The sequence below is a fragment of the Solwaraspora sp. WMMD1047 genome, from assembly GCF_029626155.1.
In the GTDB taxonomy this organism is placed as follows: domain Bacteria; phylum Actinomycetota; class Actinomycetes; order Mycobacteriales; family Micromonosporaceae; genus WMMD1047.
Genome location: NZ_JARUBL010000001.1, coordinates 6,586,399 through 6,642,954, shown reverse-complemented (window position 1 = coordinate 6,642,954; position 56,556 = coordinate 6,586,399). Strand labels below are relative to the sequence as shown.

Annotated in this window: 52 protein-coding genes and 2 pseudogenes (1 of these 54 only partly in view); 33 read left to right on the top strand and 21 right to left on the bottom strand. The window is 72.7% G+C overall.

The features are described 5' to 3' along the window. Positions 1–30: 30 nt before the first annotated feature. A complete protein-coding gene (locus tag O7627_RS30390) occupies positions 31–1,425 on the bottom strand; it encodes an IS4 family transposase (protein WP_278091547.1) in 1,395 nt (464 codons plus the stop codon). A gap of 177 nt (positions 1,426–1,602) precedes the next feature. Between O7627_RS30390 and O7627_RS30385 the strand changes: the two genes are divergently transcribed. The 5 genes from O7627_RS30385 (at position 1,603) to O7627_RS30365 (ending at position 7,870) form a co-directional block, all read left to right on the top strand. Beyond that, on the top strand, positions 1,603–2,007 hold the full coding sequence (locus O7627_RS30385; RefSeq protein WP_278096878.1) for a hypothetical protein: 405 nt from the start codon (positions 1,603–1,605) through the stop codon (positions 2,005–2,007). A 381-nt stretch (positions 2,008–2,388) separates the two neighbouring features. Further along, positions 2,389–3,816 (top strand): rifampin monooxygenase, encoded by a 1,428-nt coding sequence (gene rox / locus O7627_RS30380; protein ID WP_278096877.1) that lies wholly within the window; start codon positions 2,389–2,391, stop codon positions 3,814–3,816. A gap of 295 nt (positions 3,817–4,111) precedes the next feature. Next, the gene (locus O7627_RS30375; protein ID WP_278096876.1) at positions 4,112–5,782 is read left to right on the top strand and encodes a ricin-type beta-trefoil lectin domain protein; all 1,671 of its coding nucleotides are present in this window, start codon (positions 4,112–4,114) and stop codon (positions 5,780–5,782) included. 98 nt (positions 5,783–5,880) lie between these two features. After that, entirely contained in the window at positions 5,881–6,102 is a 222-nt protein-coding gene (locus O7627_RS30370) for a DivIVA domain-containing protein (RefSeq protein WP_278096875.1), read from the top strand. A gap of 202 nt (positions 6,103–6,304) precedes the next feature. Further along, positions 6,305–7,870 carry a cellulose-binding domain-containing protein gene (locus tag O7627_RS30365; protein ID WP_278096874.1) on the top strand — a complete coding sequence of 522 codons (1,566 nt, stop codon included), beginning with the start codon at positions 6,305–6,307 and terminating at the stop codon, positions 7,868–7,870. 64 nt (positions 7,871–7,934) lie between these two features. On the opposite strand, the gene O7627_RS30360 is transcribed toward O7627_RS30365, so the two are convergent. Beyond that, complete coding sequence (locus O7627_RS30360; protein ID WP_278096873.1) at positions 7,935–8,315, bottom strand: VOC family protein; 381 nt, start codon at positions 8,313–8,315, stop codon at positions 7,935–7,937. A 169-nt stretch (positions 8,316–8,484) separates the two neighbouring features. Between O7627_RS30360 and O7627_RS30355 the strand changes: the two genes are divergently transcribed. The 7 genes from O7627_RS30355 to O7627_RS30325 all read left to right on the top strand — a co-directional run bounded on the left by O7627_RS30355 (position 8,485) and on the right by O7627_RS30325 (position 13,269). Further along, positions 8,485–9,141: a hypothetical protein gene (locus O7627_RS30355; protein ID WP_278096872.1), complete on the top strand. Its 657-nt coding sequence runs from the start codon at positions 8,485–8,487 to the stop codon at positions 9,139–9,141. Between the two features lie 48 nt (positions 9,142–9,189). Continuing rightward, positions 9,190–9,507 carry a hypothetical protein gene (locus O7627_RS30350; RefSeq protein ID WP_278096871.1) on the top strand — a complete coding sequence of 106 codons (318 nt, stop codon included), beginning with the start codon at positions 9,190–9,192 and terminating at the stop codon, positions 9,505–9,507. Positions 9,508–9,562: 55 nt separating this feature from the next. After that, positions 9,563–10,315 carry a hypothetical protein gene (locus tag O7627_RS30345; RefSeq protein ID WP_278096870.1) on the top strand — a complete coding sequence of 251 codons (753 nt, stop codon included), beginning with the start codon at positions 9,563–9,565 and terminating at the stop codon, positions 10,313–10,315. Positions 10,316–10,512: 197 nt separating this feature from the next. Then, positions 10,513–10,725 (top strand): helix-turn-helix domain-containing protein, encoded by a 213-nt coding sequence (locus O7627_RS30340; protein ID WP_278096869.1) that lies wholly within the window; start codon positions 10,513–10,515, stop codon positions 10,723–10,725. A 198-nt stretch (positions 10,726–10,923) separates the two neighbouring features. Further along, a complete protein-coding gene (locus O7627_RS30335) occupies positions 10,924–11,025 on the top strand; it encodes an AURKAIP1/COX24 domain-containing protein (RefSeq protein ID WP_007465623.1) in 102 nt (33 codons plus the stop codon). A gap of 121 nt (positions 11,026–11,146) precedes the next feature. Next, a complete protein-coding gene (locus tag O7627_RS30330; protein ID WP_278096868.1) occupies positions 11,147–12,220 on the top strand; it encodes an NAD-dependent epimerase/dehydratase family protein in 1,074 nt (357 codons plus the stop codon). Then, on the top strand, positions 12,217–13,269 hold the full coding sequence (locus O7627_RS30325; protein ID WP_278096867.1) for a lysophospholipid acyltransferase family protein: 1,053 nt from the start codon (positions 12,217–12,219) through the stop codon (positions 13,267–13,269). Before O7627_RS30330 ends, O7627_RS30325 begins: the two co-directional genes overlap by 4 nt. A gap of 21 nt (positions 13,270–13,290) precedes the next feature. On the opposite strand, the gene O7627_RS30320 is transcribed toward O7627_RS30325, so the two are convergent. From O7627_RS30320 to O7627_RS30305, 4 genes and pseudogenes are all read right to left on the bottom strand, one after another. Next, positions 13,291–14,391 carry a hypothetical protein gene (locus O7627_RS30320; protein ID WP_278096866.1) on the bottom strand — a complete coding sequence of 367 codons (1,101 nt, stop codon included), beginning with the start codon at positions 14,389–14,391 and terminating at the stop codon, positions 13,291–13,293. Next, positions 14,388–15,269: an HAD-IB family hydrolase gene (locus tag O7627_RS30315; RefSeq protein ID WP_278096865.1), complete on the bottom strand. Its 882-nt coding sequence runs from the start codon at positions 15,267–15,269 to the stop codon at positions 14,388–14,390. The genes O7627_RS30320 and O7627_RS30315 overlap by 4 nt, the downstream gene beginning before the upstream one ends. A gap of 301 nt (positions 15,270–15,570) precedes the next feature. Beyond that, positions 15,571–16,437, bottom strand: a pseudogene (locus O7627_RS30310) (DUF5667 domain-containing protein); the annotation flags it as partial. Positions 16,438–16,705: 268 nt separating this feature from the next. Beyond that, entirely contained in the window at positions 16,706–17,659 is a 954-nt protein-coding gene (locus tag O7627_RS30305; RefSeq protein WP_347404725.1) for an ECF subfamily RNA polymerase sigma factor, BldN family, read from the bottom strand. 664 nt (positions 17,660–18,323) lie between these two features. Between O7627_RS30305 and O7627_RS30300 the strand changes: the two genes are divergently transcribed. From O7627_RS30300 to O7627_RS30290, 3 genes are read left to right on the top strand one after another with little or no spacing between them, the layout of a single operon-like run. Beyond that, complete coding sequence (locus tag O7627_RS30300) at positions 18,324–19,997, top strand: AMP-binding protein (protein ID WP_278096864.1); 1,674 nt, start codon at positions 18,324–18,326, stop codon at positions 19,995–19,997. Continuing rightward, on the top strand, positions 19,990–20,241 hold the full coding sequence (locus tag O7627_RS30295) for a glutaredoxin family protein (protein WP_278096863.1): 252 nt from the start codon (positions 19,990–19,992) through the stop codon (positions 20,239–20,241). The genes O7627_RS30300 and O7627_RS30295 overlap by 8 nt, the downstream gene beginning before the upstream one ends. Positions 20,242–20,297: 56 nt before the next feature. Further along, positions 20,298–20,948, top strand: coding sequence for an HAD hydrolase-like protein (locus tag O7627_RS30290; RefSeq protein ID WP_278096862.1), 651 nt, complete (start codon positions 20,298–20,300; stop codon positions 20,946–20,948). A gap of 15 nt (positions 20,949–20,963) precedes the next feature. Here the strand turns inward: O7627_RS30290 and O7627_RS30285 are convergent, their stop codons facing one another. Together O7627_RS30285 and O7627_RS30280 are read right to left on the bottom strand one after the other, a co-directional pair. Beyond that, positions 20,964–21,632 (bottom strand): response regulator transcription factor, encoded by a 669-nt coding sequence (locus tag O7627_RS30285; RefSeq protein WP_278096861.1) that lies wholly within the window; start codon positions 21,630–21,632, stop codon positions 20,964–20,966. Between the two features lie 28 nt (positions 21,633–21,660). Continuing rightward, entirely contained in the window at positions 21,661–22,962 is a 1,302-nt protein-coding gene (locus O7627_RS30280) for a sensor histidine kinase (RefSeq protein ID WP_278096860.1), read from the bottom strand. Positions 22,963–23,317: 355 nt separating this feature from the next. Between O7627_RS30280 and O7627_RS30275 the strand changes: the two are divergent. From O7627_RS30275 to hemB, 5 genes and pseudogenes are all read left to right on the top strand, one after another. Further along, positions 23,318–24,061: pseudogene (locus O7627_RS30275) on the top strand (redox-sensing transcriptional repressor Rex); the annotation flags it as partial. A gap of 146 nt (positions 24,062–24,207) precedes the next feature. Next, the gene (locus O7627_RS30270; protein WP_278096859.1) at positions 24,208–25,548 is read left to right on the top strand and encodes a glutamyl-tRNA reductase; all 1,341 of its coding nucleotides are present in this window, start codon (positions 24,208–24,210) and stop codon (positions 25,546–25,548) included. Beyond that, a complete protein-coding gene (gene hemC / locus O7627_RS30265) occupies positions 25,545–26,528 on the top strand; it encodes a hydroxymethylbilane synthase (RefSeq protein WP_278096858.1) in 984 nt (327 codons plus the stop codon). Before O7627_RS30270 ends, hemC begins: the two co-directional genes overlap by 4 nt. Next, positions 26,525–28,105, top strand: coding sequence for a uroporphyrinogen-III synthase (locus O7627_RS30260; protein WP_278096857.1), 1,581 nt, complete (start codon positions 26,525–26,527; stop codon positions 28,103–28,105). Before hemC ends, O7627_RS30260 begins: the two co-directional genes overlap by 4 nt. 55 nt (positions 28,106–28,160) lie before the next feature. Continuing rightward, positions 28,161–29,144 (top strand): porphobilinogen synthase, encoded by a 984-nt coding sequence (hemB, locus tag O7627_RS30255; protein ID WP_278096856.1) that lies wholly within the window; start codon positions 28,161–28,163, stop codon positions 29,142–29,144. A gap of 41 nt (positions 29,145–29,185) precedes the next feature. On the opposite strand, the gene O7627_RS30250 is transcribed toward hemB, so the two are convergent. Next, positions 29,186–30,211: a GNAT family N-acetyltransferase gene (locus O7627_RS30250; RefSeq protein ID WP_278098491.1), complete on the bottom strand. Its 1,026-nt coding sequence runs from the start codon at positions 30,209–30,211 to the stop codon at positions 29,186–29,188. Positions 30,212–30,283: 72 nt separating this feature from the next. Next, positions 30,284–31,747, bottom strand: a complete 1,464-nt coding sequence (locus O7627_RS30245) for a lytic murein transglycosylase (protein ID WP_278096855.1) — start codon at positions 31,745–31,747, stop codon at positions 30,284–30,286. Positions 31,748–31,804: 57 nt separating this feature from the next. On the opposite strand from O7627_RS30245, the gene O7627_RS30240 reads away from it, so the two are divergent. Further along, positions 31,805–32,020, top strand: a complete 216-nt coding sequence (locus O7627_RS30240) for a zinc ribbon domain-containing protein (RefSeq protein WP_278096854.1) — start codon at positions 31,805–31,807, stop codon at positions 32,018–32,020. Between the two features lie 179 nt (positions 32,021–32,199). Then, positions 32,200–35,094: an adenylate/guanylate cyclase domain-containing protein gene (locus O7627_RS30235; RefSeq protein WP_278096853.1), complete on the top strand. Its 2,895-nt coding sequence runs from the start codon at positions 32,200–32,202 to the stop codon at positions 35,092–35,094. Between the two features lie 31 nt (positions 35,095–35,125). Here the strand turns inward: O7627_RS30235 and O7627_RS30230 are convergent, their stop codons facing one another. After that, the gene (locus tag O7627_RS30230) at positions 35,126–35,662 is read right to left on the bottom strand and encodes a phospholipase (RefSeq protein ID WP_278096852.1); all 537 of its coding nucleotides are present in this window, start codon (positions 35,660–35,662) and stop codon (positions 35,126–35,128) included. Between the two features lie 208 nt (positions 35,663–35,870). Further along, positions 35,871–37,481, bottom strand: a complete 1,611-nt coding sequence (locus O7627_RS30225; protein ID WP_278096851.1) for a family 10 glycosylhydrolase — start codon at positions 37,479–37,481, stop codon at positions 35,871–35,873. A 210-nt stretch (positions 37,482–37,691) separates the two neighbouring features. Here O7627_RS30225 and O7627_RS30220 point away from each other — a divergent pair, with 210 nt between their 5' ends. Then, the gene (locus O7627_RS30220; RefSeq protein ID WP_278096850.1) at positions 37,692–38,705 is read left to right on the top strand and encodes a potassium channel family protein; all 1,014 of its coding nucleotides are present in this window, start codon (positions 37,692–37,694) and stop codon (positions 38,703–38,705) included. A gap of 16 nt (positions 38,706–38,721) precedes the next feature. Next, positions 38,722–40,473 carry a sulfatase gene (locus O7627_RS30215; RefSeq protein WP_278096849.1) on the top strand — a complete coding sequence of 584 codons (1,752 nt, stop codon included), beginning with the start codon at positions 38,722–38,724 and terminating at the stop codon, positions 40,471–40,473. Between the two features lie 22 nt (positions 40,474–40,495). On the opposite strand, the gene O7627_RS30210 is transcribed toward O7627_RS30215, so the two are convergent. Both O7627_RS30210 and O7627_RS30205 read right to left on the bottom strand, forming a co-directional pair. Continuing rightward, positions 40,496–41,563: a 2-oxoacid:ferredoxin oxidoreductase subunit beta gene (locus O7627_RS30210; RefSeq protein ID WP_278096848.1), complete on the bottom strand. Its 1,068-nt coding sequence runs from the start codon at positions 41,561–41,563 to the stop codon at positions 40,496–40,498. Beyond that, positions 41,556–43,403 carry a 2-oxoacid:acceptor oxidoreductase subunit alpha gene (locus O7627_RS30205; RefSeq protein ID WP_278096847.1) on the bottom strand — a complete coding sequence of 616 codons (1,848 nt, stop codon included), beginning with the start codon at positions 43,401–43,403 and terminating at the stop codon, positions 41,556–41,558. Before O7627_RS30205 ends, O7627_RS30210 begins: the two co-directional genes overlap by 8 nt. 254 nt (positions 43,404–43,657) lie before the next feature. On the opposite strand from O7627_RS30205, the gene ndhC reads away from it, so the two are divergent. After that, positions 43,658–44,038, top strand: coding sequence for an NADH-quinone oxidoreductase subunit A (gene ndhC / locus O7627_RS30200; protein WP_278096846.1), 381 nt, complete (start codon positions 43,658–43,660; stop codon positions 44,036–44,038). Between the two features lie 41 nt (positions 44,039–44,079). Here ndhC and folP read toward each other — a convergent pair whose 3' ends face one another. Next, positions 44,080–44,949, bottom strand: coding sequence for a dihydropteroate synthase (gene folP / locus O7627_RS30195; protein ID WP_278096845.1), 870 nt, complete (start codon positions 44,947–44,949; stop codon positions 44,080–44,082). Positions 44,950–45,068: 119 nt separating this feature from the next. Here folP and O7627_RS30190 point away from each other — a divergent pair, with 119 nt between their 5' ends. Genes O7627_RS30190 through O7627_RS30175 form a run of 4 tightly spaced genes read left to right on the top strand, consistent with a single transcriptional unit; the run spans position 45,069 to position 47,672 of the window. Next, entirely contained in the window at positions 45,069–45,833 is a 765-nt protein-coding gene (locus O7627_RS30190; protein WP_278096844.1) for a DivIVA domain-containing protein, read from the top strand. Continuing rightward, positions 45,830–46,384 carry an SRPBCC family protein gene (locus O7627_RS30185; RefSeq protein WP_278096843.1) on the top strand — a complete coding sequence of 185 codons (555 nt, stop codon included), beginning with the start codon at positions 45,830–45,832 and terminating at the stop codon, positions 46,382–46,384. Before O7627_RS30190 ends, O7627_RS30185 begins: the two co-directional genes overlap by 4 nt. A 49-nt stretch (positions 46,385–46,433) precedes the next feature. Then, a complete protein-coding gene (locus tag O7627_RS30180) occupies positions 46,434–47,045 on the top strand; it encodes a DNA-3-methyladenine glycosylase I (RefSeq protein WP_278096842.1) in 612 nt (203 codons plus the stop codon). A 57-nt stretch (positions 47,046–47,102) separates the two neighbouring features. Further along, positions 47,103–47,672 (top strand): hypothetical protein, encoded by a 570-nt coding sequence (locus O7627_RS30175; RefSeq protein ID WP_278096841.1) that lies wholly within the window; start codon positions 47,103–47,105, stop codon positions 47,670–47,672. A 4-nt stretch (positions 47,673–47,676) separates the two neighbouring features. On the opposite strand, the gene O7627_RS30170 is transcribed toward O7627_RS30175, so the two are convergent. Together O7627_RS30170 and O7627_RS30165 are read right to left on the bottom strand one after the other, a co-directional pair. Then, positions 47,677–48,468, bottom strand: coding sequence for an enoyl-CoA hydratase-related protein (locus O7627_RS30170; RefSeq protein WP_278096840.1), 792 nt, complete (start codon positions 48,466–48,468; stop codon positions 47,677–47,679). Continuing rightward, positions 48,465–49,289: a PaaX family transcriptional regulator C-terminal domain-containing protein gene (locus O7627_RS30165; RefSeq protein ID WP_278096839.1), complete on the bottom strand. Its 825-nt coding sequence runs from the start codon at positions 49,287–49,289 to the stop codon at positions 48,465–48,467. The genes O7627_RS30170 and O7627_RS30165 overlap by 4 nt, the downstream gene beginning before the upstream one ends. Positions 49,290–49,473: 184 nt before the next feature. On the opposite strand from O7627_RS30165, the gene O7627_RS30160 reads away from it, so the two are divergent. Beyond that, on the top strand, positions 49,474–49,641 hold the full coding sequence (locus tag O7627_RS30160) for a DUF3117 domain-containing protein (RefSeq protein WP_007455245.1): 168 nt from the start codon (positions 49,474–49,476) through the stop codon (positions 49,639–49,641). A 248-nt stretch (positions 49,642–49,889) separates the two neighbouring features. Then, positions 49,890–51,461 carry a leucyl aminopeptidase family protein gene (locus tag O7627_RS30155; protein WP_278096838.1) on the top strand — a complete coding sequence of 524 codons (1,572 nt, stop codon included), beginning with the start codon at positions 49,890–49,892 and terminating at the stop codon, positions 51,459–51,461. Positions 51,462–51,537: 76 nt separating this feature from the next. On the opposite strand, the gene O7627_RS30150 is transcribed toward O7627_RS30155, so the two are convergent. Then, positions 51,538–52,161, bottom strand: coding sequence for an O-methyltransferase (locus tag O7627_RS30150; RefSeq protein WP_278096837.1), 624 nt, complete (start codon positions 52,159–52,161; stop codon positions 51,538–51,540). A gap of 278 nt (positions 52,162–52,439) precedes the next feature. Between O7627_RS30150 and O7627_RS30145 the strand changes: the two genes are divergently transcribed. Beyond that, on the top strand, positions 52,440–53,756 hold the full coding sequence (locus O7627_RS30145) for a trypsin-like peptidase domain-containing protein (RefSeq protein WP_278096836.1): 1,317 nt from the start codon (positions 52,440–52,442) through the stop codon (positions 53,754–53,756). A gap of 99 nt (positions 53,757–53,855) precedes the next feature. Then, complete coding sequence (locus tag O7627_RS30140; protein WP_278096835.1) at positions 53,856–54,293, top strand: preprotein translocase subunit TatB; 438 nt, start codon at positions 53,856–53,858, stop codon at positions 54,291–54,293. Between the two features lie 28 nt (positions 54,294–54,321). On the opposite strand, the gene O7627_RS30135 is transcribed toward O7627_RS30140, so the two are convergent. The 3 genes from O7627_RS30135 to O7627_RS30125 form a co-directional block, all read right to left on the bottom strand. Next, positions 54,322–55,491: a P-loop NTPase gene (locus O7627_RS30135; RefSeq protein ID WP_278096834.1), complete on the bottom strand. Its 1,170-nt coding sequence runs from the start codon at positions 55,489–55,491 to the stop codon at positions 54,322–54,324. 74 nt (positions 55,492–55,565) lie between these two features. Further along, positions 55,566–56,189, bottom strand: coding sequence for a DUF1003 domain-containing protein (locus tag O7627_RS30130; protein ID WP_278096833.1), 624 nt, complete (start codon positions 56,187–56,189; stop codon positions 55,566–55,568). Then, positions 56,182–56,556, bottom strand: the 3' portion of a protein-coding gene (locus O7627_RS30125) for a CBS domain-containing protein (RefSeq protein WP_278096832.1). Its footprint extends 888 nt past the window's final position; the window shows 375 of its 1,263 coding nt (coding positions 889–1,263); the start codon falls outside the window, past its right edge; it ends in the stop codon at positions 56,182–56,184. Before O7627_RS30125 ends, O7627_RS30130 begins: the two co-directional genes overlap by 8 nt.

Genomic DNA, 56,556 nt, shown 5'->3' with positions numbered 1-56,556 from the left:
CCGTTGTCATCCCAGCGCAATGCCAGGAAGTTAAGTGCTTTCCGGGCCGGGTTTGGTGAGGTTGGTGGTGTAGGTGGCTGTGGTTGATGCTGGTTCGGTTCGTTTCTTGCCGCGGTAGGGCGAGGTAGGGCGTTTGACCGCTCGGGGGCTGGAGCGTGACCGGCGTGGGCCGGTCTGATCGTCTAGGAGTTCGTCAGCGACCGTGATCAGTGCGCTGGTGAGGTCCCGGCTGGTGGTGATCGCGGTGTTGATGACGTGTCGACGTGCCAGGCGTAGGCAGGTCAGGAACGGTAGTCGGTCGGGGTCGAGGTGATGCTCGGCGGCGGTCGTGGTGATCAGGTCCCGTAACGCTTGGTAGACGATGAGATGAGCCCACATCTCCTGCCGGACACCGGTGGGATCGTGGGAACGTAGTACGACCTTCGACCCTCGCTGGTGGGTCTTGAGGTTCTGGTAGCTGTTCTCTGTTTCCCAGCGTTGGTGGTAGCAGTCGATCAGCTGTCCCGCGGTGATGTCCTGCGGGCAGAGTAGGTTGGTGACCAGCCGGTACCGCTCGGTCCGGCATGCCGTCACGCCGTGTCGGTTGGTGGTGGCGACCGTGACGGTGTACTCGATCACCCGGACGGTGATGACCGGTTCGGTGCCCCGCCGCCGCCCTGGTGGGGGTTTGATGACTGATATCCAAGATCCATCTGGCAGTGCCCTTACCACGGGCAGGTGGCGGTTGGACTTCATCCGCCAGAGCAGTCCTGCGCCGGTGGCCTCCGCTGCCCGCCACAGGTCATAGCCGTGAAAGTTCCGGTCAGCGACGAGCAGCATGTCTTCCCGTAGCAGGGGAAGCAGGGCGCGGGCCTGGACCATTTCCGCTTCGCGGCCGAACGACGCACCGATGACCGCATGCGTGCCACACTCGATCAACGTCAACAGCCACAGCCGTGGGTAGCCCGCCGTGTTGCCACCGCCACCCGCATCACGACCAAAAGCGGCCTCATTGGCGGGACTGTCGGCCGTCTGCAGCTTGGTGCCGTCCCAGGCCACGACCCGCCGTCCGGCCACGAACACGCCGGGCATGCCCGGCTCGCCCCGCGCCCCGGCCACCCGCTCGAACAGATATCTCAGAGGCGCCTCCCCCAACCGCTGACGGGCCTGAGAAAACGCCGAGGTGGTAGGGGTGATCCTGGCCAACGCGGGCCAGCCCGAAACCAGCAACCGCCACACCTGCCGGTAGCCGTCCGTACTGAACAGGCACATCGCCAACACAAACAACACCACCACCCGAGCCGGCAGCAGACGTACCCGCCGCTGAGTGACTCCGGTCGCCGCTACCGCCTCATCGATGAGCTCTCGCGGCACCGACTGTGACAGCACGCCCAGCCCGATGTGTTGCCACGCGGCGCCCGCACCAAGCCGCGGCAACGCATCCATGGAAGAATCCCCGGACAACGAAGCTCCTGTATGAATTTAGATCTTGGTCGATCCACGTTCTACAGGAGCTTCGTCTTATTCAGGCACGTGACACACCCTTAACTTCCTGGCATTGCATCCCAGCGACAACAGCCCTTCACAACAGGGGTGCTAATCGGGGGTGGGAGACTGCGTGGCGTGATGTCGATGGCGGAGTTGGAGCGGCGAGCCGGTGGTACGGAAGCCCTGCCGCTGATCAGCGTGACGGAGTTCTTCGACGGCAACGACAACGAAGAGTCCATCGCCCCCAACCAGTGGGAGTTCGGGCGGCCGCCGCTGGCCGAGTTGGCGAAACGGTTCCACGAGATCGACCAGCGCGACGACGTTGCCTGGGTGCGGGTGCAGTTGCACCCGGAGACCTGGGAGTTCGAGGAGCTCGCCGGCGAGGCGGTCGCCATCTGCACCTCGGCCGACGAGGCCACCTGCGATGCGTGGATCGACGGGCTGGAGTCCAGCGGGGTCATCGAGGGCCTGGTCGACGAGTATGTCGGCGTGCCGCCGGTCCCGGACGGCCTGACGATCTGGTCCGTGACCTGGGACTGAGGTCGAGCCGCCGCGCGCCCCGCGAGGGCGCGGGTGTTCAGGCGTCATCCGTGCCTTCGGACTCGCATGTTCCTCCGGATTGGCGCGACTACCGCAACCACGAACCGATCGACCTGCCACCCGGGCATTCGATCCGGATGAACGCCCGCGGCCACATCGCCCAGCATCGGCCTCGACGAGATGGACCTGGCCAGCTGGCTGTGGCGGCCCAGCGGGGTGACCGAGCTGCGGTGGCCCGAGCGGGTGGTCTGGATGCGGGCCAACCTCACCATATAGCGGACGGGGGGTCTTGCGGCAAGGCCGGGGTGCTGCCGCAGAATTGCCGGCCGAGGCCAGAAGCTGCGGAAACAGGTCCGGGGCGGCAGTCATCGGGGGGCTTTCGTGTTTGACGTGATCGTGGCCGGGGGTGGGCCGACCGGGTTGATGCTCGCCGGCGAGCTGCGGCTGCACGGGGTGCGGGTGGTCGTACTCGAAAAGGAGCCGGAGCCGACCAGGTACGTCCGCGCGCTCGGGCTGCACGCCCGCAGCATCGAGGTGCTCGACCAGCGCGGGCTGCTGGACCGGTTCCTCGCACTCGGCCGGCAGTTCCCGGTCGCCGGCTTCTTCGCCGGCATCGCCAAGCCGGCGCCGGACCGGCTGGACACCGCGCATCCGTACGTCCTCGGCATCCCGCAGACGATCACCGATCGGCTGTTGGCCGAGCGCGCCGCCGAGGTCGGCGCCCGGATCCGGCGCGGCTGCGCGGTGGTCGGGCTGGACCAGGACGGCGACGGGGTGACGGTCGAGCTGGCCGACGGTACGCGGCTGCGCGCGCGGTACCTGGTCGGCTGCGACGGCGGCCGCAGCACGGTACGCAGACTGCTCGGCGTCGGCTTCCCCGGCGAACCCACCCGGGTCGACACGCTGCTGGGCGAGGTGGCGGTGACCGCGCCGCCGGAGCAGGTCGCCGAGATCGTGGCCGAGGTCCGCCGGACCCACCTGCGGTTCGGCCTCGGGCCGATGGGCGACGGGGTGTACCGGGTGGTCGTGCCCGCCGAGGGGGTGGCCGAGGACCGCGCGGTGCCGCCGACCCTCGACGAGGTGAAGCGGCAACTGCGGGCGTACGCCGGCACCGACTTCGGCGTGCACTCGCCGCGCTGGCTGTCCCGGTTCGGCGACGCCACCCGGCAGGCCGACCGCTACCGGGTGGGTCGGGTGCTGCTGGCCGGCGACGCGGCGCACATCCACCCGCCGATGGGTGGACAGGGCCTCAATCTGGGCATCCAGGACGCCTTCAACCTGGGGTGGAAGCTGGCCGCCGAGGTCAACGGCTGGGCGCCGGCCGGGCTGCTGGACAGCTACCACACCGAACGGCATCCGGTCGCCGCCGACGTGCTGGACAACACCCGCGCGCAGGCCGAGCTGATAACGCCCGAGCCGGGTCCGTTGGCGGTACGCCGACTGCTGTCCGATCTGATGGACTTCGACGAGGTCAACCGGTACCTGATCGAGAAGATCACCGCGATCGGGGTGCATTACGACCTCGGCGACGGGCACGAACTGATCGGCCGGCGACTGCCCGACGTGGAGCTGACCCGGGGCCGCCTCTATGGGCTGCTGCACCGTGGTCGCGGGCTCCTGCTCGACCGGACCGGCGGGCTCTCGGTGAGCGGGTGGGCGGATCGGGTCGACCACGTCGTGGACGGCGGCGACGAGCTGGCCGCGCCGGGCGTGCTGTTGCGGCCGGACGGCCATGTGGCCTGGGCCGGGGACGACCAGACAGAGCTGCTCCGCCACCTGCCGAGATGGTTCGGCGCGCCGGTCGGCTGAGCGCCGGGGCGGCTCGGAGGGGCCGTATACGGGGCGTGACAAATTGATGCCAGCGATTGCCATGCATCGACGCCCTTGCTTGCCTGTGTGAGCGGTCACATGATAGCTTCCCCAAGGAGCTACCGGGCAGCTCCACGTCAGCCTATCGGGGCCCCATGCGGCCCCTGAATGATGCGTATCGCGGTGTCTTGCCGCGCCCATTCCACCACCAAGTTCGCCGTCCCCTGCCCGCCAATCGGCCCCAATTGGCGGGCGACCTCACGACATTCGTCGTCCGAAAAAAAGTGGAGTTCAAATGCGCGTTCGTACGAGATGGTTGGCCGCCCTGAGCGTCGCGCTGCTGGGGGCAGCCGGCCTGACCGTGGTCCAGACGATCTCCGCGCCGAAGCCGGCCCTGGCGTTGGAGAACGGGGTGGGTCGTACCCCGCCGATGGGCTGGAACAGCTGGAACACGTTCTACTGCAACATCAACGAGACGCTGATCCGGCAGATGACCGACGCCATCGTCAGCTCGGGCATGCGGGACGCCGGCTACGAGTACGTCGTCGTCGACGACTGCTGGATGAACCCCAACCGCGACTCGGCCGGCAACCTGCAGGCCGACCCGGGGCGGTTCCCCAGCGGCATGAAGGCCCTCGGTGACTACATCCACGCCCGTGGCCTCAAGTTCGGCATCTACCAGGCGCCGCTGGACCAGACCTGCGCCCAGTACTTCGACTCCTACCCCGGCGCCACCGGTGCTATCGGCCGCGAATATCAGGACGCCCGCCAGTTCGCCGCCTGGGGCGTGGACTACCTCAAGTACGACTGGTGCTCGCCGACCGGCACCATCAACGACCAGGTCAACCGGTTCGCCATCATGCGCGACGCGCTCGCCGCCACCGGCCGCCCCATTCTCTACAGCATCAACTCCAACAGCATCCACGAGAAGACCGGCCCGATGCGCAACTGGGGTGACGTCGCCAACATCTGGCGCACCACAGAGGACATTACGAACGCCTGGGACACCGGCCAGACAAACGGCTACCCGATGGGTATCCAGAACATCATCAACGTGACCGTTCCGCTGGCCGGTTACGCGCGGCCGGGTGCGTTCAACGACCCGGACATGATGGAGGTCGGCCGGGGCGGCATGAACGACACCGAAATGCGCAGCCACTTCGCGATGTGGGCGATCATGGCGTCACCCCTGATCGCCGGCAACGACATCCGCAACATGAACGAGGCCACCCGGACGATCCTCACCAACCCGCGACTCATCGCGATCAACCAGGACAGCCTCGGTCTGCAGGGCGTGCAGGTCTCCTTCGACGGGACCCGCCGGGTGCTGGCCAAGCGGCTCGCCAACGGTGACGTCGCGGTGGCCCTGTTCAACCAGGGCAACTCCACCACCACCATCTCCACCACCGCGGCGGCGATCGGCAAGTCGGGCAGCTCGTTCACCCTCACCGACGCCTGGACCAACGGGACCTCCACCACCAGCGGCAGCATCTCGGCCAGCGTCCCGGCGCACGGCACGGTCGTCTACCGGGTCAGCGGCGGTGGCACCGTCACCCCGCCGCCCACCACCACGCCCCCGCCGAGCAGCACGTTCCGGCTCCGCAGCGAGTCCAGCGGCCGATGCCTGGACGTCGACAACAACAACTCGGCGAACGGTACGGGGATGCTGATCTGGGACTGCCACTCCAACGCCAACCAGCGGTTCACCCAGGTCGGCCAGACCCTCCAGGTGCTCGGCAAGTGCCTGGACCTGCCGACCAACGCGGTCGCCGGCACCCGGGCGCAGATCTGGGACTGCAACGGCGGCACCAACCAGCAGTGGACCTTCAACAGCAACGGGACCATCAGCAACGGACGGTTCCCGTCGCTCTGCCTGGACGTCAACAACGCCGGTACGGCGAACGGCACCACGGTGCTCGTCTGGAACTGCCACTCCAACGCGAACCAGCGGTGGAGCCGGGCCTGACACCCTGATCGACCCGGCGCCCGGGATGGCACCGTCAGCGGACGGTCCGCCATCCCGGGCGCCGGCCCGTGTCGCGGCCGGCCGATAGGCTGCCGGACATGTCTTCCCCCTTCATGATCGCGTTGCGCGGCTACGACATCAAAGAGGTCGACGGAGTCCTGGCGCAGGCTGACGAGGCGCTGGCGTCGGGCAGCGAGAGCCTGCGCGCGTCGGCCCGCGAGGCGTTGCAGTCGGCCGCTTTCCGGACGCGGCTGCGCGGCTACGATCGCCGCGAGGTCGACGACGCGATGCGGGATCGGTTGAACCGGTTGGGCCGGTGAGCCTCTCCTGGCGCGGGTGAACCTGGGCAGGCTCGACGAAGGCCGGGTTCGGAGCGGCGGCTGATATAGTCAGCCGTCGAAGTCCGGAATCGTTTCTACGGATCCGTGGACGCTTGTCGAGGGCGAGCCGCACCGGCATGCCGGGTCGCGGTACCGACGGGCCTGACCCGCCGCGTGCTCGTACCTCTGAGGAGACCCAGTCATGTTCACCAGACGACACCGTCTTGCCGTCTTCGCCAGCGCCACCGCCGCGATCATGGCCGGCGGCGTGCTCACCGCCACCGTCGCCCAGGCGGCGACCGCCTGCCGCGTCGACTACGCCGTCACCAGCCAGTGGCAGGGCGGCTTCGGTGCCAGCGTGACCATCAACAACCTCGCCGACCCGGTCAATGGATGGACATTGACCTGGACCTTCTCGGCGGGGCAGACCGTCACCCAGATGTGGAACGCCAGCCACAGCCAGTCCGGCGGTCAGGTGTCGGCGACGAACGTCGGCTACAACGGCAGCATCGCGACCGGCGGCAGCGTCTCGTTCGGGTTCAACGGGTCGTCGAACGGCACCACGAACCCGGTCCCGACCAGCTTCGCCATGAACGGGGTTACCTGCAACGGCGGCACCGCGCCGACCACCGCGCCGCCGCCGAACCCGACCACCCCGCCGCCGAACCCCACGACACCCCCGCCGAACCCGACGACGCCGCCGCCGACGACCGGTTGTGGTAGTGGTGCGTTCAATGCCGAGGTGACGGTGTCGGGGGGTACCTGGACGGCCCGTAATGGTGGGAGCACGGTCTACACCGGTGGCGGGATGCTTGAGGCGATGCAGGCGGCGGTGAACAGTTTGTCGGCTGGTCGGTCGTCGAAGCAGCGGGTGGTGGTGCGGGGGTCGGGGTCGATGTCGGCGGGTTCGCGGTTGTCGTTGCCGTCGTACACGACTCTTGCGGTGTGCGGGACGATCAACGTGACCGGTTCGGGGTCGGGTGACTACGCGCCGGTGTACTCGCGGGGGGCCACGGATGTGGAGGTGCAGAACCTGACCCTGACGGGTTCGCCGTTGTATGGGATCTTCGCCCGCAACGTGAACAATTTGACGTTGGGGCAGATCGACATGCGGCTGTCGAGCGGGTTGGGGGTGCGGATCGACAACCACGGTGGGGACCGGGCGGTGAAGGTCCGCAACGTGCGCATCGACAACGTGTACGTCTCGGGTACGGGTGCGCACGGGGTGGAGACCTACGGTGTCGACGGGTTGACGATCGGGACGGTGACGGCTCGGAACACCGGCTATTCGGGGTTGCTGCTCAACGACACGATCAACGCGACGGTGGGGACGGTGGACGCGCAGAACGCCGGCGCGGGGACGGGGTACGCGGCGTTTCGGATGGCCAACCGTAACGGCCGGGTCGGCAGTGGTTATCCGACGAACATCCGGGTGGGTAACGTGATCGCCTCCGGTGGTGGTCGGGGGATCTTCTGCGTGTCGGAGTCCGGCGGCGCGGTCATCGACCGGGTGACGATTACGAACACGGGCAACAACGCGATCCTGATCGAGAACTGCTACAACGTGACCATCGCCGGGATCTCCGGCACGGTCACCGGTGGTGGTGAGGTCCGCATCGCCTCCCGTACCGAGTTCCCGATCTCGTCGGGGATCCGTTTCCAGAACCTGACCGTGACCAACACCAACATCCGCCAGAACCCCTGCGGCGGCGCGAACAACACGATCAGCAACGTCAACCGGGTCAACTCCACCCTCTACTGGTGCTGAGCCGCTAGCCACCTTGGTCCGCCGGCTCCGGGTCAGACCCGGAGCCGGCGGACCGCCTGCATGATCAGGAGGCCGACCGCACCTCCTGCACCGTGCGAGACAGGAGGCAGAACTCGTTGCCCTCCGGGTCGGCCAGCACCGTCCAGGTGGCGTCCGCCGGCTGACCCACGTCCACCAGGCGGGCGCCCAGCTTCACCAGCCGGGCGATCTCCTCGTCGGTCGACGAGCCGTCGGCCCGCAGGTCGAGGTGGAGTCGGTTGTGGCCGGTCTTCGGCTCGGAGACCGGCAGCACGTCGATGGTCGGCCAGGACGCGTCGGCCGGGGCGATGCTCACCCCGGCGGCGTCCTGCTCGACCACCCGCCAACCGAGCGCGGCGGCCCAGAACTCGGCCACCCGGGGCGGGTCGATGGCATTTATGGCGACGACGGCGATGCGGCTGGTCATGTCCCGGAGTTTCCCGTAATTCGCCGGCGGACACCACAACCGGCCGGCCTTCCCGTATCTTGGTCCTGCTCCGTCGTGACAGGTACGTCACGGAGCGCTGATGTCGGCGCGGCGAACGAGGTCGGAGGGCGGCATGCAACCGCGAGACGGGCGCGAGGGACGACCGACGTTGGCCAGTTTGGACTTCTTCGGCGAGCCGGACCGGCTGTCGACCGACCCGCCCGCGCGGGCCGGCGTGCTCCCCCGCGGCGGCCCGGGCGGCGCTGGCCGGTGGGGGTCGACGAGCATCGAGAACTCCGGTCACCAGTACGGCGCCGACCGGTCCAACGCGGTCCGGGTGCAGGTCGACGCGCGCGGGCGGGTCGAGACCGTCGACATCGACCACCACTGGCGGGAGCGGGTCGCGGTGGCCGGCTTCGCCGCCGCCGTCTTCGAGGCGTACGCCGAGGCGCTGCGCAAGACGTACCAGCTCGCCGCCCGGACGGCCCTGCGCACCGATCGGCCCGCGACAAGCGGGCGCCCGACGGTGATCGGGCAGCGATCCCCTGTGGAGGACCCGGCGCCCCGGGAATGGGCGCGGCGGACCCGGGCCACCCTCGACGAACTCGGCGCCGAGCTGGACCACCTGGCCGGCCGTCGCCCCACCGCCGGCACGCCGGAACGGACGGTCGCCAGCCCGCGCGGCTGCCTCACCCTGCGGCTGCGGGGCCAGCAGTTGACCGCCGTCGACGGCGACCCGCGGCGGATCGGCGCCGCCGGGCCGGAACAGCTCCGGCTCGACCTGCTCGCCGCGTTCCGGGCCGCCGAGTTGACCACCCGCACCTGAGCCGACCGTCCACCCACCGCCACACCGCCGCCGCAAAGGGAGCGACCCATGGCCCAGATCACCGCCGTCACCGAACCACTGCGCGCCGAGGCGCGGAAATGGCGCGGCCTGGCCGACCAGGCCGGCGCGGCGAGCCGCGCGGCCGGGCGGCTCACCCTGCACCCGGCTGCGTTCTTCATCGGCGACGGCAACATGACCACCCACGCCGAGGCGTATGAGACGTTCCGGTCCTTCATGACGGTGGTGCTCGATGCCGCGACAACCGAGTTCGAGCAGCTCGGCGCGGCCGTCGACCGGATCGCGGACGCGTACGACCAGGCCGACGCGATGGTCGCGGTCGACCTGGACCGGATCTACCGGCGGTGAGCGCCGCGGGCCGGGCCGACCTGGCTGGTGCCGAAGCAGAGCGGAGAGGCCGACGATGAGCCAGCCGGAGCTTCCGGAGATCGACTACTCGGAGCCGTTGAACCGGGCCTTCGCACAGATCGACGCGGGGGTCGAGCTGGCCATCGTCACCTTCAACGACATCGTCGACCAGGTCCGGCGCTGGTTCTTCAGCGTCGCCCCGCCGGTGCTGCTCTGGGTCCGGCGGCGACTGGGCGAGGTACGCGAGGCGCTGCGCGAGGTGGTCGACCGGGTCGAGCGGGCCGCCGAACACCAGACCCCGGTGCTGGCCCTGATCTCCACCAGCTTCGCCTGGCTGGAGCAGGTGCGGATGCCGGTCTCCGGGTGCGTGTCGGCGATCGGCGAGCCGGCCGACGACCGCTTCGCCGCCTGGACCGGCGACGCCGCGACGGCGTACGCGGCAAAGGTCGACCGGCAGCGGGCCGCCGCGGCCGAGGTGGCGGACCGGGCGGACTTCATCAGCCGCTGGCTGTTCGAGATCGCCCGGGCCAACGTCGACTACGCGATCGAGCTCGCTCGGATCGTGACCGCGCTGGCCGGCAAGCTGGTGGAGGCCGCGATCGAGATCGGCACCGTCATCGACATCCCGTGGGCGATCGAGGCGCTGGCCGAGGCGACCGGTGACCTGGTCCGGGCCGGCCTGGACAACCTGCTGCGGATCGGCGAACGGTTCGTGGACGCGATCGGCAATGTCCGCGACGTGCAGGCCAGGCTCAGCGACCACTCCCGGTTGCCCGGCGGCGAATGGCCGCAGGCGGTCCGCGGCTGACCGGCGGATTGATTTGCCAGAAAAAGGGAGAATTGTCCGATCGGGTGGGCGTGTTGACTTGACTGGACGAGATCAACTGCCCGAAGGGATCGCGCGGGTCACAGCGGTCCCGCTACCGTACTGGTAACACGCGCGTCGCTACGGTCCGGAAGCGTCCCGCCGGTGGCACGCGCCGAACTGTGATGGGTTGGTGAGCCATGTCCGGATCACCACAGTCCGACGGCCGGCTGTCGGAGGTGAAGTTCCTGACCGTCGCCGAGGTGGCGACGCTCATGCGGGTCTCCAAGATGACGGTGTATCGACTGGTGCACTCCGGCGACCTCACCGCCGTGCGGGTCGGCCGGTCGTTCCGGGTGCCCGAGCACGCGGTGCACGACTATCTGCGGGGAGCGTTCCAGGCATCGGCCTGACCGCGGTTCCGGTCGGCCGCGACCGGGGGCGCTGTGGTTCGGTCGGCCGGCGGAGGCTACCCTTGACAACGACCGTGACCCCACCTCGGTGCGTTCCACACCCGCCCGGCGGGTCCGGTCCGTTGTCAGTTCGGTTACCGGCGGCGCCTCAGGGTGGCTCCCGGTCCGACCCGCTCGCCGCACTGGAGAGGCTTTCGTATGGGCTCGGTGGTCAAGAAGCGCCGCAAGCGCATGGCAAAGAAGAAGCACCGCAAGCTGCTGCGCAAGACCCGCGTCCAGCGTCGCCGTCTCGGCAAGTGACCACGGCCGGGCTCCGGCCCGGCCCGTGGCAGCACCGTCGATCTGCCGATCTTCGACAGGCCCAGGTGATGACGTGGCGGCAGGCCGGCACCGACCCGCGCCTGCCGGTCGGGAGCGCACCGTGACCTCCGGCCGGTCCACCCGGGCCCCGGGGGTCGTTGTGGTGACCGGCGTCAGCCGGTTCCTCGGCGCGCACGTCGCCGCGCGCCTGGTCGCCGACCCCCGGGTCGGCCGCGTCGTCGGCCTCGACCCGTCCGACCCCGTCGACGAGCTGGTTCCGCTGCTCACCGGCGTGGAACGGGTCCGGGCCGACCCCGGCTCGGTCGGCAGCATCATCGCCGACCTGCACGCCGACGCGGTCGTACACCTGGCCCTGGCCACCGCGCCCGACAAGCAGAACGGCGGCCGGGCCGCGATGAAGGAGCAGAACGTCATCGGCACCATGCAGCTGCTGGCCGCCTGCCAACGGGCGCCCGGGCTGCGCAAGCTGGTCGTCCGCTCCTCCACCGCCGCCTACGGCGCCTCGTTCCGCGACCCGGCGGTCTTCACCGAGGACACCGAACCGCGGGCGGTACCCCGCGGGGGATTCGCCCGGGACATCCTTGACATCGAGGGGTACGTCCGGGGCTTCCGCCGGCGCCGGCCGGACGTGACCGCGACCGTGTTGCGGTTCGCCCCCTTCATCGGCTCGATCGCCGAAACCACGCTGACCCGCTACTTCGCCCAGCCGGTCGTGCCGACCGTGCTCGGCCGCGACCCCCGGCTGCAGTTCGTGCACTTCGACGACGCCTTGGAGGTGCTGCACCGGTCGGTGGTGGGAGAACACCCCGGCACCTTCAACGTCGCCGGACCGGGCGTGCTCGCCCTCTCCCAGGCGATCCGTCGGGCCGGCCGGATCGCCGTACCGGTGCTGGAGCCCGGCCTGTCCGGGGCCGCCGGCGTCGCCCGCCTGCTCGGCTTCGGGCGCTACAGCCTCGACCAGGTCGACCTCTTCGTGCACGGCCGGGTGGTGGACATCACCAGGCTGACCAACGAGTACGGCTTCACGCCCCGGTCCACGGCCGCCGCCTTCGACGACTTCATCGCCGGCCACCCCGACCGGACGGTGCTCGGGCCGACCCAACTCGCCCTGGCCGAGCAGGCGATCCTGGACGGCATCCGGCAGGTCCGCGCCACCGTACGGGAGCGGTCATGACCGCCGAACCGAACGGCGGCCCGCCCCCGGTCAGCCCCAACGGCGGCCCGCCCGCGGCCAGCCCGAACGGCAGCGCCCCGGGGATGACCGGCCGGTCCGGCGCCGGAAGGCTGCCCGGCGGCTCCGGCGCCGGACCGGTGCCCGGTGGCTCCGACGTCGTACCGGTCGGTGGCTCAGCCGCCGGCGGCCCGGCGGTTGGTCAGCGCGGTGACGTCTGGGACCGGCGGGTCGCGGCCGGGCTGGCCTTCCTGCGCCGCCGCCTCTCCGGGCAGTACGAGGTGGACGAGTTCGGCTTTGACCCGGAACTGACCGACCAGGTCTTCCACCCGATCCTGCGGATGCTCTACCGCGACTGGTTCCGCACCGAGGTGACCGGGCTGGAGAACCTGCCCCGCACCGGCGCCGGTCTGGTGGTCGGCAACCACTCCGGCACCGTGGCGCTGGATGCGCTCATCCTCTCGGCGGTGCTGCGCGATCAGCACCCGGCCCGCCGCTACCTCCGGCTGCTCGGCGCCGACCTGGTGTTCCGGGTGCCGGTGCTGTCGGAGCTGGCCCGCAAGACCGGCGGCACGATGGCCTGCAACTCCGACGCGGAACGGCTGCTCGCCGGCGGCGAACTGGTCGGCGTCTTCCCGGAGGGGTTCAAGGGCGTCGGGAAGCTCTACGCCGACCGCTACAAGCTGCAGCGGTTCGGGCGGGGCGGGTTCGTCTCGGCCGCCCTGCGGACCGGAAAGCCGATCATCCCGGCCGCCATCGTCGGCGCCGAGGAGACCTATCCGATGCTCGCCGACGTCAAGCCGCTGGCCCGGCTGCTCAAGCTGCCGTACTTCCCGCTGACCCCGACGTTCCCGTGGCTGGGTCCGCTGGGCATGGTGCCGCTGCCCAGCAAGTGGCTCATCGAGTTCTGCCCGCCGATCTCCACCGAGGGCCTGGCCGACCACGCGGACGACCCGCTCGTCGTGTTCAACCTCGCCGACCAGGTCCGGGAGACCATCCAGCAGACCCTGCACAAGCTGCTGGAGCGGCGGCCCGATCCGTTCGGGCCGTGAGCGCGCCCGCTGGTCGGTAGCTCAGTCCAGGCTGCGCAGGTCCAGCCCGCTCCAGCCGGTGATCTCGGAGCCGCCGGTGGACCACCAGAGCCGGCCGCTCCGGTACAGCACCGAGCCGATGCCCTCGGCCACCGTCACCGTCCGCTCCTCGCGCAGGTCGTAGAGGAGCAGCTGCTGGGTGCCGGTGGCGGTGCGCTGCGCATCGGAGAGGGACAGCACCTCGAACCGGTCCAGCACCGCCACGTCGATGATCGAGGCGGTCGCGGTGCCGGCCGCCACCTCCCGGCGGTCGGCGCCATCCGGGCGCATCAGGTCGATCCGGCCCGGCCCGTCGCTGCCCAGCACCAGCACCCGGCACCAGGCCGGGCTGCAGCTCACCAGCTCGGTGCCGGCCGCATCCACCTCGATGATCTTGCGAGCTTCCAGGTCACGCAGCTGGATCGGCCCGCTCTCGCCGGTGCCCGCGCTGACCAGCCAGGGCCAGGCCGACCGCGCCCAGGCGCCCGGCTCGGTGCGGATCTCGACGGTGCCGCCGGCCAGCGGCACCGACCGCAGCTCGGTGGCGGTCTCCTCGCCGGGCGCGACCGCCACCCAGTGCAGCCGCTCGGAGTGCAGCAGCAGGTCGTACTCGGAATTGAAGAAGACGACGTCGCCGGCGTCGGCGGTGAGCTGGCGGGCCGGCTGGTCCGCGGCCAACCCGGCCAGCCAGAGCGTGGTGCGGCCCAGGCCGTCCGGATCGTTCGTGGTCTCGGCCCAGGCGATCCGGTCACCCGCGACGGTGACCCCGCTGTACTGCGGCGCGATGTCGGTGGGCAGCCGGCGCAGCTCGCGCACCTCGCCGGCGGCGGTGTGCACCAGCAGCCGTAACGCGTCCCCGCTCGGGCTGGGGGCGGTGCCCACCGCGGCCCCGCCGTCGAGCAGGTAGACCGGATTGAACGCCGGGCCGTCGGGCAGCGACGCCGGGATCTCCACCCGCTGGGCGTCCGGCCAGGCCTGCTCGACGGTGAACACCGCCTGCTCGGCGGGCTCCGAGCCGGCCGACGGAAGCACCAGCAGCACGGTCGCGGCGACCAACGCCACCGCCAGCCCGATCAGGCCGGACCGGGAACTGGCAAGCCTCATCGGACCTGCCACCTCCGCCGGGCGGCCAGCCCCGCGGTGACCGCGCCGGCCACCAGCCCGGCAGCCACCGTCGAGGGTACGGCGATCCGCGCGGCCCGCCGCCCGGAGCGGAAGTCGTGCACGGTCCAGCCGCGCAGCCGGGCCTGCTGCAGCAGCGCGCCGTCCGGGTTGACCGCGACCGGCCGCCCGACGGCGGAGAGCATCGGGATGTCGTTCGCCGAGTCGCTGTACGCCGCGCAGCGGCGCAGATCGAGCCCTTCCACCTCGGCGAGCTGCCGGACCGCGTCGGCCTTGGCCGGGCCGTGCATCAGGTCGCCCACCAGCCGCCCGGTGTAGGCGCCGCCGCGGATCTCGGCCACCGTGCCGATGGCGCCGGTCAGGCCGAGCCGGGCGGCGATCACCCGGCCGATCTCGACCGGGGCGGCGCTGACCAGCCAGACCCGCTCCCCGGCGGCCAGGTGCAGCTCGGCCAGGGCGCGGCTGCCCGGCCAGATCCGGCTGGCCATCAGCTCGTCGAAGATCTCCAGGGTGAGGCGCTCCAGCTCGTCCACCCGCCAGCCCTCGACGAACGCGAGCGCGGCCTGCCGGGCGTGCGACATGTCACCGGGGTGCTCGGTGGCGAGCAGCCGGAACCGGGCCTGCCGCCAGGCGAACCGGGCCAGGTCCCCGGCGGTGAAGTAGTTGCGGGCGGCCAGCCCGCGGGCGAACCAGTAGAGGGAGGCGCCCTGCAGCATCGTGTTGTCGATGTCGAAGAACCCGGCGGCGGCGCGCTCCGGGCCCGGCGCGGACGGCGGCGGCTCGGCGAGCCCGGTCGTGCCCCAACCGGCGATGTGTCCGTGCGCGTCGGCGCTGACGGTCACCTTCGGGGTGCGGGCCACCCGATGCTCTCCCTCCGCTCGATGGACGGCACGCGCCGCGGCGGCGAGGCGTGCCTCCAGCGAGGGTAGCCGCAGTCGCCGCCGGTGCGTGGGCGGAGGCGACTCAGTCGACGGACTTGCGGTCCGTCCGGTCGATCAGGTCCTCCGGCTTCGGCTGGACCTCGGCGGAGTCGTCGTCCGCCGGCTGGTCGGTGTCCGGCCCGGCCGGGGCCTTCCGCTCCGCGCGGGGCGTCTCCGGTGACCGGACCTCACCGGCGCCCTCGTCGGTCGGCGCGGACGGTTGGTCACCGATCGGCGCCCGGCTGATCGGGCACTGCTGCGGCAGCGGGCCGAGCGAGTCCGGCCGGCCGGCCACCGGCTCGGCACCGCAGAGCAGTGCCATCCGCAGGCCGTCGGCCCGCGCCTTGATCTGGTCCAGCAGGGCGAGCGACTGGCCGGCCCGGCGCCGTTCGGCCGCGGTGGCGCCCTCGCGCAGGGTGGCCACCTGGCGGTGCTGGGAGGTCAGGAAGGTGACGATGGTGTCGAGCGCCCCCGCGTCCCGCCGGTCGACGGCTGCGGTGGTCAGCAACCGGACACCCTGCCTGGTGTCGTCGTCCATGTCGTCGAGGACCGCGTCGAAGCCGTACACGTCGCCCTGGACCGCCTCCGCCTCGGCCAGCCGGGTCCGGGCGAACTCCAGGAAGAGTTGGCCGCGGCTCAGGTCCGAGCTGGTCAGGGCGAGCTGGGCGCGTTCGGTGGATCGCTTCATCCCGTACAGGGCGTCGCCGGGCAGGGCGCCTTCGCTGGCCGCGGACATCCCCGACACGGCGATCGCCCCGGCGGCGACGGTGACCACGATGGTGCGGCGCGCCCGACGTCGGGTCTGCTGGGCGCGGGCGGCTGGCGACAGCCCGGCCGCGTTCTGACGCCAGAAGGGCCGGCTGGCGGGCTCCTCGATGGCGGTGCTGCCGATGCCGTCCCGCTCGGCCGTGGCCATCAGGCTGGCGCGCAGGGCGGACCGGAACTCCGGGTCGAGCGGCGCGGCCGGCGAGGTGTCACAGACCCGTTTGCCGAAGGCGACCAGGCTGGTCAGCTCGTCGTCGTGGCGGGACCGGACATGGTGGCGGCGACCGCCGTTGGCTTCGTCAAGAAGTTGCGCGAAGCGCTCGGCGCGCCGGCGGTCGAACATTTCTCTGCTGCTACCCACCGCCGGCACCTCCCTTCGCTGTTCACGGCCCCGTGCGATCGGCCGTCATCGCTGGCCGGAGCGACTGCGGCGGCGGACCGGTCGCGGTGGTCCGAGCCCGGTCAGCTGGCTGAGCCGGTGGTCCGCAGCGGTGCGGAATGAACCGCCGGTCGCACCCGGACAAACGGTTGTCGGGGTGGGACGGTTACGGCCACGCGGCGGCGGATATCACGAAGAGTGAGGGGCGTCGCTGACCGCGCGGTGGACCGGCTCACGGTTGGAACCCGTCCGGCAGCAACCGGGCCAGCGCCCGGACCGCGCGGTACTGCAGGGCCTTGATGGCGCCCTCGTTCTTCCCCATCGCCTGGGCGGTCTCCGCGACTGAGAAGCCCTGTAGGAAGCGGAGCACGATGCACTCCTGCTGTTCGGGGTTGAGCTGCTTGACCGCGGTCAACAGGGCGACGTTCGTGATGTGCTCCACGACGGCGGCCTCGGGGCTGCCCTCCGGGCCGCGATCCTCGCGGTCCGCATCCAGAACGTCACCCGTAGTAACTTCCAGTCGGTACCGACCGGACTTGAAGTGGTCGGCGACGAGGTTGCGGGCGATGGTGACCAGCCACGCGCCCAGGTCCCGGCCCTGCCAGGTGAAGCTGCCGATCCGCTTGAGCGCCCGCAGGAAGGTGTCGGAGGTCAGATCCTCCGCGAGTTGCCGGTTGCCCACCCGGAAGTAGACGAACCGGAAGACCGTGTCCACGTACCGGTCGTAGATCAGACCGAACGCCTCCGACTCGCCGGCCTGGGCGCGTTCCACCAGCGACCAGACCACGTTCGCCGGGTCGGAGGGATCCGGCCGGTCCGGGTAGCCGGTCGGGCTGCCGCCGGCCGGCCGCGGGGTGTCCTGGGCCGGCACCACCGGCAGCAGGGCGGTCTCCGCCTCGGCCGTGGTCGCCCGCCCGCCGCCGTCCGGCGCCGCCGGTTGCCCGGGAGGCTGCTGCCCCGGCGTCGGTTGCCCCGGTGTCTGCTGGCCGGGGGTCTGCTGCCCCGGGCCGGGCTGGTTCGGCATCGCCGGTCGCGGTGGGGTGGCCACCCGGCCGCCGATCGGCTTGGCGTTGCTCCCGGGCGGCGCGTGCCGGGCCGGGGTCTCGTTCGGATGCGGCCGGTTCCGGGTGCGTTTCGGGGTGCCGTCCCCCCGGACCGCCAGGCTCAGCATGTCGTCCATGGACAGCCGGAGCGCGGTCAGCCCTTCGGCGAGGGCGCGTCGCGCGCCGCTCACCTCCCGGCTGGCCGGCCTGCCCGGATGACCACCGGAACCCTGCCAGTGCCCGCGTCCGTTCGCGTACCCGTATGTGCTCACTTGGCCTCCCCGACAGCCCGCGCCGGCACGGAAGCGGGGCGGCACGGGGCGGCCGCGGCCACGGGGTTCGCGCGGCGCGGTGCGCGACCCCGGATCGTGCGGGCCGGGCGCGCCGTGGGGCGGCACGCGCCGGTGAGGTGCTGGTGCGGTGCTCTTACAGGCACGGCGGCCTCCTCGGGCTGAGGGGTGTCGACTCACGGCAAAAGGGGTGAGCCGACCCGAGTGATGATAGGGCCAACGTCACCCGTGTGTGGCGAGTCCATTACAGAGGTGCCGAAGTATTTCGCCGATCAGCCCATGCCGGCCGCACGTACTGTCCGCTGTCGGATCGGTGACAGGCCGTTGAAGAGGGCTCTGACCAGGCAAGACAGCCGGACATGCCGAAGGCCGGCACGGGCTTGCCGTGCCGGTGATGGTCTTGCTAAAGATGCCGGCCGGACCGGGCCGGCGAGCCCGGCAAGGTGATCGGGCCGCTTCCGTGGAAGGTACCGCCCCGGCGAGCGGTAGTCGAGGCGTGGCGATCGGGATCACGGCTGTGCCAGACTCAGCGACCGTGCAGGAAGGACTGGGCGCCACTCTCGCCGACCGGATCCGGCTCACCGCCCAGGATCGGCCCGACCGACCAGCGCTGCTCGCCGACGACCGGATCGTCACCTGGGCCGACCTGGACACCGCTGTGGACCGGACCGCCGCCGCCCTGGCCCGGACCGTCCAACCCGACCCCACCCGGCCGCCCACCGGAGCCGGCACCGCGGCCGGGCCGGCGGCCCGGGTGGCCATCGCGCTCGGCAACGGGGTGGACTTCGTGGTGGCGTACTTCGCCACGCTGCGAGCCGGGCTGGTCGCGGTGCCGGTGAACCCCGACTACACGGCCCCCGAACTGCGGCACGTGCTCGCCGACTCGGGCGCCAAGGTGCTGATCGGCACCGCCCCGGTGCGGGAACTGGTGGCCGGGCTCGGGGCCGAGCTGCCGGCGCTGGCCCGGTCCCTGCCCGCGCCGCCGACCGCCGAGCCCGACACCGGCGCGGGCGGGTCGCCGGGTGGGGCCGGGTTGGACGACCTCGCCGTGCTGCTCTACACCTCCGGCACCACCGGCCGGGCCAAGGGCGCCATGCTGTCGCACCGCGCCCTGCTCGCCAACCATGAGCAGCTCGGCCGGATCGAGCCGCCGGTACTCGGGCCGGACGACGTGGTGCTGCTCGCCCTGCCGCTGTTCCACGCCTACGGGCTGAACTCCGCGCTCGGCGCCGTCGTCCACCACGGGGCGTGTGGCGTACTCGTCGACCGGTTCGAACCGGCGGAAGGGCTGGCGCTGATCGCCCGGCACCGGGTGAGCGTGCTGGTCGGCGTACCGTCGATGTTCGCCGGTTGGGCGGCCGCCGGCGCCGACCGGCCGGCGTCCGCCGGGGAGCTGGCCGCCGTCCGGCTCGCGGTGTGTGGCGCCGCGCCGCTGGACCCGGCCGTCGCGACGCGCTGCGCCGCCCTGTTCGGCACGCCCGTGCAGATCGGGTACGGCCTGACCGAGACCGCTCCGGTGCTGACCTCGACGCTCCCCGTCGACCGGCCCAAGCCCGGCTCGATCGGCCGCCCCATCCCCGGCGTCGAGGTGCGGCTGGTCTCCGCCGCCGGGGACGAGTTCTGGCGCGCGCAAGGCCGGGCCACCCGGGCGAGCACCGACGGCGCCGGGCCGGACGGCACCGGGCCCGGCGACGACGGGCCGGAGTTGGATCTGCCCTCGGCCGGCACGGACCCGGGCCAGCTCGTGGTCCGGGGGGACAACCTCTTCGCCGGCTACTGGCCGGACGGGCGGGACGGCCCGGACCCGGACGGCTGGTGGCCGACCGGCGACGTCGGCTACGCGGACGCCGACGGTGATCTGTTCCTGGTGGACCGGCTCGGCGAGCTGATCCTGGTCAACGGCTTCAACGTCTACCCACGCGAGGTGGAGCTGGTGCTCGAGGCGCATCCGCAGGTGCGGGAGTCGGCCGCGGTGGCGGTGCCGGACCCGCGCACCGGCCAGGCCGTCGAGGCGTACGTGGTCCGCACGCCGGGCAGCTCGCTCACCGCCGACGAGGTGCTGGCCCACTGCGCGACCAGCCTGGCCCGGTTCAAGCGGCCGACCCGGGTGCGGTTCGTCGACACGCTGCCCCGGTCGGTGATCGGCAAGGTTCGCAAGACCCAGCTCAGATCGGAGTACGGCGATGCGTGAGGCCCGGTTGACCCTGATCACCCGGTCCGGCTGCCACCTCTGCGAGGTGGCCAAGGAGGCGATCGAACGGGTCACCGCGGTGACCGGGGACCGCTGGGTCGAGGTGGAGCTCAACGGCGACCCGGAGCTGGAGGGCGAGTACGGCGACCGGGTGCCGGTGGTGCTGCTGGACGGCCGGGAACACGGCTACTGGCGGGTGGAGGAGGACCGGCTGCTGCGGGACCTGACCGCACCCCGACCGTGAGCGCGGGCACCCGCCCGCGCGGTGCGGGTGTCGGTGCCGGGTCGTATCGTGCCGGGGTGGACCTCGCGCGCAGCCACCTGGTCTGGGACTGGAACGGCACCCTGCTCAACGACATCGACCTCGTCGTCGCCTCGACGAACGCCGCCTTCGCCACCGTCGCCGGGCCGGTGGTCTCCGCCGACGAGCACCGGCGGCGGTTCCGCCGCCCGATCGCGGAGTACTACGCCGAGGTGCTGGGCCGGCTCGTCGACGCCGACGAGTACGGGCGGCTGGACCGGATCTTCCACGACGCGTACCGGGTCGGGCTGACCAACTGCGAGCTGGCGGCCGACGCCGCCGCGGCGATGCGGGCCTGGGCCGGTTCGCAGTCGCTGCTGTCCATGTGGTTCCACGACGAGCTGGTGCCGACCGTCGAGACCTACGGGTTGACCGGCGTCTTCGCGCGGGTCGACGGCCTGCGGTCCGCGGTCGGCGGCGGGCCGAAGGCCGGGCATCTGGCCGAGCACCTGACCGAGCTCGGCCTGGACGGCGGGTCGGTGGTGCTGATCGGGGACTCGATCGACGACGCCGAGGCGGCCGAGTCGGTCGGCGCCCGCTGCGTGCTCTACACCGGCGGCTTCACCGACCCGGATCGGGTGCGCCGCTCCGGGCGGCCGTTCGCCGACACGCTCACCGAGGCGGTCGAGATCGCCGCCGGCCTGGACTGAGGGCCGGGGCGGTGGTCAGCCGCGCAGGTAGGTCAGCACCGCGAGGACCCGGCGGTGCTGCTCCTCGTCGGGCGGCAACTGCAGCTTGGTGAAGATGTTGCGCACGTGCTTCTCCACCGCGCCGTCGCTGACCACCATCGCCCGGGCGATCGCGGTGTTGGAGCGGCCCTCGGCCATCAGCCCGAGCACCTCCCGTTCCCGGGGGGTCAGCTCGCGTAGTGGGTCGTCGCGGCGGCGCCGGACCAGCAGCTGCCCGACCACCTCGGGGTCCAGGACGGTGCCGCCGGCGGCCACCCGGTTCAGCGCGTCGAGGAACTCGTCGATCGCGGCCACCCGGTCCTTGAGCAGGTAGCCGATGCCGCCGCCGGAGCCGACCCCGCCGACCGGTTTGACGGTGGCCAGCAGGTCGTCGGCGTAGGAGACCTCGACGTACTGGGAGAGGACCAGGATCGGGGTACGGGGCACCCGGCGGCGGGCCTCGACCGCGGCCCGGAGCCCTTCGTCGGTGTGTGTGGGCGGCATCCGGACGTCGACGATCGAGACGTCGGGCTGGTGTTCGACGACCGCCTCGACCAGGGCGTCGCCGTCGCCCACCGCCGCCACCACCTGGTGGCCGTGCTCGGTGAGCAGCCGGACCAGCCCCTCCCGGAGCAGTACGGCGTCGTCGGCGATCACCAGGCGCATGGAGCCTCCCCTCCGGGCTTGGACGGGATCAGCATGGCAGCCGGGCGTGGATCTCGGTGGGGCCGCCCGGCGGGCTGGTCACGGTGAGCGTCCCACCGGTCGCCCGGGTCCGGTCGGCGATGCCGGCCAGGCCGTGCCCCTTGGAGAGGTGGGCGCCGCCCTCGCCGTCGTCGATCACCACGATGTCCAGTCCGTGTTCGGTCCGGGTGACGGTCAGCCAGCACTCGGTGGCCCGGCTGTGCTTGGCGACGTTGGTGAGCGCCTCGGCGACCACGAAGTAGGCGGTGCTCTCCACCGCCGGCTCCAGCCGACCCTCGGGGGTGCCGAGCCGGGGGTCGACGGTCAGCTCGATCGGGATCACCCCCCGGCCGGCGAGCGCCGCCAGCGCACTGGGCAGGCCCCGGTCCACCAGGATCGGTGGCGCGATGCCCCGGGAGAGGGCCCGCAGCTCGGCCAGCGTGTCCCGGGTCTGGGTGAGCGCCTCGTCGATGGTCCGGCCGGCCGCCTCCGGATCGGTGGCGAGCTGTTGGCGGGCCCGGCTGAGGTCCATGGCCAGCCGCACCAGCCGTTGCTGCGGCCCGTCGTGGATGTCGCGTTCCAGCCGGCGCAGGGCGGTCGCCTCGGCCGACACGGCGGCCCGCTTCTGCTCCTCCAGCACGGTGATCCGGTTGCGCATCTCGGCCACCCCGGTCAGCAGCGCCCGGGCGAAGCCGGCCTGCATCAGCGCGCAGCCGCGTACCACGATCGGGAGGGTGATCAGGAAGAACAGGCCCATCGCGGTGTAGAGGCCGATCCGGGCCGCCGCGGAGTCGCCGAGCCCGAGCAGCTGGTGCAGCCCGTCCCCCTCGGGATACGGCGGGATGGTCCAGTCGTACGCCCAGTAGAACGAGCCGGCGATGGCGGCGACCCACCAGGCGACCGTGATCACGAAGGTGGCCGAAGCAATGGCGATCTTGAGGCAGCCGTGCGCCAGGTCGAGCCAGGACTGGGCGTCGGCGATCGGTACGAAGATCCGCCGCCAGGCGTTCGCGCCCGGCTCGGCGATCCGGTAGTGCGGTCGGATCCGGGGTTGCCGGAGCACCGCGGGCAGCCGGAGCCGTTCGATGTCGGCCCAGCCGCGGGCGGCGTAGAGGGTGCCGGCGAGGATCGGCAGGCCGATCACGGAGACCGCGAGCGAGACGCCGGCCACCAGGCCGGCCAGCAGCACGATGAAGCTGGCCAGTCCGAGCGGGAGGCCGAGGAGCACGTAGCCCGAGTCGATGCCGAGTTGCCGGAGCATGCTTGGTGGGCCGGGCTCGACACCGGCGGACAGGGGTTGGGACGCGCTCATGTCGTCGACGCTAGGCAGCACGGCCGGCCACTCCCATCCCATCGGCCGGTCTTTTCCTGGTAGGGCTGGCCCCACCGGCCGGCGTGGCGGCCGGTACGACTGGGCGGAGAAGTCTGAATTGCGCCATAATCGCCGCACCACCGCCCCGCACCCCGTTTATCCGATCTTGAGAACGGAGGACCTGATGAACCGCGGTCGCGGTCTTACAAGATCGCGATTTGTGCACGTCTTCACAAGCGCCTACTCTGTTACACCGACGAGCCCTGCTAGCACAGCCGGTCACAGTGGCCGCCAGCGGGAGCCCCATAGTGACCGGTCGGTCGGGCCGGTCGACGATCGCACCGCACGGAGTCGCATGAGCCAGGACCGTCCCGCCGGCGTCGCGGGCCGCACCGGTGCCGTTCCGGCGCTGCCGGACCTGCCCGAGGCCACGGTGGCCCGGCTCCCCGAGTACCTCCGCGCGCTGCACCACCTCGCGGAGGCCGGCAACGACACCATCTCCAGCGAGGGCCTGGCCGCGGCGGCGGGGGTGAACTCGGCGAAGCTCCGCAAGGACCTCTCCCACCTCGGCTCGTACGGCACCCGCGGGGTCGGCTACGACGTCGCGTTGCTCGTCGACCAGATCGAGTACGTGCTCGGACTCACCCAGCGGCGGGCGGTCGCGCTGGTCGGCGTGGGTAATCTCGGTCACGCTCTCTCCGGGTACGCCGGCTTCGCCACCCGGGGTTTCCGGATCGCGGCGCTCTTCGACGCCGACCCGGCCCGGGTCGGCGAACGGATCAACGGGGTGCTGGTCCGGCACATCGACGACCTGGAACGGACGGTCGCCGAGGAGGCGATCACGATCGGCGTCATCGCCACCCCCGCGACCGCCGCGCAGCAGGTGGCGGCGCAGCTGGTGGCCGCCGGGGTCACCAGCATCCTCAACTTCGCGCCGTGCGTGCTCTCGGTCCCCGACGGCGTCGACGTCCGCAAGGTGGATCTCGCGATCGAGCTGCAGATCCTGTCGTTCCACGAGCACCGCAAGTCCTCGCTCACCTCGCTGCCGGCGACGGCGGGCGCCGGCCTGGCCGCCGTGTCGGCCGGGCTGGCCGCCACCGGCACCACCGACGCGGCCCCGGGCGCGCACCGCCGGCCGTCGTCGCACCCGGACGCCCCGCCGCCCCGGATTCGCCGGGCGGCGCCGGACGCCCCGCCGGCCGGGGTACGCCGACCGGCAGACCCTGATGCAGAGGCGGTCGGTACGTGAACCTGCTCGTCGTCGGCGCCTCCTACCGCACCGCTCCGGTCGGCACCCTGGAGCGGCTGGCGGTCGCCCCCGCCGACCTCCCGGACTTCCTCGGCCGGCTGCTCGCGCTGCCGTACGTCGGCGAGGCCGTGGTGGTCTCCACCTGCAACCGGGTCGAGGTGTACGCCGCGGTCTCCGGGTTCCACGGTGGCCTCGGCGACATCTGCTCGGTGCTGGCGGCCAAGGCCGGCTGCCCACCAGCGGCGCTCGCCAACCACCTCTACGTGCACTACGACTCCGCCGCCGTCGAACACGCGTTCCGGGTCGCGGCCGGGCTCGACTCGATGGTCGTCGGCGAGGCGCAGATCCTCGGCCAGCTGCGGGACGCCTACCACGCGGCGAGCGAGTCCGACAGCGCCGGCCGGTTGCTGCACGAGCTGATGCAGCAGGCCCTGCGGGTGGGCAAGCGGGCGCACACCGAGACCGGCATCGACCGGGCCGGCCAGAACGTGGTCACCGCCGCGCTGGGGCTCGCAGCCGGGCACTTCGCCGACGGCCTCGCCGGCCGCCCGGCGCTTGTCGTCGGCGCCGGCTCGATGGGCGCACTCGCGGTGGCGACGCTCTCCCGGCTCGGCGCCGGGTCGCTGACCGTCACCAACCGGGGGGCCGACCGGGCCGCCCGGCTGGCCGGGGCGTACGGCGCGCACGCCGTCCCGATCGCCGACCTGGCCGCCATCTTGTCCACTGTAGACATCGTAGTGGCCGCCACGGCGTCCACGGAAGCGGTCCTCACCCGCGACCTGGTCGCCCCGGCGGTGGCCGCCCGGCGATCCGCCGGCCGGTCCACCCTGGTCCTGCTCGATCTCGCGGTGCCCCGCGACATCGAACCGACCGTCGCGGACCTGCCCGGCGTCGAGGTGATCGACATCGACTCGCTGGCGGCCGGGCTGCCGGACGGACCGGCCGCCACCGAGACCACCGCCGTGGCGCAGATCGTCGCCGCCGAGGTGGAGGCGTTCCTGAGCTGGCTGCGCGGCGCGGACGTGGCGCCGACCGTGGCGGCCCTGCGGACCCGCGCCGACGAGGTGGTCGCCGCCGAGCTGGGGCGACTCGCGCAGCGCCGCCCCGACCTCACCGACGACCAGCGGGCCGACGTCGCCCACACCGTGCACCGGGTGGTGCAACGCCTGCTGCACTCGCCGACCGTACGGGTCCGCCAACTCGCCGCCGAGCCCGGCGGCGACCAGTACACCGCGCTGCTGCGCGAACTGTTCGACCTGGAGGTGCCGCGCACCGGCCAGGTGGACCGGATCCCGGACATCGGGTACTCCGGCACCGGAACGGGAGATGGTCGATGACCGCACTGCGACTCGGCACCAGGGGCAGCACGCTGGCGATGGCCCAGGCCGGGCAGATCGCCACCGCGCTGCGGGACGCCACCGGCCGCGAGGTCGAACTGGTCGAGGTGACCACCGCCGGCGACCGGTCCAGCGCCCCGGTGCAGCGGCTCGGCGTCGGGGTCTTCGTCTCCGCGCTGCGCGACGCGCTGGAGGCCAAGGAGATCGACTTCGCCGTCCACTCGTACAAGGACCTGCCCACGGCGGCCCACCCCGGCCTGCACATCGCGGCCGTACCGCCCCGGGAGGACCCACGCGACGCGCTGGTGGCCCGGGACGGGCGTACCCTCGCCGAGCTCGCGCCCGGCGCCACGGTCGGCACCGGTGCGCCCCGCCGGATCGCCCAGCTGCACGCCCTCGGCCTGCAACTGACGGTCACCCCGATCCGCGGCAACATCGACACCCGGCTCGGCCGGGTGCTCGGCCCGGACGCCGACCTCGACGCGGTGGTGCTGGCCCGGGCCGGGCTGGCCCGGATCGGTCGGACCGCCGAGATCACCGAGACGCTCGATCCGATGCTGATGCTGCCCGCGCCCGCCCAGGGCGCGCTCGCGGTGGAGTGTCGGCTCGACGACCCGGACCTGATCGAGCTGCTCGCCCGGCTCGACCACGCACCGACCCGGGCCGCGATCACCGCGGAACGGACCTTCCTGGCCACCCTGGAGGCCGGCTGCAGTGCGCCGGTCGCCGCGTTCGCGGTCATCGCCGAAGGCGAACCGGACGACTCCGGCGGGGCCACCGATGAGATCTACCTGCGCGGGGCGGTGATCAGCCCGGACGGTGACCGCGACCTGCGGCTGTCCCGCACCGGTACGCCCGCCGAGGCGGCGGAGGTCGGCAAGGCCCTCGCCACCGAACTGCTCGACCTCGGCGCCGACACGATCCTCGGCACGCCCAACTCCACCGGCGCGAGGACTCAGGAATCTGGAGCTACAGGATGACCCGCACCCGTAAGCCCGCAGGCCAGATCGCCTTCGTCGGGGCCGGCCCCGGCGACCCGGGCCTGCTGACCCGCCGGGCGCACGACGCCCTGGTCGACGCCGACCAGGTGATCTTCGACCGGAGCGTGCCCGACTCGCTGCTGGCCGCCATCCGCGCCGAGGCCAAGGAGGACGCCCAGTTCACCCCGGCCGAGGGCGCCCCCGGCGACGTGGCGAAGGTGCTGATCTCGGCGGCCCGGTCCGGCCTCGCCGCCGTGCACCTGGTCGCCGGCGACCCGTTCGGGCACGACTCGGTGGTCAAGGAGGTGCAGGCGGTGGCGCGTACCGCCGTGCACTTCGAGGTGGTGCCCGGGGTCAGCCAGGCCGAGGGGGTGGCGACCTACGCGGGCGTACCGCTGCCCGGCGTACGGACCGCGGCCGACGTCGACGACGTCGGCGCGCTCGACTTCGAGGCGCTGGCCGCCGCGATCGGCCGGGGCTCGCTCGCGCTGGCGGTCGACGCCGGCGACCTGGCCGCCATCCGGGACGGCCTGCTCGCCGCCGGCGTGGACGGCACCACCGCCGTCGGGGTGACCGGCGACGGCACCGGCGAGACGCAGTACACCACCACCTCGACGGTGGACAGCTTCGTGGCCGCCGCGCTCGGCTTCACCGGCCGGGTGGTGCTCACCCTGGGCGCCGGGGTCGGCCAGCGCGACAAGCTGAGCTGGTGGGAGAACCGGCCGCTGTACGGCTGGAAGGTGCTGGTGCCCCGGACCAAGGAGCAGGCCGGCGTGATGAGCGCCCGGTTGCGGGCGTACGGGGCGATCCCGTGCGAGGTGCCGACCATCGCCGTCGAGCCGCCGCGCACCCCGGCCCAGATGGAGCGGGCCGTCAAGGGCCTGGTCGACGGCAGGTACGCCTGGGTGATCTTCACCTCGGTCAACGCCGTCCGGGCGGTCTGGGAGAAGTTCGCCGAGCACGGCCTCGACGCCCGGCACTTCGGCGGCGTCAAGATTGCCTGCATCGGGGAGGCCACCGCGGACGCGGTCCGGGCGTTCGGCATCCGGCCGGAGCTGATCCCGAGCGGGGAGCAGTCCTCCGAAGGACTGCTCGCCGAGTTCTCCCCGCACGACGAGGTGCTCGACCCGGTCGGCCGGGTGCTGCTGCCGCGGGCCGACATCGCCACCGAGACCCTCGCCGCCGGGCTCACCGAGCGGGGCTGGGAGGTGGACGACGTGACCGCGTACCGGACGGTGCGGGCCGCGCCGCCGCCCGCCGAGATCCGCGACGCGATCAAGTCGGGTGGTTTCGACGCGGTGCTCTTCACCTCCTCGTCCACGGTGCGGAACCTGGTGGGTATCGCCGGCAAGCCGCACGCGCGTACCGTGGTTGCGGTGATTGGTCCGAAAACGGCGGAGACGGCGACGGAGTTCGGCCTGCGGGTCGACGCCCAGCCCGCGCACGCGTCAGTGCCCGACCTGGTCGAGGCCCTCGCCGCGTACGCGGTGGAGCTGCGCGAGAAGCTGGCGGCGATGCCGGCCAAGCAGCGCCGCGGCTCCAAGGTGCAGGGGCCGACGGCACTGCGGTTCCGGTAACCGCCGCGCCGCCCGACACGGCCGCCCCCCGCGGCCGGTAAGAAAGGGTCGAGCCATGCCTTACCCCGACATCCGGCCGCGCCGGCTGCGGCGCACGCCCGCGCTCCGGCGGCTGGTGGCGGAGAGCCGCCCCGCCCCGGCCGAGCTGGTACTGCCGATGTTCGTCAAGGAAGGGCTGACCGAGCCGCGGCCGGTCGGCTCGCTGCCCGGGGTGCTGCAGCACTCCCGGGACTCGCTGCGCAAGGCCGCCGTCGAGGCGGTCCAGGCCGGGGTCGGCGGCATCATGCTCTTCGGCGTACCGGCTCGCCGGGACGAGACCGGCTCCGGCGGGATCGACCCGGACGGCATCCTCAACGTGGCGCTGCGCGACCTGACCGCCGAACTCGGCGACAGCACGGTGCTGATGAGCGACCTCTGCCTGGACGAGTTCACCTCGCACGGACACTGCGGCCTGCTGACCCCGGACGGCCGGGTGGACAACGACGCCACCCTGGCCGCGTACGCCGAGATGGCGGTCGCGCAGGCCGCCGCCGGGACGGCGGTGGTCGGCCCGTCCGGGATGATGGACGGCCAGGTGGCGGCCGTTCGGCGGGCGCTGGACGCCGCCGGCCACCAGGACACCACGATCCTGGCGTACGCGGTGAAGTACGCCTCGGCCTTCTTCGGCCCGTTCCGGGACGCGGTCGAGTCGGCGTTGCAGGGCGACCGGCGCAGCTACCAGCAGGACCCGGCGAACCTGCGGGAGTCGCTGCGCGAGGTGGAGCTGGACGTGGCCGAGGGCGCCGACCTGGTGATGGTGAAGCCTGCCCTGCCGTACCTGGACGTGATCGCCGCGGTCCGCGACCGGGTCGACGTCCCGGTCGCCGCCTACCAGGTCTCCGGCGAGTACGCCACGGTCGAGGCCGCCGCCGCCAACGGGTGGGTGGACCGGGAGCAGGTCATCCTGGAGACGCTGACGTCGATCCGGCGGGCCGGCGCGCAGATCATCCTCACCTACTGGGCGGTCGAGGCGGCTCGGCTGCTGCGCGAACGCTACTAGCCCGCGGGCCGGCCGCCTCGCGCGGGCGGCCGGTCCGCGGGTCAGCGGGGGTTGGCGTCCAGCCGGTGCACCAGCTCGGCCACGTCGACGCCGTACTCCAGCCAGTCGCGGTCCGGTTGGAAGCCGAGCTCGGCGTTGACCTTGAGCATCGGCTCGTTGACCTGCGCGTTCCAGGTCTGCACCTCGGTCAGGTTCGGCTCGGCGGTGCGGAGTTCGAGCAGCATCCGGGCCTTGATCGCCCGGTCGATCCCCTGGCCGACGTGGGCCCGCGTGACGATCGTGTCGTACTGGTCGGCGCGGGTCGGGCGCTGGGCCGGCACCACCACCTCGGTCAGGCCGGCCACCTCGCCGCTGGCCTCGTGGATCGCCAGCACGATGTACGGCTTCATGCCCCGGTTGTTCAGGCAGGCGAGGCTGTCCCGCAGCTGCTGCGGGTCGTGCGAGCTGGGCCGCAGGTTGAGGTCGCCGTCGTCGATGTCGCGGGTCTCGGCCTTCGCCCGGGCGTACGGCTCGATCAGCTCATCCGGCGGGCTGCCGGGGTGGAACTCCAACCGGTAGCCCGGCGCGGCGCTCTCGGCCATCCCGCCCAGGGCGCTCCAGTCCACCGTCGGCAGGCGCAGCACGCTGCGGGTCTCGATGTACTCCTTGGCGAAGCCGAGGGCCTCGAAGAACGCCACCGCCGGGGTGTCGCCGACGACCTCCGCGCCGAGGGCGGAGAAGCCCTCCTGGTAGGTCCGCCGGGCGGCCGTGATCATCAGCTCCCGGCCCAGGCCGCGTCGGCGGGCCCGGGGATGCACCAGCACCTCCACCACGCCCATGTTGCCGAGCAGGAGCACGTGGATGTGCCCGAGGATCGGCCCGGGTTGGCCGTCCTCGGTCGGGTCGTCCTGGGCGACCCAGGATATTCGTCGCGCACCGGGCATGACCTCCGTGAGGTACTCCCGCAACGAACTGTTCTGCCACTGGGGATCCTCCGGCTGGTCGGTCGCCAAGCCCGCGTTGACAGCGTCCAGCAGCGACTCGATCTCGGCGGACGACGCGGTTCGGGGATCCCACTCGCGCACCATCACCCGTCTAGCTTGCCGCTTATAGCAGCCAGGCGAAAGTGCCTAGTTCTTCAATGTGCCGAGCTCGTCACTCTATGTGCGACTTTCTGTGCCGTACCTGTTAGCCGCCTCGAACACCGCTTGGGCGTAAGGCCGCACGTCGTTATAGGAGAGGATGGCATTCCACCAGTCCTGGGCGGTGGACAAATTCCGGCCGCCCTTGCACAGATAGTTACCAGCGGCAAGTGCCGCGTCGTCGATGTCGTGGGGGTTTTTCACCCCGTCGTTGTCGGCGTCGGCGCCGTTTTCGTCCCAGGTGGTCGGGATGAACTGCATCGGTCCGACCGCCCGGTCGTAGACCGGGTCGCCGTCCATCGCGCCGTCGTCGGTGTCGGCGATGAGTTGCCGGTCGCCCTTGCCGTCCAGCGGCAGGCCGATGATGTGTGGCGAGGCGAGCCCGTCGGACTGCAGGGTGGCGCCGTTGGCCCGGCCGTGGTTCGACTCGACCAGCCCGATCGCGGCCAGCGTGGTCCAGGTGAGCTGGCAGCCGGGCGTGGTCCGGGCCAGCACGAGTTCGGCGTAGCCGTACGCCCGCATCGCCACCTCGGAGATCACCACCCGCTGGCCGACCTGGGTGGCCCAGTCGGTGAGCACCTCGCCGGGGGCGCCGCCGATCGGATCGGCGGTGGGTTGGCCGAGCGGCGGGAGCGCGCCCGGCAGGTCCGGGGTGGGCACTCCGGGGCCGGGGGTGACCGCGGACGGCGGCAGGCTGGTCTCGGGGGTGGCGGTGGCGCCGGTGGCCTGCGGTCCGCGGCCGGCGGCCGGCACGAGAACCGCCCCGGCCACCCCGGTCGCCAGCACCACCAGCAGCAGCGACAGCCCGGGTACGGCGAGCCTGCCGGCCGGTCGCCGGGACCAGTCCCGGGTGGCCCGGACCGAGCTGGCGGCGAGCCGCCGAGGGTTCGGAATCCGCCGCCGCCCCGCTGCCGCCGGTGCGGCGGCAGCGGCCGCACCGACCGCGCCCGGCGCGCCGACCTGCGTGGCGGGGTCCGTGGGTGTCGCGGGGTCCGTGGGTGTCGCGGCGTCGGCGGGGGTGGTCGGGTCGGTGGGTGTTGAAGCGTCGGCGGGTGACGCGGCGCCGGTGGGTGTTGAAGCGCCGGCGGGTGTCGCGGCGTCGGCGGAGGTGGCCGGGTCGCCGGGTGTCGCGGCGTCCGGGTCCGTGGCGGGGTCGGTCGGCGTGGGCGGGAGGGTTGCGGAGGGCTCCGCCGGTGCTGCCGGGGTCCCCGGCGCCGCTCCCGTCGGCTCGGGATCGGGGCGGGGCTGTGCCTCCGGGGCGTCCGGACTCGTCGGTGGTCCGGCGGGGTCGGGTGGCGCGGGTGCGGGCGCATCGGTCCCGGCGCGCTGCGCGGGAATCGAGGTGGGCGGTGCGACATCCGGCGCGGGTCCGGCCGGTCGGGCCGACTCGGGGGCGGCGCCGGAGGAGGCCAGCGGTCCGTCGAATGTGGGCGCGGCGCGCCGCAGCGGCCGAGCCGTCGGGGTTTCGTCGCCGTCCGCCACGCGTTCGAGTATTACCCATTGACCGGCAAATGACAGGTGCGGCCGTAGGCTGTCGGCATGCCCCGGTACGAATACCGTTGCCGAGCCTGTGGCGACACCTTCGAGATGAACCGGCCGATGGCCGAGGCCTCCGCGCCGGCGTCCTGTCCGAGCGGTCACGACGACACGGTCAAACTTCTCTCCACCGTCGCGGTGACCGGTCGCGGCGGCCCGGCCGCCGCCCCGGCGGCGGGCGGGGGAGGCGGCTGTTGCGGTGGCGGCTGCGGCTGCTGACCGAGTCCGGCTGATCGCGGGTGGACCGGCACGATCGCCGATGTCCGAGATGTCTTTTTTGCTGATTAGTCGGCGGTTAGCACCTTGGGGCGGGCTCGTCCCGTCCGTTCCTACGATGCGCCGGCCCGACGATTTGCGGCAGCATGAACCCGACTTCCAGGGGGCGGGAGGTTCCACGCATGTCGGCACGGACCCATCTGCCGAGCGGGCTGGTCACGTTCATGTTCACCGACATCGAGGGCTCCACCCGACTCGCCCAGATGCTCGGCTCGGGCTACCGACCGGTCCTCAGTGAGCACCGGCGGCTGCTCCGCGCCACCCTGGCCGCCAGCGACGGCACCGAGCTGTTCACCGAGGGCGACTCGTTCTTCATCGCCTTCGCCGAGGCGGCCGCCGCCCTGGACGCCTGCCTGGCCGCGCAGCGGGCGCTGGCCAGCCACGACTGGCCGACCCCGGAAGCCGCCCCCCGGGTCCGGATGGGGCTGCACACCGGACACGCCGTACCCCTGGCCGGCGAGTACGCCAGCGCCGAGGTGCACCGGGCGGCCCGGATCGCCGCCGCCGCCCACGGCGGCCAGGTGCTCTGCTCCGGCGCCACCGCCCGGCACGCCGCGCCGCTGCCGCCCGGCATGTCCCTGCTCGACCTCGGGCTGCACCGGCTGCGGGGCTTCGACGACCGGGAACGGCTGTTCCAGTTGATCGCGCCGGGGCTGGAACGCCAGTTCCCGCGCCCCCGGACCGCCGACGCCGTCCCGCACAACCTGCCGACCCAGGTGACCTCCTTCGTCGGCCGCCGCACCGAGCACGCCGAACTGGGCCGACTGGTGAGCGAGCACCGGCTGGTCAACGTGGTCGGGGCGGGCGGTGCCGGCAAGACCCGGCTCGCCGTGGAGCTGGCCGGCGGCGTGGTCGAGTCGTACCCGGACGGGGTCTGGTTCGTCGACGTCGCCACCGTGACCGATCCGGGGCTGGTGGCGTTCGCGATCGCGGCGGTGCTCGGGCTGCGGCCCGAACCGGGTCGCCCGATACTCGAGACGCTCGTCGAGTTCGCGGCCCCCCGGCGGATGCTGCTGGTGCTGGACACCTGCGACGCCCAGCCGCGCGCCTGCGCCGAGGTGCTCTCCCGGCTGCTCACCGGCGGCGCCGGGGTCCGGGTACTGGTCACCAGCCGGGAATCGCTCGGCCTGCCCGGCGAGGTGGTCTGGCGGATCCCGCCGCTGTCGGTGGAACCCGGGCCGGACGGCGGACCCAGCGACGCGATCGCCCTGTTGCTCGACCGGACCGTCGCGGCCCGCGGCGGGCAGCGCGCCACCGACGCGGAGTACGCGGCACTGCAGCGGGTGGTCACCCGGCTCGATGGGCTGCCGCTGGCGATCGAACTGGCCGCCGCCCGGCTGCGGGTCCTGTCGGCCAGCCAGCTCGCCGAGCGCCTCGACGACGTGCTCGGCGCGCTGGACGCCGGCCGGGAGGCACCCGACCAGGCGCCCGCCGGCCGGCGCTGGGTCGCCAACCAGCACGACACCGTGGACCTGGCCGCCGCCGCCCTCGGCACGGTCCGGACGCCGCCCGGCGCCCGGGCGGTCCAGCGATCCGCCCTGCAACGGCACGTGACCATGCAGGCCACGGTCACCTGGTCCTACCGCACCCTCGGCCCCCGCGCGGCCCGGCTGCTGCGCTGGCTGGCCGTCTTCTCCGGGCCGGTCGACCTGGCCACGGTGGAGTGGCTGCTCGACGACGACCCGCTCGACCCGCTCTCCGTGCTCGTCGACAAGTCGATGATCCAGGCCGAACCGAACGCCTCCGGCAGCACCTACCGGATGCTCGACCCGATCCGGGCGTACGCCGCCCGCCGGCTGGTCGACGCGGGCGAGGAACGCGGCGCCCGGGATCGACACGTCGCCTGGTCGCTGCACGCCCTGCAGCGGGCCTACCTCGGTCCGGACGAGCGGCCGGTGACGCTCTCGCTGTACGCCCTCGACCCGCTCGCCGACGAGGCCCGCGCCGCGCTGCGCTGGACGGCCACCGGCGGCAGCGCCCGGCGCGGGCTGCAGCTGGCCAGCGGCCTGGACGAGTGGTGGCGGGAGCGCGGGCTGGCCCGGGAGGGGCGGCTCTGGCTGTTCCGGCTCTACGGCCGGATCGCCGAGACCGGTGAGTCGATCCCGGAGGCGGAGCTGGCGGCGGCGTACCACATGCATTCGCTGCATGCCGGCGCGGACGGTGAGTTCGCCGAGGAGCTGCGGTTCTCCCAGCGGGCGGAGTCAGCGGCCCGGCAGGCCGGCGACGCCGGCCTGCTGGCCCGGGTGCTCGCCGGCCGGGCCGCGCCGCTCATCGACATGGGGCAGTTCGTCGAGGCCGAGCGGGTCTGCCGGGAGGTGATCGACTGGGCCCGGGAGAACCGGGTCGCCAGCGAGGCGCTGCTGGCCGTCTACAGCCTCGCCGAGCTGCTCTGGCGGCGGGGTGCGCTGGACGAGGCGGCGGACCTGCTCGGCGCGGCCCGTCCGGTGGAGGCGGCCCGCCCCACCGACCGGGGCAAACGGTCGGTGGACATGCTGCTCGGCATGGTCGCGCTGGCCCGCGGGGATCTGGTCGCCGCGCACGACCACCTGGTGGTCGCGCTGCGGTCCCGGATGAGCCACGGCTTCCACGGCCGGGCCTGTGACACGGTGAACGCGATCGCGGTGCGCTGCGCCCTCGGCGGCGATCCGGTCACCGCCACCCGGCTGTTCGGCGCCGCGCAGCTCACCCGCTCGGCGATGCGCTGTACGCCGGGTATGTTCGGCAGCTACTGGCTGGAGCAGCAGGCCGAGCTGCGGGCCACCCTGGGCGACGCCGCCTTCGACACCGCGTACGCCGAGGGTGCCGAGCTGAACCTGGAGGAGGCCGCGGCGGTGGCCCTCGGCGTGGAGCACCCCGACCTGGCGGCCGGCTCGATCCGGTTCGCCGCGGTCGACACCCCGACCCAGCGGTCCCGGGACCGGCGCGGCCCGGTCGACGAGACTGCGACGGTCGAGCTGCCCCGGCCGGTGATCTCCGACGCGCAGCGGGAGGCGCTCGACGGCTGGGAGCGGTCCTGACCGTGGCCCGGACCGCCCCCGCCGTGGTGGATCAACGTGCGGCGGCCGCCCGTCGTTCGGCGTCGGCCTTCATCTTGGCGGCGCGGTCCAGGTCGGCCTGGCTGACCGTCAGGTTTCCGAAGATGCGGACCGCCTGGTAGTAGGTCCAGGCCAGGCTGAGACAGGCCGGCCGGACCACCGCGTTGTAGGTGGCGCAGGCCCGCTTGAGGTCCTCGTAGAAGGCGCTGTCCAGGCGGGGCTTGTTGGCGGAGAACCGGCTCATCTCCTTGTAGTTGCGGTACCCGAAGTCGTGCCGGTAGCAGGAGAGGGTGAAGTTGAACCCGAGCGGGTTGTCGGGGCTCGACGAGCAGTAGTCCGTCGACCAGTTGAAGTTGTACTCGGCCCAGGGGCCGCGGTTGGTGCGGGCCGCGTTCCAGGAGTTGTAGCTGCTGGCACTGGTCTGGGTCCAGCTCGACAGGACGGAGAGCTTCTGGGCCGTGGTCACCGCGGCGGCCGGGGTGGCGACGCCGAGAACGGTGATCAGGGCGAGCGCGGCGGCCGCCAGCAGGGTGGAGAGTCGACGGGGCACGGGTGGTTCACCTCCGAGACGGACTGACGACCGTTGTGCGGGCATCAGCCGGAAAAGCGATGGTTACCGGTGGGTACCGGAATGGTCACCAGTCTCGGGGAATCGGTGGGCAACGATCTCTAGTGAGCGTTAACTTTTGCCGACCTCCGTCGAAACAGGCGAATGCCCTTGCCCCGGCCGCCGGGTTGGCGGCCGGGGCCCGGAGTGGTCAGCGGACCGGTCGGGGCAGGCTCGGCGGACCCTCGTTGGCCAGCCGGTCCAGGCCGGTCACCAGGTAGGTGTAGCGGCGGCCCGGCACCGCCGAGGAGTCCAGGAACGAGCCACCGTCGCCCGTCCCGGCGACGGTGCCGACCAGATACCGGGCGTCGACGAGCAGGCAGCCGCCCGGCGGGTGGGCGCCGTCGACCCGGTACACCGCGTACCCGGTCGCGACGGCTGACGGCGGCGCCGGCCGGCGCCAGCTCAACCGGATGCCGTCGGCCTGCCGGGTGGCACCGAGCCGGGTCGGCATCAGCATCGGCAGGCGCGGCAGGTGCGGCATCGCGGGCACCAGGGCCGGCCGCGAATAGTGCGCCGCGGCGTACCGGTCCACCGCCCCGAGCCGGTTGGCGCGCACCTGCACGGCGCTGAAGTGCACGTTGCCGGCGACGGCGGGATGGGACCGGTTCAGGGCCAGGTGGCGGGACATCTCCTCCGGGTCCTGCCACTGCGCCGGCTGGGCGGGGTCACCGATCTTGTAGTCGGCCTGCCCGATGTAGAGCTGCACCCGGGTGCCGGCCACCACCTGCGCCCACCAGGGCACCAGGACGGCGTAGTCGGCGGTCGCGAAGCCGATGTGCCAGTACACCTGCGGCACGACGTAGTCGATCCACTGGTTGCGTACCCAGGACCGGGTGTCGGCGAAGTTCGCGTCCCACGACTGCAGGCCGCTGGTGGCCGAGCCGAGCGGGTCGGCGGACCGGTTGCGCCAGATGCCGAACGGACTGACCCCGAACTTCACCCACGGCTTGGCGGCCTTGATCCGGGCACCCAGCTCCTGGATGAGCAGGTCGACGTTGTGCCGCCGCCAGTCGGCCCGGCTGCCGAAACCGGCGCCGTACCGCGCGAACGCTTCCTGGTCGGGGAAGTCCTGGCCGGCCGCCGGGTAGGGGTAGAAGTAGTCGTCGAAGTGCACGCCGTCGATGTCGTAGCGGGTGACCGCGTCCATGATCGCGTTCTGCACGAACTGCCGGGCCGCCGGCACTCCCGGGTTGTAGTAGAGCCGCGATCCGGCGGCGTTGACCGGGTAGACCACCGCCCAGTCCGGGTTGGCCCGCAGCGGATGCCCGGGGGCCAGCAGGTTCAGGTTCGGCCCGGCGCCGTCCGGCATCGAGGCCCGGTACGGGTTGAACCAGGCGTGGAACTCCAGGCCGCGTTCGTGCGCGGCGTCGACCAGGTAGCCGAGCGGATCCCAGCCCGGGTGCTGCCCCCGGACCCCGGTGAGGTACTCCGACCAGGGCTCGTAGGACGACGCCCAGAAGGCGTCCGCGGTCGGTCGGACCTGCACGATCACCGCGTTGTGGTTGCGCCGCCGGGCCAGGTCCAGCCAGCCCCGGTACTCGGCCTGCTGGACGGCGATCCGATCCGGCGCGGTCAGGGAGGAGCGGCTCGGCCAGTCGATGTTGACCACCGAGGCGATCCACATCGCGCGAAACTGGCGTTTCGGCACGGCCGGGTCGGCGGCTGGACAGGCGACGGAGGCCACCGGCAGCGCGAACGGGACAGCGACCAGCAGGAGTACGACCATCAGGAAGGCGGAGCCGAGTCGATGAGTCCTCATCAGCGGCGTCCCTTCAGCAGACCCCCGGGGGACGGGGTGGGCGCGCGACGCGATGCGGGCGGATCCGCACCGGTAGGTCGACGGTCCACTACTAATCGTTACACTCCGACCGTCTCGGTCGCGTCATCCGAGCCGGCGGTCAACGTCCCCGGACAGCAGGGGCTATGTTGAGCACGTGCAGGTGGGCGAGATGGTGGAGCGTGACCCAGCGTGATTCATTTTCCCGCCGTACACCGGGGTCCGGCCCGGGCCCTGAGCCTGCGCCTCGCCGCCGCGCTGGGCCTGATCTTCTTCATCGTCGCGGTGGTCTACCTCGACCGGGAGGGCTACCGGGACAACAACGGTGACGGGCTCACCCTGCTGGACTGCTTCTACTACACGGTGGTCTCCCTCTCCACCACCGGCTACGGCGACATCGCGCCGGTGTCGGAGAACGCCCGGTTGGTGAACGTCCTGGTGATCACCCCGGCCCGGGTGCTGTTCCTGATCATCCTGGTCGGCACCACCCTCGAAGTCCTGACCGAGCAGTACCGGACCAACCTCCGCTTGACGCGGTGGAGGAAAACTGTGAAGGACCACGTCATCATCTGCGGCTACGGCACCAAGGGCCGCAGCGCCGTCTCCGCCCTGCTGGAGACCGGCTTCGACAAGTCCCGGATCCTCGTCGTCGAGCGGTCGGCGGCCGGGGTCCGGCAGGCGACCTCGGCCGGCCTCGTCGCGGTGGAGGGCTCGGCCACCCGCTCCTCGGTGCTCAACGAGGCCCACGTCCGCAACGCCAAGGCGGTGATCATCGCCACCGACAGCGACGAGGTCTCGGTCCTGGTCACCCTCACCGTCCGGCAGCTCACCGCCGGCAAGGTACGGATCATCGCCGCCGCCCGGGAGGCGGAGAACGCGCCGCTGCTCAAGCAGAGCGGCGCCCATCACGTCATCGTCTCGTCGGCCACCGCGGGCCGGCTGCTCGGGGTGTCGACGTCCGCGCCGCCGCTCATCGACGTGGTCGAGGATCTGCTCACTCCCGGACAGGGGATGGCGCTGGCGATGCGGTCGGCCGAGCGGCACGAGGTGGGGCTCTCGCCGCGCAAGCTGGAGACGCTGGTGATCGCCCTGGTCCGGCGCGGCAAGGTGGTCTCGCTGTCGGAGCCGTCGGCGGTCCGGATCGAGACCGGCGACATGCTGGTCTACGTCCGCGACGATCGGTCCCCGACCCCGGCCTCCGCCTGACGGGACGGAGGGCCTGGTGTCTCTGCTCACCCACCTGCGTCGGTTGCCGACCCAGGCCCGGCGCACCCCGCCCGGCGGCGCCGCCGTCGCGGGTGCGGCCGCCCCGGACGGGGCGGCCGGGGGCGATGGCGGCGCGGTAGACGCCGTCCCGGGCGGTGCCGGCGGTCGGCCGCGGCGGCGTCGACCGGTCGGGTCGACCGTGCTCGACGTGCTGGCCGGGCTGCTGGTCCTGCTCGTGTTCGTCACACCGAACCGGATCGACAGTCTGACCCCGTGGGCGTTCCTGCGGATTCCGGTGGACGGGCTGCTGCTCGTCGCCCTGCTGCTGATCCTGTCGGCGCGGCCGCGCCGGGTCGCGTCCGCCGTCATCGGTGTCGGCCTCGGCGTGCTCGGCATCGTGAAGATCGTCGACATGGGCTTCTACACGGTGCTCGACCGGCCGTTCGACCCGGTGCTGGACTGGATCCTCTTCGGCGCCGGTGCGGAGTTCCTCACCGGTTCGATCGGCCGGACCGGCACCGTCGGCGTGGCCGTCGCCGCCCTGCTGCTCGCCGTCGCGGTACTCGTTCTCGTGACGCTGTCGGTGCTGCGGCTGACCGGACTGCTGGTCCGGCACGAGCGGACGACCGCCCGCACCGTGGCGGTGTTCGCGGTGGTGAGCGTCGTGACCGCGGTGTTCGGCGTACCGGTCCTGCCGGAGGCTCCGGTCGGTGTGCTCGCCGTCGACCGGGCGTACGGGGTGTACGACGGGCTGCGGGACCGGGAGCGGTTCGCCGCGGAGGTGAAGATCGACGCCTTCCGGGACACCCCGGGCGACGAGTTGCTGACCGCCCTGCGCGGCAAGGACGTCATCATCGCCTTCGTGGAGAGCTACGGGCGGGACGCGGTGAGCGACCCGGAGTACGCCCCCCAGGTCGGCGCGGTGCTGGCGGACGGCGACCGCCGGCTGGCCGAGGCCGGATTCACCGGCCGCAGCGGCTTCCTCACCTCGCCGACCGCCGGCGGCAACAGTTGGCTCGCCCACGCCACGCTGATGTCCGGACTGTGGATCAACAACCAGCAGCGGTACGACAACCTGGTGGTAAGCGACCGGCTCACCCTCAACAGCGCCTTCCGGCGCGCCGACTGGCGGACCGTCGGCGTCATGCCGGGCATCACCCGGGCCTGGCCGGAGGGGGACTTCTACGGCTACCACCAGGTGTACGACTCCCGCAACCTCGGTTACCGCGGCCCCCGGTTCAACTTCTCGTCCATGCCCGACCAGTACACCCTCGCTGGTTTCCGGCAGGCCGAGTACACCGGGCCGGGAAAACCCCCGCTGATGGCGGAGATCGCGCTGCTCTCCAGCCACACGCCGTGGGCGCCGCTGCCCGAACTGATCGACTGGGCCGACGTCGGCGACGGCTCGGCGTTCGAGGGCATGCCGGAGACCGGCCGGTCGGTCGAGGAGGTCTGGTCGGACACCGCACAGGTACGCACCGAGTACCGCCGGGCCGTCGAGTACACCCTGCGCACCCTGATCTCGTACGTCGAGACCTACGGCGACGACGACCTGGTCCTGGTCTTCCTCGGCGACCACCAGCCGGCCCCGCTCATCACCGGCCCGCGGGCCAGTCGGGACGTGCCGATCAGCATCGTCGCGCGCGACCCGGCGGTGCTGGCGCGGACCGCCGGGTGGGGCTGGCAGGACGGCCTGATGCCGGGTCCGCAGGCACCGGTCTGGCGGATGGACACCTTCCGGGACCGGTTCCTGACCACGTTCTCCTGACCGGCTCCCGCCGGCGAGACAGCTACAGGATCGTCCAGGTGTCGCCGGAGTTGAGCAGGCCGGCGAGCTGCTCCTCCGGCGTACCGGTGGACTTGGCCTTGGCGGCGTCGAGCTGCGCCTGGATGGCGCTGTCGTAGGACGGCCGGTCGACTGACCGGAACACCCCGATCGGGGTGTTGCGCAGGTCGAAGCCGGGCAGCCGGGACAGCGCGAAGGCGTACGCGGGCTCGCTGACCGTCGCGTCGTGCACGACGATCTCCTCGGGCCGCACCGACGCGGTCTCCCGGACCTCCAGGCCGAAGCCGCCCGGCGGGTGGACCACGCAGAACTGCCCGTCCCGGCCGCCGACCTGGCTGTTCGGGTGGCCGGTCGCGCCGAAGACGATCGGCTCCCCGTGCTCCAACCGGATCAGGTAGTCGTCGCGGGTCTGCGGGTCCTTGAGCTGCTCGAACGCGCCGTCGTTGAAGATGTTGCAGTTCTGGTAGATCTCCACGAACGCGGAGCCCTCGTGCTCGGCGGCGGCCCGCAGCACCGACTGCAGGTGCTTGCGGTCGGAGTCGATGGTCCGGGCGACGAAGGTCGCCTCGGCGCCCAGCGCCAGCGAGAGCGGGTTGAACGGAGCGTCCGCCGAGCCGACCGGAGTCGACTTGGTGATCTTGCCGACCTCGGAGGTGGGGGAGTACTGCCCCTTGGTCAGACCGTAGATCCGGTTGTTGAAGAGCAGGATCTTGAAGTTGACGTTGCGGCGCAGCGCGTGGATCAGGTGGTTGCCGCCGATCGAGAGCGCGTCGCCGTCACCGGTGACCACCCAGACCGACAGGTCCGGCCGGGAGACCGACAGGCCGGTGGCGATCGCCGGGGCGCGGCCGTGGATCGAGTGCAGCCCGTAGGTGTTCATGTAGTACGGGAACCGCGACGAGCAGCCGATGCCGGAGACGAAGACGATCCGCTCCCGGGGGATCTGCAGCTCCGGCATGAAGGACTGCACCGCCGCGAGGATGGCGTAGTCGCCACAACCGGGGCACCAGCGCACCTCCTGGTCGGACTTGAAGTCCTTCGCGGTGAGCTTGACGGCGACGGGCTCAGGCATTCTTGACGACCTCTTCCAGCATGGTCTCCAGCTCCGCGGCGGTGAACGGCAGGCCGCGGACCTGGTTGTATCCGATCGCGTCGACCAGGTAGCGGGCCCGGATGACGTGGCCGAGCTGACCGAGGTTCATCTCCGGGATCACCACCTTGTCGTAGGAGGCGAGCACCTCGCCGAGGTTGGCCGGCAGCGGCGCCAGGTGGCGCAGGTGCGCCTGGGCCACCGGCAGGCCACGCTGGCGCAACCCCCGGCAGGCGGCGCCGATCGGGCCGTAGGTGGAGCCCCAACCGAGCACCAGCAGCCGGGCGTCCCCGTCGGGATCCTCGACCTCGACGTCGGGCACCGGGATCGACTCGATCCGGGCCGCCCGGGTCCGCACCATGAAATCGTGGTTCGCCGGGTCGTACGAGATGTCGCCGGTCTTGTCGGCCTTCTCCAGGCCGCCGATCCGGTGCTCCAGGCCGGCGGTGCCGGGGATCGCCCACGGCCGGGCCAGCGTCTGCGGGTCGCGAAGGTACGGCAGGAAGGTGCTGCCGTCCTCGCTGTTGGGCGCGGTGGCGAACTCGACCCGCAGGTCCGGCAGGGAGTCGACCTCCGGCAGCAGCCACGGCTCGGAGCCGTTGGCCACGTAGTTGTCCGACAGCAGCAGCACCGGCGTGCGGTAGGTGAGCGCGATCCGGGCCGCCTCGATGGCGGCGTGGAAGCAGTCCGACGGCGAGCGGGGTGCCACCACCGCCACCGGCGCCTCCCCGTGCCGGCCGAACAGCGCCATGTTCAGGTCGGCCTGCTCGGTCTTGGTCGGCATCCCGGTGGACGGGCCGGCCCGCTGCACGTCGACGATGACCAGCGGCAGCTCCAGCGCGACGGCCAGCGAGATGGTCTCGCCCTTGAGCGCGACCCCCGGTCCGCTGGTGGTGGTCACCCCCAGCGCGCCGCCGTACGCCGCGCCCAGCGCCGCGCCGATCGCGGCGATCTCGTCCTCGGCCTGCATGGTGGTCACGCCGAACCGCTTGTGCTTGCTCAGTTCGTGCAGGATGTCCGAGGCCGGCGTGATCGGGTACGCGCCCAGGAAGACCGGCAGCCGCGACCGTACCCCGGCGGCCACCAACCCGAGCGAGAGCGCGGCGTTGCCGGTGATGTTGCGGTAGGTGCCGGCCGGCATCTTGGCCGGCTTGACCTCGTACCGGACGCCGAAGTCCTCGGTCGTCTCGCCGAAGTTCCAGCCCGCCTTGAAGGCGGCCGTGTTGGCGGCGACCAGCTCCGGCCGGGTGGCGAACTTGCGCTCCAGGAACCGGATCGTCGAGCCGTACGGGCGGGAGTACATCCAGGAGAGCAGGCCGAGGGCGAACATGTTCTTGGCCCGCTCGGCGTCCTTCTTCGACACCGCGAACTCGGCGAGCGCGCCCACCGTCATCGAGGTCAGCGCGACCGGGTGCAGGACGTAGCCGTCCAGCGAACCGTCCTCCAGCGGGCTCACCTGGTAGCCCACCTTGGCCAGGTTGCGCCGGGTGAACTCGTCGGTGTTGACGATGATGTCGGCGCCGCGCGGCAGGTCCGCCAGGTTCGCCTTCAGTGCGGCCGGGTTCATCGCCACCAGGACGTTCGGTGCGTCGCCCGGGGTGAGGATGTCGTAGTCGGCGAAGTGCACCTGGAAGCTGGAGACCCCGGGCAGGGTGCCGGCCGGCGCCCTGATCTCCGCGGGGAAGTTCGGCAGGGTCGAGATGTCGTTGCCGAGCTGTGCGGTTTCCGAGGTGAACCGATCACCGGTGAGCTGCATGCCGTCGCCGGAGTCACCAGCGAACCGGATTACCACCCGATCCAGCTGCCGGACCTGCTTGGTCACGCCCATACCTCGCTTCGCTGCGCTCCGTAGGACCAGCTCCGTAGGGCCCGCTGCGTCCGATCTCAGTCATTCACCAAGAGCCTACGTCGAATCCTTAGGTAATCCTTCCCCGACGTCCGCCCGATGGGACGCTGAATCATCCGGTTTCAGCATTACTTATGGGCACAAATCCTGCTGAGGTAAGCGAGATCACGGTGCCGTCCCGACCGGGCGGCCGGGCCGGTTCACCGCGACCGGACGGGTAGGCTCCGGCCATGAGCGGGTACCTGGGGTCGTACGCGACACTCGGCCTGCTGCTGATCGTCAGCGTGCTCTTCTTCGTGGTGGCCTTCACCGCCAACCGGCTGCTCCGGCCGGCCCGGCCGGCCGACCCGGTGGGCAAACGGGCCAGCTACGAGTGCGGGCTCGATCCGGTCGGCGGCGACTGGGCGCAGGCGCAGATCCGGTACTACGTCTACGCCTACCTCTACGTGCTCTTCGCGGTCGAGGCGGTCTTCCTGTTCCCGTGGGCGGTGGTGTTCGACCGGCCCGGCTTCGGGATCGTGACGGTCGTCGAGATGGCGATCTTCGTGGCCGTGCTCGCGCTCGGCATCCTCTACGCCTGGCGCAAGAACATCCTGCGCTGGACCGGCTGACGGTCCCGCCGCGACCGCTGCCGGCCGGCGTCCGCGGCGGCTCAGGCCAGCGCCCGCCGGGACACGGCGGGCGGCCGGTCGCCCCGGATCGAGGCGACCATGTCCAGCGCCTGCCGGGTCTGCCGGACCTGGTGCGCCCGGAAGACCCGGGCGCCCAGCCAGGCCGAGACGGCGGTGGTGGCCAGCGTGCCCGGCAGCCGTTCGCCGACCGGCAGATCCAGCGTCTCGCCGATGAAATCCTTGTTCGACACGGCCACCAGCACCGGCCAACCCGTCGCGACCAGCTCACCGAGCCGGCGGGTGAGCTCCAGCGAATGCCGGGTGTTCTTGCCGAAGTCGTGCGTCGGATCGACCAGAATGCCGTCCGGGCGTACCCCGAGGCGCACCGCCCGCTCGGCGAGCCCGGTGACGGTTTCCACCACGTCGACCACCACGTCGTCGAAGGCGGCCCGGTGCGGCCGGGTACGCGGCCGCAGGCCGCCGGTGTGCGCGCAGACCAGCCCGGCGCCGGTCCGCGCGGCGACCGCCGCCAGCTCCGGGTCGGCGCCGCTCCAGGTGTCGTTGATCAGGTCGGCGCCGGCCGCGACGGCCTCGACGGCGACCGCCGCCCGCCAGGTGTCGATCGAGATCACCACCTCCGGGAAGGCGGCCCGGACCGCGGCGATGGTGGGCACCGTCCGGCGGATCTCCTCGGCGGCGTCCACCGGGTCGCCGGGACCGGCCTTGACCCCGCCGATGTCGATGATGTCGGCACCGTCGGCGACGGCGGTCTCGACCGCCCGCAGCGCGCTGTCGGCGGCGAACGTCGCACCCCGGTCGAAGAACGAGTCGGGGGTCCGGTTGACGATCGCCATCAGCGCCGGTTCGCCGGGCGCGAAGCCGCGCCGGCCCAGTCGCAGCTCTCCGGCCATCGCCACCCCTCCCGCCTGTCGGGAACCGACGCTAGCCGGCCGGGGCCGGGACCGGCCCGGAGGGAGCCGACCGGGGTGGCGGGGTCGCCCGCCGGCGTCCGCCATGCCACGATCGGTCTATGGGTCAGTTTCTGCTACTCCTGGTCGTGGCGTTGACCGTCGCGGCGGTCGTGTTCGGTGTGACGGTGCTGGCGACCGGCAACGATCCGGGCCTGGCGCCCGCCGAGCCGGACGGACGTGCGGTGCCGTTGCCGGTCACCCGGCCACTGGTCGAGGCCGATGTCTCCCAGGTCCGGTTCGACACGACGGTACGGGGGTATCGAATGGCCCAGGTCGACCAGGCGCTGCGCCGCGCCGCGTACGACATCGGGTACAAGGACGAGCTGATCGGCGTACTGGAGGCGGAGGTCACCGCGTTGCGGGAGGGACGTCCGGCCGACGCGGACGCGTTGCGCCGGGCCAGGCAGGCGGCCCTGGTGCCGGCGGCGACGGCCGCCGGCCCGGAGTCCGCCGGTCCGGCTGACCCCGGCCCGGAGTCCGCTGGTCCGGCCGGCGCTGACGCCGGCTCGGCGGACCCTGGTCCGGCCGGCGCTGCTCGGGACCGGTCGGGCGACGTCGCGGCGACGGCCGACCCGAACGGGGCCGAGCCGGCCGACCCGGGCACGGCGAGCCCGGCCGGGCCGGTGGCCGGCGGCGAGGACGCCGTCGACCCGCGAGCCGCCGCCCCAGGGACCGGCGGCTCCGCGGCACCGACCGCCTCGCCCGGCGCCGATCAGGCCGGGAACGCGGTCGAGCCGAGCGCCGACAGGCAACCGGCCGCCGAGGCGAGCCAGCCGGACCAGTCCGACCAGGCGCGGGGCCCGGTCCCGTCGGAGCGAGCATGAGCGACCCCGGATCCGGCTGGACCGGTGAGCCCGGCGCCGGCCGGTCCGACGCCACGGCCGAGGGCCGGGGCGGGGAGCGGCTGCGGGCGGCGGCCCAGCCAGGGGCCGGCGAGGTCACCGCGACGGTGATCGTCAACGCCGCCGCCGACCGGGTGTTCGCCGGCTTCACCGCCTGGGAACGGCAGGGGGAGTGGATTCCGTTCACCCGGGTCCGGGTGGTCCAGGGCGACGGCGGCGAGGGCAGCCTGGTCGAGGCCGTCACGGCGGTCGGACCGGCGGTGCTCCGCGACGAGATGCGGGTGGTCCGGCTGGACCCGCCGTACGAGGTGCGGGTGGTGCACTGCGGTTCGGTGCTGCGCGGTCCGGGGGTGCTGCGCTGCACCCAGATGGACCGGGAGCGGACGCAGGTGGTCTGGCACGAGTGGTTCCACCTGCCCGGTGGCGCGGCCGGACGGGTCGCCTGGCCGGTGCTCTGGCCCGGCTCGAAGTTCAGCCTCACCCAGGCGCTGAAGCGGTTCGCCCGGCTGGTCGAGCGGGGCCGACTGCCCTGATCCGTCCGGCCCGGCCGGGTTGTCGGTGGGCTGGCCTAGCGTGTGGGTCGTGACGGACCTGGTGATCGGCGCCGACGGGTTGTCCCGGTGCGCCTGGGGGGCGAGCACTCCCGACTACGCGGCCTACCACGACGAGGAGTGGGGCCGGCCGCTGCACGGCGACGACGCCCTGTTCGAGCGGCTCACCCTGGAGGCGTTCCAGTCCGGCCTCTCCTGGCTGACCATCCTGCGCAAGCGACCGGCCTTCCGGGTGGCGTTCGACCAGTTCCGGATCCCGACCGTGGCCGGCTACCGGGAGGCGGAGGTGGCCCGGCTGATGGCCGACGCCGGCATCGTCCGCAACCGCGCCAAGATCGAAGCCGCGATCGCGAACGCGCGCGCCGCGCTGGAACTGCCGGGCGGGCTGGCCGCCCTGCTCTGGAGCTTCGCCCCGCCGCCGCGGGCGACCCGGTTGCCGGACTTCGCCGCGGTACCGGCCAGCACCGTCGAGTCGACGGCGATGGCCAAGGCGCTCAAGCGGCACGGTTTCCGCTTCGTGGGCCCCACCACCGCGTACGCGTTGATGCAGGCGACCGGGATGGTCGACGACCACCTGGCCGGGTGCCACGTGCCGCCGCCGGCCACCGCGTCGCGGCCGGCGGCCGGGGTCGTGATGGGATAGCCCCATGAATGGTTCGGGGCGGACAGCAGCGTCCGGGCGGGTTGTGGAGGACCGGGCGTGAGCGCGTGGGCGGTGGTCATCCCGAGTGGGCGGTTCGAGGCGGAACGGCTGTTCCACCACGACAACCTGGAGCTGACCGGGATCTCCGACCGGCACCGGCCGGCGCCCGGGGACGAGGTCCTGGTGGTCCGCGACGACCAGGAGCGACCGCTCGTGGTCGCGTTGGGCCGGGTGGGTGCGGGCGTACCGCAGCGGGCCGGCGCGGCACCCGGGTCGGTCCGGGACCAGCTGGTGGTGACCTACACCCGCCGGGCGTTCGACGAGCCGGCGCCCGCCGACGCGCTCGCCCTCGACGGGCCGGTGACGCCGGTCGACCCGGCCACCTACCGCGAGCTGGCCGGCCGGGTCGGACCCCCCGCCGACCGGCGGACCTACCTGGTCAGCCTCGACCTGCCGATCGAGGCGTCGTCCCGGGCCGAGGCGGTCCGGCTCTTCTGGTCGTACGTCCGCGAGCTGGGTCCGCGGGAGCTGCCCACCTACGTCTGGCCGAGCGGGGACGAGCTGGCCATGCAGGCGTTCGTGCTGGGCGCCGAGGCGAACCAGGACCCCGAAGAGGACGACGACTGAGCCGTCAACGGCCCTCGAAGACCGCCTTCCGCTTGGCCACGAACGCCTCCGTCGCGGCCCGGTGATCGGCGGTGGCGCCGCAGATGCGCTGCGCGTGCGCCTCCGCGGCCAGCGCGTCGGCGAGGGTGCCGGCGGCGCCGATGGACAACTGGCGCTTGATCGCGCCGTACGCCACCGTCGGCCCGGCGGCCAGCCGGGCGGCCAGCGCCTGGGCTGCCGGCAGCACCTCCTCGTCGTCGTCGAGCAGCTGGTTGAGCAGGCCGAGCCGGTGCGCCTCGGCGGCCGGCACCGGCTCGGCGAGCAGCAGCAGCTCGATCGCCTTGGCGTGCCCGACCAGCCGGGGCAGCGTCCAGGAGGCCCCGGTGTCGGCGGCCAGTCCGACCTTGGCGAAGGCCATCAGGAAGCTGGTCTTCGGCCCGCCGATCCGCAGGTCGGCGAGGAGGGCCAGCGAGGCGCCGGCACCGGCGGCCATGCCGCGGACGGCCGCGACCACCGGCATGGGCAGGTGCGCCAACCGGGCGGCGATCGGGTTGTAGTGGTCGCGGACGGTGGCCAGCGGATCGCTGTCGCCGGTCGCCAGCGTGCGTACGTGCTCCTGGAGGTCCTGGCCGGCGCAGAAGGCCCGGCCGGCCCCGGTCAGCACCACGGCCCGGCAGGAGCGGTCGGTCTCCAGGCCGGCCAGGGCGTCCCGCAGCGCCTCCTTGAGGGCCACGTCGAGCGAGTTCATCGACTCCGGCCGGTTGAGGGTCAGGGTGACCACGGGTCCGGTGCGGTCGACGAGCAGTGGCTCGGTCACGGTTGGCCCTTCTGTCGTACGGCGGCTTTGGTGCCGGCCTCCAGGCACTGCTCGACGTAGCGGTCGGCGGCCGGCCGGAGTCGGGCGGCGTGCCGGTCGAAGAAGGCCGCCGCGGCGGTACCCGGCCACCGTTCGGGCAGCAGCGCCGGCGGGAGCTGTGGATCCTGGAACAGGAATGTCCGCCAGGCGTGCACCAGCCGGAACCGGGCGGCGTAGGCCGCCTCGTCCCCGCTGCGCACCGTGATGCCGGACAGCAGCGGCCGCTGCTCGCTGACGAACCGCTCGTAGGCCTGGCCGATGGCGTCCAGATCCCAGGCCCGGCGGACCACCGCCATCGCGCCCGGGGTGCCGGCGGCGTGGGTGGCGGTGAATCGCTCGTAGCGTACGCCGGCCTCGGTGAGCAGGGAGTCGATCTCCTCACCCGGCCGGGTGGCGACCCAGGTCTGCTCGTCCAACGTCCCATAGCCGAGGAAGGCGAGGTTTGCGGCGAGACGTTGGCGTTCGCGGCGGTTGCCGGCTGCCTCCAGTACGATCAGATCGAACCTGCCGTCCCACCCGATCTTGCCCGTTCGGTAGATTCTGGCTGCCGCCTCGTCCAGCCTGCGGGCGGCTTTAGGGGTGAGCAGATAGCCCGGTCCGCTGTTCAGCCGGAGTGGGTGCAACCACCCCTGGCGGACCATCCGGGAGACCGCGGTGCGCACCGCCGGAGGCGCGATCCCGAGCGGAGAAAGCAGTTTGACCAGGGCAGCCACCGGCGCGCGACCACCCCGGGACCGGAGGTGGTCGCCGAAGAGGTCGAAGAGGGCCGACCGTGCCTGCATGACCGCACATTGTGACAGCCCTTCTCAAGATATGCTAGATGCTGTTACATCAATACTGGTTCGGTTTGGGTCCGGCGGTGTTCATCAGGGAAAATCGTGGGTCGGCACCGCGAGCCTGCGCGGTGAGTGGCGAATTTGGATGTGGGGCAACCCACCGACCCTGGTGAGTCTGAGGGGAGACAAGATGGCGGCGATGAAGCCGCGGACGGGCGACGGTCCGCTGGAAGTCACCAAGGAGGGCCGGGGCATCGTCATGCGGGTTCCGCTGGAAGGTGGTGGCCGGCTCGTCGTTGAGATGACTCCCGACGAGGCCAACGCGCTCGGTGACGCGCTGAAGGCCGCCGCCGGCTGAGTGGTTGACGAGTTCCGACGGCTGGTCGCTTCCGGATCGTCCGTCAGACCTGGGCCATCGGCATCGCCGATGGCCCAGGTTCGTCGCCGCGCACCCGGCCGGCCCACGAGCGGCACCTCCCGCGCCACCGGCCGGTCCACGGACACCTGCCGCGTCAGCGGCCGGCCGCCGCACGAGAACCGCCCCCACCGGACCACCCCGCACACCGCGGGGCGGCCCGCCGACAAACCCCTGGAGGTACGGTCCCGGTGCTGGACATCCGCCTGGTAACCGGGCCCATCGACGACACCGCCGCGCTCGCGCTCCCGGTCCGACCCGCCGGTCCCGCCGCTGCGACCGATCCCGCGGCCGGGGCCGACGCTGCAGACGGCTCCGCGTCGGAGGCCGATGCCGCGGCCGGCCGGGGCGACGGCCGGCTGGTCCCGACCGCGCTGGCGGTCCCGGCCGAGCTGTTGGCCGAGGCGGGCGCGCTGGTGCCGCTCGTGCCGCACCACGGCACCGCCGGTAAGGTCCATCTGGCGCTGCGGCCGGCGAGCGAGCCGAACCGGCTGCTGCTGTTCGGCATCGGGGCCGGCGACGAGGCCGGTTGGCGGGCGGCCGGCGCCGGCCTGGCCCGGGCCGCCGCCCGGGAGATCTCGATCACTATCGGCCTGCCGGCCGACCCGCCCGCCGAGGCGGTCCGGGGCCTGGCGGAAGGGCTCTGGCTGGCGTCGTACCGGTTCCGGGCGCCGGCCGGCCCCGGCGACCCGGCGGCGGCCGGCGAAGCCGAGCCGGCATCCGGCCGGCTGGCCGAGGTGGCGTTGGTGGTGGCCGACCCGGCGGCACACGGCCCGGCGCTGGCCGAGGCGCGGGCGGTGACCGAGGCCACCCGGTTCGCCCGCGACCTGACGAACACCCCATCGTCGGTGAAGACACCGGCCTGGCTGGCCGAGCAGATCGTGACCGCCGCGGCCGGCCGGGACGGCCTGACCGTCACCGTCCGGGGGCCGGACGAGCTGGCCGAGGCGGGCTTCGGCGGCATGCTCGCGGTCGGCGGCGGCTCGGCGCACGGTCCCCGCCTGGTCGAGTGCGGATGGTCGCCGGCCGATGCCCGGACCCACGTGGTGCTGGTCGGCAAGGGCATCACCTTCGACACCGGCGGCATCTCGATCAAGCCCACCGGTGCGATGAAGCTGATGCGCAAGGACATGGGCGGCGCCGCCGCGGTGCTGGCCGCGACGATCGGCGCCGCCGCGCTGCGGCTACCGGTCCGGATCACCGCCCTGGCGCCGCTGGCCGAGAACATGGTCAGCGGCTCGGCGTACCGGCCGGGCGACGTGATCCGCCACTACGGCGGCCTGACCAGCGAGAGCACCAACACCGACGCGGAGGGGCGGCTGGTGCTGGCCGACGCCCTCGCGTACGCGGTCGACCGCCTGGCGCCGGACCTGCTGGTCGACCTGGCCACCCTCACCGGCGCCAACGCGGTCGCCCTCGGCAAGCGCACCGCCGCCCTCTACGCCGAGAACGACGACCTGGCCGCCGCCCTGCTGGCCGCCGCCGCCAGCACCGGCGAACGCGCCTGGCGGCTGCCGCTCCCCGGCGACTACGTGGAATACCTCGGCAGCGAGGTGGCCGACCTCTACAGCGCGCCGAACCAGGGCGGCGGATCGATCCTGGCCGCGCTCTACCTGCGGGAGTTCGCCGGCGACCTGCGGGACCGGTGGGCGCACATCGACATGTCGGCGCCGTCCTGGGCCGACGGCGACGACGCCGAACTGGTCAAGGGCGCCACCGGCTGGGGCGTACGCATCCTGCTCCGCTGGCTGGCGACCCTCTGAGCCGGCGTGGCCCGCTGAGCCGGCGTGGTGCCTGGGGCTGGCGCTTCCGCGCCGGCCTGGCGTCCCTGGCCGGCCGTCAGCGTTTGACGGCGGCCAGCAACCCGTCGCCGGCCGGCAACAGCGCCGGGATCCACTCGTCCGCCTCGCGGATCGCCTTGACCACCTCGCGGACGGCGACGGTCTCCACGTCCCGGGCGGCCGGATCGGCGATCCGGCCGTGCGCCAGCGCACCGCCGACCGCGAGCACCCCGCCCGGCCGCAGCAGCCGCTGGGCGGCGTCCACGCAGCCCCGGTACTCGGTCACGTCGGAATCGACGAAGATCATGTCGTACACCCCGTCGGCCAACCGGGGGAGCACGTCGAGCGCCCGGCCGGTGATGATCCGGGTCCGACCGGCCGGAAATCCGGCCTGCTGGAAGATCCGGCGGGCGATCCGCTGATGCTCGGACTCCACGTCGATGCTGGTGAGTACGCCGTCCGGCCGCATCCCCCGGAGCAGCCACAGCCCGCTGACGCCCGTCCCGGTGCCGATCTCCACCACCGCCCGGGCGCTGCCGGCGGCGGCCAGCAGCCGCAGCGCGGCCCCGGCCGCGGGCGTCACCGCGTCCAGGCCCACCTCGATGGCGAGGGCCCGCGCGGTACGCAGCACCACATCCTCGGCTACGTACGCCTCGGCGAACTGGAGTGCCTGGGCCGTCATCGGGCTGACTGGCCGGGCGACCGTGGCGATGGGACACCTCCGGATGAGCGACGGGGGACCACTGGTGGCTATGAGCCTAGATGCGCCCACCACCGATCGGCAGGGGCGTACCCCCGGGGGCCGGCGGGGGTGCCGCCGGTTGCCAGCGGGCCAACGGCTGTTTGCTCCGGACATCCGTGCAATCCTGGATGTGGATACCCGGACGCCCCGGCCGGAGGTTTGTCACCGCCGTCGGCGCAGCGGCGCCGGCTTCCGGGACGGACTGGGAGGCACCGAACGTGACGGACGGCTGGAACTGGCGCCAGCCCGACGGGACCCCGACCGCGGCTTCGCCGCCGTCGGTGGGACCGGCGGCGCGGACCCCGATCGGGTCCGACGACCGGACCCCCTCACCCTGGTGGTCCGACGCGTTGCGCGACCCGTGGCGAGACCCCCGTACGCCGATGGCGGTCGTGGTGCAGGCCCCGCCGCCCGCCGACCGGGTCGGCCCCGAGCCGGTCGTCGATCCGGACTCCGTGCCGAGCCGCGGTCTGACCCCGCTCCTGCTGGTCTCGCTGATCAGCGCCCTGCTCGCCGGTGCGTTGGGCGGCGCCCTCGGGTACGCCTTCGCGGTCAACAGCCCGGGCGGCGGGACCCTGCTCGGCCAGTCCGGCGGCGAGGTGCCGGCGGTGGCGCAGCGGCCGGCCGACTCGCTGGCCGGCGTGGCCGAACGCCTGCTGCCGAGTGTCGTGACGGTGCGGGTGCCCGGTGGCGGCGGCGGTGGTTCGAGCATCGGCTCCGGCTTCGTGGCCACCTCGGACGGCTACGTGATCACCAACGACCACGTGGTGGAGGCCAGTTCCGGCTCGGCCACGGTGGTCTTCAACGACGGGTCCAGCGCCGCCGCGACGCTCGTCGGCAAGGATCCCGAGTCGGACATCGCGGTCATCAAGGTCGCCCGGACCGGACTGGTGCCGGTCGAGTTCGGCGATTCCGACACGATCGCGGTGGGCGACCCGGTGCTGGCGTTCGGCACCCCGCTCGCGCTCGCCAACACGGTCACCTCCGGCATCGTCAGCGCGCTGGACCGGACCATCCGGGTGGGTGAGCCGGGCGGCCAGGTGCGCTACTACGCGGCGATCCAGACCGACGCCGCCGTCAACCAGGGCAACTCCGGTGGTCCGCTCGTCGACGGCGCCGGCCGGGTGGTCGGCGTCAACTCGGTGATCCAGTCGCTGGCCGCGGACGAGGAGACGGCCGGCAACATCGGGCTGGCCTTCGCCATCCCGATCAACCACGCCAAACGGGTCACCCAGGAGATCATCGACACCGGCAAGGCCCGGCGTACGGTGATCGGCGCCCAGGTCGGCGGTCCCGGCAGCGGCACCACCGGCGGGGTCCGGCTCGCCACCGTCGAACCGGACGGCCCGGCCGAGGGTGGCGGCCTGCGGGCCGGTGACGTGGTGCTGCGGCTCGACGGCCGGCAACTGGAGCAGCCGAGCGACCTGATCGCCCTGGTCCGCAAGTATGCGCCCGGTTCGGTGGTGACGGTGGAGTACCGCCGGGGTGCGGCCACCCAGACCGCCTCGGTCACCCTCGCCGCCGACGCGCAGTGATCTGACTCACTGCCGCCGGCCGGGTCCGCCGATCGCCCCCTCCCGCCGGGGCGGCCCGGGTGCGTACTCTTGCCGAGGAAGAGGGCGAGGAGGCAACCGGTGTTCGAGAACCTCAACTGGTGGGAGATCGGCGCGCTGCTGCTCCTCGCGCTGCTGATCTTCGGCGATCGGCTGCCGAACGTGATCAACGACGGGCTGCGGATGGTTCGCAACCTGCGCAACATGGCCCGCAACGCCACCGGTGACCTCAGCCGTGAGCTGGGCACCGACATTCAGCTCGAGGACCTGCACCCGAAGGCGTTCATCCGCAAGCACCTGCTCAGCGAGGAGGACGAGGAGGCGCTGCGCAAACCGCTCCGGGGCGCGTACGAGGACCTGCGCTCGGACCTCACGGGCGTGCACAACGAGCTGAAGGACGTCGCCTCGGCCGCGGACGTGCGGACGGCGGCCCGCCCGAGCGGCACCGGAACGACGACCACGCCCGGCAACGCCAGCCCCGCCCCGGCCCAGCGCTCGGTCGACTTCGACGCCACCTGACCGCCGCCCGAGGTTGGGGGGTCGGCCCTCAGCGGCCGGCGGGACGCAGGCCGAGCGGCTTGCCGAGCAGTGACTCGCGCCGGATGGCCAGCCGGTCGGCGACCGCGATCAGGGCCTGGGCGGCCGGTGTCCGCGGCGCGGCGAGCACGATCGGCGTGCCGGCGTCGCCCGCCTCCCGGACCCCGGTGTCGAGCGGGACCTGGCCCAGCAGCGGCACCTGGGCGCCGACCGTGCGGGTCAGCGACTCGGCGACCGTGGCGCCGCCCCCGGCGCCGAAGATCTCCATCCGGTTGCCGTCGGGCAGCTCCAGCCAGGACATGTTCTCCACCACGCCGACCAGCCGCTGATGGGTCTGCAGGGCGATCCCGCCGGCCCGCTCGGCGACCTCGGCGGCGGCGGCCTGCGGGGTGGTGACCACCAGGATCTCCGCGTTCGGCAGCAGCTGGGCCAGGGAGATCGCCACATCGCCGGTGCCGGGCGGCAGGTCGAGCAGGAGGACGTCGAGCTCCCCCCAGTACACGTCGGCCAGGAACTGCTGCAGGGCACGGTGCAGCATCGGGCCGCGCCAGACCACGGCGGCGTTCCCGGCGGTGAACATCCCGATCGAGATCACCTTCACGCCGTGCGCCTGCGGCGGCATGATCATCTCTTCGACCCGGGTCGGCCGGGCCTCGGTGCCCAGCATCCGGGGCACCGAGTGGCCGTAGATGTCGGCGTCCACCACGCCCACCGACAGGCCCTTCGCGGCCAGCGCGGCGGCCAGGTTGACCGTGACGCTCGACTTGCCCACCCCGCCCTTGCCGCTGGCCACCGCGTACACCCGGGTCCGGGAGCCGGGTTGGGCGAACGGGATGACCGGCTCGGCGCTGGCGCCGCCACCGCGCAGGCTCGCCTGCAGTGACTGGCGCTGCTCCTGGGTCATCACCCCGAACTCGATCTCGACGGCGGTGACGCCCGGCACGGCCCCGACCGCGGCGGTGATGTCGGTGCGCAGTTTGTCCTTCAGTGGGCAGCCCGCGACGGTGAGCAGCAGCTCCACCCGGACCGTGCCGTTGGCGGCGAGCACCGCGGACCGGACCATGCCGAGTTCCGTGACCGGCCGGCGGATCTCCGGGTCGTCGACGGTGGCCAGCGCCGCCTGGATGGCGTCCTCGGTGGCGCTGGCGGAGGCGGCTTCGCGAACGGGTGGAGCAGACATGGTGGCCATGCTACGTCGCGTGCCGGGTGCGCCGGGTGACGGCGGCGGCGGGTGTGAGCCAGTCGCCCTTCACCTCAGTCCCCGTCGACCTCGTCCCGGGGTTCCTCGTCGCCCGGTCGGGCGCCGGGGTGACCGTCGGCGGCCGAGCCCGGCCGGGCGGGCTGCAGGGTCCGCTCGATCTCCCGGCGGTAGTCCCGGCGGTCCAGGCGCTGCCGGCGTTGGGCCTGCTCGTCCAGCTCCTCCACCAACCGGGCCAGCTCGTTGCGGACGAAGTCGCGAGTGGCCACGTCGCCGAGCGCGATCCGCAGGGCGGCGATCTCCCGGGCCAGGTACTCGGTGTCGGCCTTCTGCATGGTGGCCCGCCGGCGGTCCTCCTCCATGGCGAGCCGGTCCCGGTCGGCCTGCCGGTTCTGGGCGAGCAGGATCAGCGGCGCGGCGTAGGACGCCTGCAGGGACAGCACCAGGGTGAGGAAGGTGAAGGTATAGGGGTCGAACTGCATCGACGGCGGCGCGAGCGAGTTCCAGCCCAGCCAGAGCGCGATGAGCACGGTCATGTAGACGAGGAACTTGGCCGTGCCCATGTAACGGGCGATCCCTTCGGACCACCGGCCGAAGGCCTCCGGGTCGAACCGGGGCAGCCGGATCCGCTGCGGTTCGCGCGGCTGGTCCAGGCGGGGGACGCGACGCGGCTCAGCCATCTGTGCTCCCCACCGGTGCGTCGCGGTCCCGCCAGTCGGCGGGAAGCGTTTGGTCCAGCACGTCGTCGACGGTGACCGCGCCGAGCAGCCGGTTCGTGGCGTCCACCACCGGCATCGCCACCAGGTCGTAGGTGGCCATCCGGCGGGTGATCTCCGGCAGCGGGGTGCCCGGCTGCAGCGGGTCGATGTCGTTCACGACCACCCCGCCGACCAGCTCCGCCGGGGGTTCGCGCAGCAGCCGCTGGAAGTGCACCATGCCGAGGTAGCGGCCGGTCGGGGTGGCCAGCGGCGCCCGCGCCACGAAGACCTGGGCGGCCACCGCCGGGGAGAGCTGCGGCTCCCGGATGCGGGCCAACGCCTCGGCCAC

Bases quoted from the DNA above. Each gene is read 5' to 3' on its own strand.
- O7627_RS30390 (WP_278091547.1), bottom strand. From the start codon at position 1,425: ATGGATGCGTTGCCGCGGCTTGGTGCGGGCGCCGCGTGGCAACACATC.
- O7627_RS30375 (WP_278096876.1), top strand. From the start codon at position 4,112: ATGCGCGTTCGTACGAGATGGTTGGCCGCCCTGAGCGTCGCGCTGCTG.
- O7627_RS30370 (WP_278096875.1), top strand. From the start codon at position 5,881: ATGTCTTCCCCCTTCATGATCGCGTTGCGCGGCTACGACATCAAAGAG.
- O7627_RS30365 (WP_278096874.1), top strand. From the start codon at position 6,305: ATGTTCACCAGACGACACCGTCTTGCCGTCTTCGCCAGCGCCACCGCC.
- O7627_RS30360 (WP_278096873.1), bottom strand. From the start codon at position 8,315: ATGACCAGCCGCATCGCCGTCGTCGCCATAAATGCCATCGACCCGCCC.
- O7627_RS30350 (WP_278096871.1), top strand. From the start codon at position 9,190: ATGGCCCAGATCACCGCCGTCACCGAACCACTGCGCGCCGAGGCGCGG.
- O7627_RS30345 (WP_278096870.1), top strand. From the start codon at position 9,563: ATGAGCCAGCCGGAGCTTCCGGAGATCGACTACTCGGAGCCGTTGAAC.
- O7627_RS30340 (WP_278096869.1), top strand. From the start codon at position 10,513: ATGTCCGGATCACCACAGTCCGACGGCCGGCTGTCGGAGGTGAAGTTC.
- O7627_RS30335 (WP_007465623.1), top strand. From the start codon at position 10,924: ATGGGCTCGGTGGTCAAGAAGCGCCGCAAGCGCATGGCAAAGAAGAAG.
- O7627_RS30325 (WP_278096867.1), top strand. From the start codon at position 12,217: ATGACCGCCGAACCGAACGGCGGCCCGCCCCCGGTCAGCCCCAACGGC.
- O7627_RS30320 (WP_278096866.1), bottom strand. From the start codon at position 14,391: ATGAGGCTTGCCAGTTCCCGGTCCGGCCTGATCGGGCTGGCGGTGGCG.
- O7627_RS30295 (WP_278096863.1), top strand. From the start codon at position 19,990: ATGCGTGAGGCCCGGTTGACCCTGATCACCCGGTCCGGCTGCCACCTC.
- O7627_RS30285 (WP_278096861.1), bottom strand. From the start codon at position 21,632: ATGCGCCTGGTGATCGCCGACGACGCCGTACTGCTCCGGGAGGGGCTG.
- O7627_RS30280 (WP_278096860.1), bottom strand. From the start codon at position 22,962: ATGAGCGCGTCCCAACCCCTGTCCGCCGGTGTCGAGCCCGGCCCACCA.
- hemC (WP_278096858.1), top strand. From the start codon at position 25,545: ATGACCGCACTGCGACTCGGCACCAGGGGCAGCACGCTGGCGATGGCC.
- O7627_RS30260 (WP_278096857.1), top strand. From the start codon at position 26,525: ATGACCCGCACCCGTAAGCCCGCAGGCCAGATCGCCTTCGTCGGGGCC.
- hemB (WP_278096856.1), top strand. From the start codon at position 28,161: ATGCCTTACCCCGACATCCGGCCGCGCCGGCTGCGGCGCACGCCCGCG.
- O7627_RS30250 (WP_278098491.1), bottom strand. From the start codon at position 30,211: ATGGTGCGCGAGTGGGATCCCCGAACCGCGTCGTCCGCCGAGATCGAG.
- O7627_RS30240 (WP_278096854.1), top strand. From the start codon at position 31,805: ATGCCCCGGTACGAATACCGTTGCCGAGCCTGTGGCGACACCTTCGAG.
- O7627_RS30235 (WP_278096853.1), top strand. From the start codon at position 32,200: ATGTCGGCACGGACCCATCTGCCGAGCGGGCTGGTCACGTTCATGTTC.
- O7627_RS30225 (WP_278096851.1), bottom strand. From the start codon at position 37,481: ATGAGGACTCATCGACTCGGCTCCGCCTTCCTGATGGTCGTACTCCTG.
- O7627_RS30210 (WP_278096848.1), bottom strand. From the start codon at position 41,563: ATGCCTGAGCCCGTCGCCGTCAAGCTCACCGCGAAGGACTTCAAGTCC.
- ndhC (WP_278096846.1), top strand. From the start codon at position 43,658: ATGAGCGGGTACCTGGGGTCGTACGCGACACTCGGCCTGCTGCTGATC.
- folP (WP_278096845.1), bottom strand. From the start codon at position 44,949: ATGGCCGGAGAGCTGCGACTGGGCCGGCGCGGCTTCGCGCCCGGCGAA.
- O7627_RS30190 (WP_278096844.1), top strand. From the start codon at position 45,069: ATGGGTCAGTTTCTGCTACTCCTGGTCGTGGCGTTGACCGTCGCGGCG.
- O7627_RS30185 (WP_278096843.1), top strand. From the start codon at position 45,830: ATGAGCGACCCCGGATCCGGCTGGACCGGTGAGCCCGGCGCCGGCCGG.
- O7627_RS30165 (WP_278096839.1), bottom strand. From the start codon at position 49,289: ATGCAGGCACGGTCGGCCCTCTTCGACCTCTTCGGCGACCACCTCCGG.
- O7627_RS30160 (WP_007455245.1), top strand. From the start codon at position 49,474: ATGGCGGCGATGAAGCCGCGGACGGGCGACGGTCCGCTGGAAGTCACC.
- O7627_RS30150 (WP_278096837.1), bottom strand. From the start codon at position 52,161: ATGACGGCCCAGGCACTCCAGTTCGCCGAGGCGTACGTAGCCGAGGAT.
- O7627_RS30135 (WP_278096834.1), bottom strand. From the start codon at position 55,491: ATGTCTGCTCCACCCGTTCGCGAAGCCGCCTCCGCCAGCGCCACCGAG.
- O7627_RS30130 (WP_278096833.1), bottom strand. From the start codon at position 56,189: ATGGCTGAGCCGCGTCGCGTCCCCCGCCTGGACCAGCCGCGCGAACCG.